Source organism: Streptomyces sp. NBC_00683 (assembly GCF_036226745.1).
Classification (GTDB): Bacteria; Actinomycetota; Actinomycetes; order Streptomycetales; family Streptomycetaceae; genus Streptomyces.
Genome location: NZ_CP109013.1, coordinates 7275136 through 7332806, shown reverse-complemented (window position 1 = coordinate 7332806; position 57671 = coordinate 7275136). Strand labels below are relative to the sequence as shown.

Annotated in this window: 39 protein-coding genes (2 of these 39 only partly in view); 25 read left to right on the top strand and 14 right to left on the bottom strand. The window is 70.9% G+C overall.

What is annotated here, in order from left to right; genetic code table 11:
* The 5 genes from OG257_RS32595 to OG257_RS32575 all read left to right on the top strand — a co-directional run.
* A protein-coding gene (locus OG257_RS32595) for a type I polyketide synthase (RefSeq protein ID WP_329213232.1) crosses the window boundary here: on the top strand, positions 1 to 9830 show its 3' portion. The gene continues 5206 nt to the left of window position 1, outside the view; the window shows 9830 of its 15036 coding nt (coding positions 5207–15036); the start codon falls outside the window, past its left edge; the stop codon is at positions 9828 to 9830.
* Between the two features lie 282 nt (positions 9831 to 10112).
* A complete protein-coding gene (locus OG257_RS32590; protein ID WP_329213230.1) occupies positions 10113 to 10901 on the top strand; it encodes a thioesterase II family protein in 789 nt (262 codons plus the stop codon).
* A 276-nt stretch (positions 10902 to 11177) separates the two neighbouring features.
* Positions 11178 to 13967 carry an AAA family ATPase gene (locus OG257_RS32585; RefSeq protein WP_329213227.1) on the top strand — a complete coding sequence of 930 codons (2790 nt, stop codon included), beginning with the start codon at positions 11178 to 11180 and terminating at the stop codon, positions 13965 to 13967.
* Positions 13968 to 14126: 159 nt separating this feature from the next.
* Positions 14127 to 15365, top strand: a complete 1239-nt coding sequence (locus OG257_RS32580) for a cytochrome P450 (RefSeq protein ID WP_329213226.1) — start codon at positions 14127 to 14129, stop codon at positions 15363 to 15365.
* 94 nt (positions 15366 to 15459) lie between these two features.
* Positions 15460 to 16119: a 4'-phosphopantetheinyl transferase family protein gene (locus OG257_RS32575; protein WP_329213225.1), complete on the top strand. Its 660-nt coding sequence runs from the start codon at positions 15460 to 15462 to the stop codon at positions 16117 to 16119.
* Between the two features lie 23 nt (positions 16120 to 16142).
* On the opposite strand, the gene OG257_RS32570 is transcribed toward OG257_RS32575, so the two are convergent.
* Together OG257_RS32570 and OG257_RS32565 are read right to left on the bottom strand one after the other, a co-directional pair.
* Positions 16143 to 17624, bottom strand: coding sequence for a helix-turn-helix transcriptional regulator (locus OG257_RS32570; RefSeq protein WP_329213224.1), 1482 nt, complete (start codon positions 17622 to 17624; stop codon positions 16143 to 16145).
* Positions 17625 to 18008: 384 nt separating this feature from the next.
* Positions 18009 to 18866, bottom strand: coding sequence for a metallophosphoesterase family protein (locus tag OG257_RS32565; RefSeq protein ID WP_329213222.1), 858 nt, complete (start codon positions 18864 to 18866; stop codon positions 18009 to 18011).
* A 278-nt stretch (positions 18867 to 19144) separates the two neighbouring features.
* Between OG257_RS32565 and OG257_RS32560 the strand changes: the two genes are divergently transcribed.
* Positions 19145 to 20749: an acyl-CoA carboxylase subunit beta gene (locus OG257_RS32560; protein ID WP_329213220.1), complete on the top strand. Its 1605-nt coding sequence runs from the start codon at positions 19145 to 19147 to the stop codon at positions 20747 to 20749.
* Between the two features lie 143 nt (positions 20750 to 20892).
* Entirely contained in the window at positions 20893 to 21954 is a 1062-nt protein-coding gene (locus OG257_RS32555; protein ID WP_329213219.1) for an NAD-dependent epimerase/dehydratase family protein, read from the top strand.
* Positions 21955 to 21957: 3 nt separating this feature from the next.
* Here OG257_RS32555 and OG257_RS32550 read toward each other — a convergent pair whose 3' ends face one another.
* Positions 21958 to 23064 (bottom strand): sensor histidine kinase, encoded by a 1107-nt coding sequence (locus tag OG257_RS32550; protein ID WP_329213216.1) that lies wholly within the window; start codon positions 23062 to 23064, stop codon positions 21958 to 21960.
* Positions 23061 to 23921, bottom strand: a complete 861-nt coding sequence (locus OG257_RS32545; RefSeq protein ID WP_329213215.1) for a response regulator transcription factor — start codon at positions 23919 to 23921, stop codon at positions 23061 to 23063. Before OG257_RS32545 ends, OG257_RS32550 begins: the two co-directional genes overlap by 4 nt.
* 123 nt (positions 23922 to 24044) lie before the next feature.
* Between OG257_RS32545 and OG257_RS32540 the strand changes: the two genes are divergently transcribed.
* Genes OG257_RS32540 through OG257_RS32530 form a run of 3 tightly spaced genes read left to right on the top strand, consistent with a single transcriptional unit; the run spans position 24045 to position 26259 of the window.
* Positions 24045 to 24749 (top strand): glycosyltransferase family 2 protein, encoded by a 705-nt coding sequence (locus OG257_RS32540; RefSeq protein WP_329213213.1) that lies wholly within the window; start codon positions 24045 to 24047, stop codon positions 24747 to 24749.
* Positions 24746 to 25423 (top strand): TIGR04282 family arsenosugar biosynthesis glycosyltransferase, encoded by a 678-nt coding sequence (locus OG257_RS32535; RefSeq protein ID WP_329213211.1) that lies wholly within the window; start codon positions 24746 to 24748, stop codon positions 25421 to 25423. Before OG257_RS32540 ends, OG257_RS32535 begins: the two co-directional genes overlap by 4 nt.
* Before the next feature lie 26 nt (positions 25424 to 25449).
* Complete coding sequence (locus tag OG257_RS32530; protein WP_329213209.1) at positions 25450 to 26259, top strand: class I SAM-dependent methyltransferase; 810 nt, start codon at positions 25450 to 25452, stop codon at positions 26257 to 26259.
* 325 nt (positions 26260 to 26584) lie between these two features.
* On the opposite strand, the gene OG257_RS32525 is transcribed toward OG257_RS32530, so the two are convergent.
* Entirely contained in the window at positions 26585 to 27895 is a 1311-nt protein-coding gene (locus OG257_RS32525) for a molybdopterin-dependent oxidoreductase (RefSeq protein ID WP_329213207.1), read from the bottom strand.
* Positions 27896 to 28095: 200 nt separating this feature from the next.
* On the opposite strand from OG257_RS32525, the gene OG257_RS32520 reads away from it, so the two are divergent.
* Both OG257_RS32520 and OG257_RS32515 read left to right on the top strand, forming a co-directional pair.
* Positions 28096 to 29490, top strand: a complete 1395-nt coding sequence (locus OG257_RS32520) for a hypothetical protein (protein ID WP_329213205.1) — start codon at positions 28096 to 28098, stop codon at positions 29488 to 29490.
* A 179-nt stretch (positions 29491 to 29669) separates the two neighbouring features.
* Positions 29670 to 31421: a glycoside hydrolase family 35 protein gene (locus OG257_RS32515; protein ID WP_329213203.1), complete on the top strand. Its 1752-nt coding sequence runs from the start codon at positions 29670 to 29672 to the stop codon at positions 31419 to 31421.
* A gap of 62 nt (positions 31422 to 31483) precedes the next feature.
* On the opposite strand, the gene OG257_RS32510 is transcribed toward OG257_RS32515, so the two are convergent.
* The 5 genes from OG257_RS32510 to OG257_RS32490 form a co-directional block, all read right to left on the bottom strand.
* A complete protein-coding gene (locus tag OG257_RS32510) occupies positions 31484 to 33517 on the bottom strand; it encodes a glycoside hydrolase (protein ID WP_329213201.1) in 2034 nt (677 codons plus the stop codon).
* Positions 33518 to 33668: 151 nt separating this feature from the next.
* Positions 33669 to 35087, bottom strand: coding sequence for an RICIN domain-containing protein (locus OG257_RS32505; RefSeq protein ID WP_329213199.1), 1419 nt, complete (start codon positions 35085 to 35087; stop codon positions 33669 to 33671).
* Between the two features lie 453 nt (positions 35088 to 35540).
* Positions 35541 to 36509 (bottom strand): MASE1 domain-containing protein, encoded by a 969-nt coding sequence (locus OG257_RS32500; RefSeq protein WP_329213197.1) that lies wholly within the window; start codon positions 36507 to 36509, stop codon positions 35541 to 35543.
* 93 nt (positions 36510 to 36602) lie between these two features.
* Positions 36603 to 37430: a PP2C family protein-serine/threonine phosphatase gene (locus OG257_RS32495; protein WP_329213195.1), complete on the bottom strand. Its 828-nt coding sequence runs from the start codon at positions 37428 to 37430 to the stop codon at positions 36603 to 36605.
* 253 nt (positions 37431 to 37683) lie between these two features.
* Positions 37684 to 38673, bottom strand: a complete 990-nt coding sequence (locus OG257_RS32490; RefSeq protein WP_329215466.1) for a LacI family DNA-binding transcriptional regulator — start codon at positions 38671 to 38673, stop codon at positions 37684 to 37686.
* Positions 38674 to 38944: 271 nt separating this feature from the next.
* On the opposite strand from OG257_RS32490, the gene OG257_RS32485 reads away from it, so the two are divergent.
* The 4 genes from OG257_RS32485 to OG257_RS32470 all read left to right on the top strand — a co-directional run bounded on the left by OG257_RS32485 (position 38945) and on the right by OG257_RS32470 (position 43526).
* Positions 38945 to 39871, top strand: coding sequence for a carbohydrate ABC transporter permease (locus OG257_RS32485; protein WP_329213193.1), 927 nt, complete (start codon positions 38945 to 38947; stop codon positions 39869 to 39871).
* 3 nt (positions 39872 to 39874) lie between these two features.
* On the top strand, positions 39875 to 40843 hold the full coding sequence (locus OG257_RS32480) for a carbohydrate ABC transporter permease (protein WP_329213191.1): 969 nt from the start codon (positions 39875 to 39877) through the stop codon (positions 40841 to 40843).
* A gap of 62 nt (positions 40844 to 40905) precedes the next feature.
* The gene (locus OG257_RS32475) at positions 40906 to 42240 is read left to right on the top strand and encodes an ABC transporter substrate-binding protein (RefSeq protein ID WP_329213189.1); all 1335 of its coding nucleotides are present in this window, start codon (positions 40906 to 40908) and stop codon (positions 42238 to 42240) included.
* A 191-nt stretch (positions 42241 to 42431) separates the two neighbouring features.
* Entirely contained in the window at positions 42432 to 43526 is a 1095-nt protein-coding gene (locus tag OG257_RS32470; RefSeq protein WP_329213187.1) for a hypothetical protein, read from the top strand.
* A 114-nt stretch (positions 43527 to 43640) separates the two neighbouring features.
* Here the strand turns inward: OG257_RS32470 and OG257_RS32465 are convergent, their stop codons facing one another.
* Together OG257_RS32465 and OG257_RS32460 are read right to left on the bottom strand one after the other, a co-directional pair.
* Entirely contained in the window at positions 43641 to 45290 is a 1650-nt protein-coding gene (locus OG257_RS32465; RefSeq protein ID WP_329213185.1) for a subtype B tannase, read from the bottom strand.
* Between the two features lie 301 nt (positions 45291 to 45591).
* Positions 45592 to 47367: a tannase/feruloyl esterase family alpha/beta hydrolase gene (locus OG257_RS32460; RefSeq protein ID WP_329213183.1), complete on the bottom strand. Its 1776-nt coding sequence runs from the start codon at positions 47365 to 47367 to the stop codon at positions 45592 to 45594.
* A 255-nt stretch (positions 47368 to 47622) separates the two neighbouring features.
* Between OG257_RS32460 and OG257_RS32455 the strand changes: the two genes are divergently transcribed.
* The 8 genes from OG257_RS32455 to OG257_RS32420 all read left to right on the top strand — a co-directional run bounded on the left by OG257_RS32455 (position 47623) and on the right by OG257_RS32420 (position 54647).
* A complete protein-coding gene (locus OG257_RS32455) occupies positions 47623 to 48276 on the top strand; it encodes a GntR family transcriptional regulator (protein WP_329213181.1) in 654 nt (217 codons plus the stop codon).
* 46 nt (positions 48277 to 48322) lie between these two features.
* Positions 48323 to 49072, top strand: a complete 750-nt coding sequence (locus OG257_RS32450; RefSeq protein ID WP_329213179.1) for a PIG-L deacetylase family protein — start codon at positions 48323 to 48325, stop codon at positions 49070 to 49072.
* Positions 49069 to 49779 (top strand): 4-carboxy-4-hydroxy-2-oxoadipate aldolase/oxaloacetate decarboxylase, encoded by a 711-nt coding sequence (locus tag OG257_RS32445; RefSeq protein ID WP_329213177.1) that lies wholly within the window; start codon positions 49069 to 49071, stop codon positions 49777 to 49779. The genes OG257_RS32450 and OG257_RS32445 overlap by 4 nt, the downstream gene beginning before the upstream one ends.
* The gene (locus OG257_RS32440) at positions 49776 to 50849 is read left to right on the top strand and encodes a 4-oxalomesaconate tautomerase (protein ID WP_329213175.1); all 1074 of its coding nucleotides are present in this window, start codon (positions 49776 to 49778) and stop codon (positions 50847 to 50849) included. Before OG257_RS32445 ends, OG257_RS32440 begins: the two co-directional genes overlap by 4 nt.
* 60 nt (positions 50850 to 50909) lie before the next feature.
* Positions 50910 to 51860, top strand: a complete 951-nt coding sequence (locus OG257_RS32435; protein WP_329213173.1) for a catechol 2,3-dioxygenase — start codon at positions 50910 to 50912, stop codon at positions 51858 to 51860.
* Positions 51861 to 52090: 230 nt separating this feature from the next.
* Positions 52091 to 53422 carry an MFS transporter gene (locus OG257_RS32430; protein WP_329213171.1) on the top strand — a complete coding sequence of 444 codons (1332 nt, stop codon included), beginning with the start codon at positions 52091 to 52093 and terminating at the stop codon, positions 53420 to 53422.
* A 138-nt stretch (positions 53423 to 53560) separates the two neighbouring features.
* Entirely contained in the window at positions 53561 to 54016 is a 456-nt protein-coding gene (locus OG257_RS32425) for a Rieske (2Fe-2S) protein (protein ID WP_329213169.1), read from the top strand.
* A gap of 160 nt (positions 54017 to 54176) precedes the next feature.
* The gene (locus OG257_RS32420) at positions 54177 to 54647 is read left to right on the top strand and encodes a pyridoxamine 5'-phosphate oxidase family protein (RefSeq protein WP_329213167.1); all 471 of its coding nucleotides are present in this window, start codon (positions 54177 to 54179) and stop codon (positions 54645 to 54647) included.
* A 34-nt stretch (positions 54648 to 54681) separates the two neighbouring features.
* Here OG257_RS32420 and OG257_RS32415 read toward each other — a convergent pair whose 3' ends face one another.
* A complete protein-coding gene (locus OG257_RS32415; protein WP_329213165.1) occupies positions 54682 to 55581 on the bottom strand; it encodes a LysR family transcriptional regulator in 900 nt (299 codons plus the stop codon).
* A gap of 74 nt (positions 55582 to 55655) precedes the next feature.
* Here OG257_RS32415 and OG257_RS32410 point away from each other — a divergent pair, with 74 nt between their 5' ends.
* Positions 55656 to 56657 (top strand): DMT family transporter, encoded by a 1002-nt coding sequence (locus OG257_RS32410; protein ID WP_329213163.1) that lies wholly within the window; start codon positions 55656 to 55658, stop codon positions 56655 to 56657.
* Here OG257_RS32410 and OG257_RS32405 read toward each other — a convergent pair.
* Positions 56644 to 57671: the 3' portion of an aminotransferase class I/II-fold pyridoxal phosphate-dependent enzyme gene (locus OG257_RS32405; protein ID WP_329213161.1), read on the bottom strand. The gene runs 304 nt beyond the window's last position; 1028 of the gene's 1332 nt are visible here — the last part of the coding sequence; the start codon falls outside the window, past its right edge — the gene reads right to left on this strand; its stop codon occupies positions 56644 to 56646. The two genes, OG257_RS32410 and OG257_RS32405, sit on opposite strands and share 14 nt — an antisense overlap.

Here is a 57671-nt window from a genome sequence, read left to right as displayed (position 1 = left end):
AGTCGTTCGCGGCGGCTGCGGACGGCACCGGGTGGTCCGAGGGTGTCGGTGTGCTGCTGGTGGAGCGGCTGTCGGACGCGCGGCGCAACGGCCACGAGGTCCTTGCGGTGGTGCGGGGCAGTGCGATCAACCAGGACGGCGCGTCCAACGGCCTGACGGCGCCGAACGGCCCGTCGCAACAGCGGGTGATCCGTCAGGCGCTCGCCAACGCCCGGCTGACGGGTGCAGACGTGGATGTGGTCGAGGCGCACGGGACGGGGACGCGTCTGGGCGACCCGATCGAGGCGGAGGCGCTGCTGGCGACCTACGGCCGGGAGCGGGGCGACGGCGGCGAACCGCTGTGGCTCGGCTCGATCAAGTCGAACATCGGGCACACGCAGTCCGCGGCGGGCGTCGCGGGCCTGATCAAGATGGTCATGGCGATGCGGCACGGGGTGCTGCCGGCGACGCTGCATGTCGATGAGCCGTCGCCTCAGGTGGACTGGTCGGCGGGCGCGGTGGAGTTGCTGGCGGAGGCGCGTTCCTGGCCCGAGGCGGAACGGCCGCGCCGCGCCGCGGTGTCCTCGTTCGGTATCAGCGGCACCAACGCGCACGTCATCCTGGAGCAGGCTCCGGAGTCCGTCGAGCGGGAGCCGGTGGCTGAGCAGCCGTCGGTGATGCGTCCCGGGCTGGTGCCGTGGGTGGTGTCGGCGAAGTCCGAGCCGGCATTGCGGGCACAGGTCGAACGGCTGCGGTCGTTCACCGCGGATCGGCCGAAGCTGGATCCGGTGGACGTGGGCCGGTCGCTGGCGACGACGCGGGCGGCGTTGGAGCATCGTGCGGTCCTGGCCGGGGACACGACACTCGCCACGGGGGTCGCCCGAGAGGGCAGGACCGCGTTCCTGTTCACCGGCCAGGGCTCGCAACGTGCGGGCATGGGGTTGGGGCTGTACGAAGCGTTCCCGGTGTTCACCGAAGCCTTCGACGCGGCCTGCGCCCGCCTCGACGTCCGGCTGGAACGTCCGCTGCGTGACGTCCTGACCGACGGCGTCGACCTGGACCGGACGGCGTGGGCGCAGGCGGGTTTGTTCGCGCTGGAAGTCGCGCTGTTCCGTCTGGTCGAGTCGTGGGGCGTGACCCCGGACGTGCTGCTGGGTCACTCCTTGGGGGAGATCAGCGCGGCTCATGTGGCTGGGATTCTGTCCCTGGACGATGCGTGCGTGCTGGTCGCCGAGCGCGGCCGCCTGATGCAGGCGCTGCCCGAGGGCGGCGGCATGCTCGCCGTCCAGGTCGCCGAAGCCGATGTCGCGGACTCCGGTCTGGACATCGCGGCAGTGAACGGCCCGAACTCCGTAGTCCTGTCCGGCACCACCGAAGGCATCGAACGGTACGCGGCCCAATGCGCGGAGCAGGGGCGCCGGTTCAACGTCCTGTCGGTGTCGCACGCGTTCCACTCCGCGCTCATGGAACCGATGCTCGACGCCTTCGCGACTGTCCTGGCCGGCCTGACCTTCCACCCGGCCGAGATTCCGGTCGTCTCGAACCTGACCGGAGCCGTCGCCGACCCCGGTGTCATGCAGCAGCCCGAGTACTGGCTGAACCAGGTGCGGCAGGCAGTCCGGTTCGCCGACGGCGTCACGACCCTCGAAGCGATGGGCGTGACACGGTACGTAGAACTCGGCCCCGACGGCGTCCTGTCGGCCATGGCCCAGGACACCACCGCCGACGCCCAGTTCATACCCATCCTGCGCAAGGACCGCGACGAGACCCACACCACGGTCACGGCGATCGGCCAGCTATGGGCGTCCGGAGTCGACGTCGACTGGCCCGCCGTGTTCACCGGCTGGGGCGGCCGGGTCGTGGACCTGCCGACGTATGCGTTCCAGCGTGAGCGGTTCTGGCCGGAGCTATCGCTGACGTCCGCTGCGGGCGGTGGCGGCGAACTGGTGGATGCCGCGTTCTGGGACGCGGTGGAGCGGGAGGACCTTGAGGAACTCGCAGGTCTGGAGTCGGCGTTGCCGGCACTGTCCGCGTGGCGACAGCGTCACCAGGAACGCTCGACGCTCGATTCGTGGCGCTATCGGGTCACGTGGAAGCCGCTGGACAGCTTGTCGTCGTCGGCGGTGCTGACCGGTGTGTGGGCTGTCGTCGGCAACGAGGACCCGGAGGTGTCCGCCGCATTGGAGGCCGCGGGCGCGACCGTGGTCGGTGTTCCCGCCGAAGAAGTGTCGGGTCTGCCTGACCTGGCGGGTGTGGTGTTGTCCGCGTCAGGGTGGGCGGAGACGCTGGCCGTGGTGCAGGGGCTGAGCGAGGTCACGGCACCGTTGTGGGTGCTGACGCGTGGTGCGGTGTCCGTGGGTGGTTCGGACCGGCTCGGCCATCCGGACCTGGCGGCTGTGTGGGGTCTGGGCCGGGTCGCGGCACTGGAATTCCCGCAACGCTGGGGCGGTCTGGTCGACCTTCCCGAGGTCCTGGACGCCCGGGCCGGTGCCCGGCTGGTGGGTGTCCTGGCCGCCGGTGGCAGCGAGGACCAGGTCGCGGTACGTGGGTCCGGTGTGTACGGCCGCCGCCTGGCACGTGCGGTGCCTGCGGCTGTGGTCGGCGAGGGATGGCAGCCCTCGGGAACCGTCCTGGTCACCGGTGGCACGGGCGCATTGGGCGCGGAGGTGGCGCGGTGGCTGGCAGGCCGGGGGGTGCCGCACCTGGTGCTGACCAGCCGTGCGGGCGTCGCACCTGAAGGCCTGGCCGAGGAATTGTCCGGGCTGGGCGCACAGGTCACGGTCGCCGCCTGCGACGTGGCCGACCGCGACGCCCTTGCCACAGTGATCGCCAGTGCCCCGGAAAAGTGGCCCCTCACCGGCATCGTGCACACAGCCGGACTCGACCTCCCCCAACGGCTCGAGGAAGCCACCCCCGAAGCATTCGCCTCCGTTCTGCGGGCCAAGGTAGAAGGAACCAAGCACCTGGACGAGCTGACGCGGGACCTACCGCTGGACTTGTTCGTGGTGTTCTCCTCCATCGCCGCCACATGGGGCAGCGGCGGCCAGGCCGCCTACGCAGCAGGCAACGCCTTCCTCGACGCCTGGGTGCAGTACCGCCACGACAGTGGGCTTCCGGGAACGTCGGTAGCCTGGGGCCCGTGGGCCGGGGCAGGGATGGCGGTCCAGGGAGAGACCGAACAGGTACTGCGTCGGCGTGGGCTGCTGCCGATGGATCCGGTCCTGGCGGTCCGGGCCCTGGCGGCAGCGGTGGACGGCCAGGAATCGTGCGTGACCGTCGCCGACATGGACTGGACGGTGTTCACCCCGGCCTTCACCTCCTCCCGCCCCAGCACCCTGCTCTCCGACCTCCCCGAAGCAGCCGACGCACTCAGGACCACATCGAGCGGTGGCGCCGAACCGGGTTTGCTGCAGCGGCTGTTGGACGCACCTCACGTGGAACGGGCCCGGATCCTGCTGGATCTGGTGCGCGACCGGGCCGCCACGGTACTGGGACACGCGGGCGCGGATGCGGTCGAGCCCGGCAGGGCGTTCCGGGACCTGGGCTTCGACTCGCTCATGGCGGTCGAGCTGCGCAACCTGCTGACCGCGGACACCGGACTGTCTCTGCCCGCGACCCTGGTCTTCGACCATCCCAGCCCGACCGTTCTCAGCGACCACCTGCTGTCACAGTTCTTTGACGGGTCCGCAGCACAGCCCGACATGTCCCGGCCCGTGCTCACCACCGGAAGCGACGAGCCGGTGGCGATCGTGGGCATGGCCTGCCGCTACCCCGGCGGTGTGACGTCGCCGGAACAGTTGTGGGACCTCGTCGCCACCGGATCGGACGGGATCACTCCGTTCCCCGACGACCGGGGCTGGCCCACCGGCCTGGTCGACGCAACCGCCGCACTCGGCGGATTCGTCCACGACGCCGACGAATTCGACGCCGCCCTCTTCGGCATCAGCCCCCGAGAAGCCCTCGCCATGGACCCCCAGCAGCGCCTGCTCCTGGAAGCCGCCTGGGAGACCCTCGAATCAGCCGGCATGAACCCCCGGTCTCTGAAGGGCCACAGCGTCGGAGTATTCGCGGGCGCCTCCCCCTCCGGATACGGCAGCACCGGTGTCGCCGGCGCCGAAGGACACCTGCTGACCGGCACCGCGAACAGTGTGATCTCCGGCCGCCTCGCCTACGTCTTCGGCCTCGAAGGCCCGGCAATGACGGTGGACACCGCGTGCTCGTCCTCCCTCGTGGCCCTGCACCTGGCCGCACAGGCACTGCGCACCGGCGAATGCGACCTGGCGCTCGCCGGTGGCGTCACCGTCATGGTCACCCCAGGCGCGTTCGCCGAGTTCGACCGCCAGGACGGCCTCGCCTCCGACGGCCGCTGCAAATCCTTCGCGTCGGCGGCCGACGGAACCGGCTGGGCCGAAGGCGTCGGCCTGCTGCTGGTCGAGCGGCTGTCGGACGCCAAGCGCAACGGCCACCACGTCCTCGCCGTGATGCGGGGCAGCGCGGTCAACCAGGACGGCGCGAGCAACGGCCTCACCGCACCCAACGGCCCGTCCCAGCGACGCGTCATCCACCAAGCCCTCACCAACGCCCACCTCACAGGGGCCGACATCGACCTCGTCGAAGCCCATGGGACGGGAACACGGCTCGGCGACCCGATCGAGGCCCAGGCACTCCTGGCCACCTACGGCCAAACGCGGGGCGACAACCACGAACCCCTCTGGCTCGGCTCGATCAAGTCGAACATCGGCCACACCCAGGCCGCCGCCGGCGTCGCCGGCATCATCAAAATGATCATGGCCATGCGCCACGGCCTCATGCCCGCAACCCTCCACGTCGACCAGCCCACCCCCCAGGTCGACTGGTCGGCCGGCGCGGTGGAACTCCTCACCGAAGCACGCCCCTGGCCCGAGACCGACGACCGGCCCCGCCGCGCTGCGGTCTCCTCCTTCGGCATCAGCGGCACCAACGCACACGTCATCCTCGAACAGGCCCCCGCCCCGGAACCCCAGCCGATTGTTCCGACACGGCAGGCACCAGGACTGGTGCCGTGGATGATCTCGGCGAAGTCCGAGCCCGCACTGCAGGCCCAGATCGAACGCCTGCGGTCGTTCGTCGCCGACCGACCTCAACTGGGCACCGCCGACGTGGCCTGGTCGCTCGCGACCACCCGTGCCACGCTGGAGCACCGCGCGGTGCTGACCAAGGACACGACACTCGCCACCGGTACCGCCCGAGAGGGCCGGACCGCGTTCCTGTTCACCGGGCAGGGCTCGCAGCGCCCCGCCATGGGGCTGGAACTGTATGCCGCGTTCCCGCTGTTCGCCGAAGCCTTCGACGCGATCTGCGCCCGCCTCGACGTCCGGCTGGAACGCCCGCTGCGCGACGTCCTCACCGACGGCACCGACCTCGACCGCACCATGTGGGCGCAGGCCGGCTTGTTCGCCCTCGAGGTCGCCCTGTTCCGGCTCGTCGAATCGTGGGGCGTCACCCCCGACGTGCTGCTCGGCCACTCGCTGGGTGAGATCACCGCCGCGCATGTCGCGGGGATCCTCGACCTGGACGACGCCTGCGTGCTGGTGGCGGAGCGGGGCCGACTGATGCAGGCGCTGCCCGAGGGTGGCGGCATGCTCGCCGTACAGGCCACCGAAGCCCACGTCGCCGACTCCGGCCTCGACATCGCCGCCGTCAACGGGCCCAACTCCGTGGTGCTGTCGGGTGACCTCGACGCGATCAACCGCTACGCCGCCGAATGCGCTGACCAAGACCGCAGGTTCAACGTCCTGCTGGTGTCGCACGCGTTCCACTCCGCCCTGATGGAACCGATGTTGAAGGAGTTCGCCGACGTCTTGGACGGGTTGACCTTCCACCCGGCCGAGATTCCGGTCGTCTCGAACCTGACGGGCGCGATCGCCGAACCCGGACTGATGCAGGAGCCGGACTACTGGCTGCGGCAGGTGCGGCAACCGGTACGTTTCGCCGACGGTGTCACCGCCCTCGAAGCCATGGGCGTGACGCGGTACGTGGAACTCGGCCCCGACGGCGTCCTGTCGGGCATGGCCCAGGACACCGCTGCCGACGCCGAGTTCGTCCCCGTCCTGCGCAAGGACCGCGACGAGACCGACACCGCACTCACCGCGATCAGCCGCCTGTGGGCCACCGGCACCGACGTCGACTGGACAGCCGTGTTCTCCGGCTGGGGCGGCCGCGTGGTCGACCTGCCGACGTATGCGTTCCAGCGGGAGCGGTTCTGGCCGCAGCCGGGCGTGTTCGGCGGGGATGCAGGTGCGCTCGGCATCGAGGACGCCGGGCACGCGCTGCTGGGCTCCGTGGTGGCGTTGGCCGACGCAGACGGCGTGCTCCTGACCGGCCGCCTGTCGGTGGACGCCCAGCCATGGCTGGCCGACCACGTCGTGCTGGACCGCATCGTGGTCCCCGGCACCGCACTGGTGGAGATGGCACTGCGCGCTGGTCAAGAAGTGGACTGCGGTCTGCTCAGGGAACTGGTCCTGCGGGCACCTCTGGTACTGCCGGAGAGCGGCGCCCTCCAGGTCCAGATTCGGGTCGAAAGCCCGGACCCGTCGGGCGACCGGCCGGTCCACATCCACGGCCGCGCCGAGGGCACGGACGAGTGGACGCTGCACGCGTCCGGTTCGCTGGCAGAACAGACGGGCCCGCACCCTGACTTCGGCCTGAGCGTGTGGCCGCCTCAGGGTGCGGACGCGGTGGACGTCGACGGGTTCTACGAGGCGCTGGCCGGGGTGGGCTTCGGCTACGGCCCGGCGTTCCAGGGTGTTCAGGCGGCCTGGCGCGACGCATCCGGCGTCTACGCCGAGGTCACCATCGCAGAGCCGGCGGACGGGTTCGGTATCCATCCCGCCCTGCTCGACGCCGCACTCCACCCCTCCGGCCTCATCCTCAGCAACGGAACCGAGACCGACGGGCCGCGGCTGCCGTTCGCGTGGTCGGGTGTGGAGCTGTTCGCGGTCGGGGCGACCACCCTGCGGGTGGCGATCCGTCCCGAGGATGAGAGCGTCACCGTTCAAGCCGCCGACGGTACCGGCGCGCCGGTCGCCGTCGTCCGTTCGCTGGTGTCGCGGGCGGTGTCGGCGGAGCAGTTGTCGACTGCCGGACGTGGCGATGACGCGCTGTTCGCAGTGGAGTGGGTCGAAGTGTCGCCGGATGCTGCTGCTTCCGGCGAGCCGTCGGAGGCTCCTGCGTGGACGGTGCTGGCGGCCGGCGACGGTCCGGTGGAGCAGGTGCTCGGCGAGGTCCTGCACGATGTGCAGGAGTGGCTGAGCGAGGAACGACCCGACCACACACGCCTGGCAGTGGTGACCCACGGTGCCATGTCTGCTGGTTCCGGTGCGGTCGTGGACCCTGTGGGTGCGGCGGTGTGGGGTCTGGTGCGCTCGGCACAGTCGGAGCACCCAGACCGGATCGTGCTGATCGACACCGACCCGACTACCGAACAACAACTGGATCTGGCACTGCTGGCAGGTGTCGACGAGCCGCAGGTAGCTATCCGCGGCGGTGCACTGCTGGTACCCCGCCTGACCCGGGCCGGGGGCGGTGGGCTGGTGCTGCCGGACCACGACTGGCACCTGCTGCCCGGGACCGACGGCACGCTGGAGTCTCTCCACATCGAAACGGCCGACACGCTGCCGCTGGAAAACGGGCAGGTACGGATCGAAGTCCGCGCGGCAGGCGTGAACTTCCGCGACGTACTCCTCGGCCTGGGAATGTACCCCGAGCCCGGCACGATGGGTTCCGAAGCAGCGGGCGTCGTACTGGAAACCGGCCCCGGTATCAACGACCTCGCCGTCGGGGACCGGGTGTTCGGGTTCTTCGACGGCGGGTTCGCCGCCCAGGCCGTCACCGACCGCCGCCTGCTGGTCCGGGTGCCCCAAGGCTGGTCGTGGGCGCAGGCGGCAGCAGTACCGCTGGTGTTCGCGACCGCCTGGTACGGGCTGCACGACCTGGCCGAGGTCAGGTCCGGTGAGTCGGTACTGATCCACGCTGCCGCCGGCGGCGTCGGCATGGCCGCGCTGCAGCTGGCCCGGCACTGGGGACTGGAGGTGTACGCCACCGCCAGCCCCGCCAAATGGCCCACCGTCACCGCCAACGGAGTCGACCCCTCAAGGATCGCCTCCTCCCGCGACCTCGACTTCGAGGAACGCATCCGCACCGCGACCGGCGACCAGGGCATCGACGTCGTCCTCAACTCCCTCGCAGGCGAGTTCGTAGACGCCTCACTACGCCTGCTCGCACCGGGCGGCCGATTCGTCGAGATGGGCAAGGCTGACGTCCGCCACAACCTCGACGTCCCGTACTTCGCGTTCGACCTCACCGACGCAGGCACCGAACGCATGGGCCAGATCCTTGGCGAGGTCGTCGCCCTCTTCGAACAAGGCGTGCTCGAACCCCTGCCGCTGACCGTGTGGGACGTACGCCAAGCGGTCACCGCCTGGCGCCACATGGCACAGGCCAAGCACATCGGTAAGAACGTCCTGACCCTCCCCGCCCGCCCGAACCCGGACGGCACCGTACTGATCACCGGAGGCACCGGCACCCTCGGCGGGCTACTGGCCCGCCACCTCGCCACCCAACACGGCATCCGGCACCTCCTCCTGCTCTCCCGCCAGGGCCCCGACGCCCCCGGCGCCGCAGACCTCACCACCGAACTCACCGAACTCGGCGCCCAGACACGGATCGTGGCCTGCGACGCCGCCGACCGCGACGCCCTCGCAGCCGTCCTCGCCGACATCCCCACCGAGGCTTCCCTGACCGGCGTCGTCCACGCCGCCGGAGTCCTCGACGACGGCATCTTCACCGCCCTCACCCAAGAACGCCTGGAAACCGTCCTACGCGCCAAGGCCACCGCCGCCACGAACCTCGACGAACTGACCCGCGACACCGACCTCGCCATGTTCGTCCTCTACTCCTCGGCATCGGCAACCTTCGGCACTCCCGGCCAGGCCAACTACTCCGCCGCCAACGCCTACCTCGACGCCCTCGCCACCCACCGCCGCACGCAAGGCCTCCCCGGCCTCTCCCTCGCCTGGGGCATGTGGGAACAGACCAGCACCATGACCGGCGCACTCGCCCACACTGACCGGGCCCGCGCGACCACCGCCGGCACCACCCTGTCCACCACCCAAGGCCTCGCCCTCTTCGACGCAGCCCTGACACACCCCACCGCACATCTGGTGCCCATCAATCTCGATCTCGCCTCCCCGCCTTCCACCGACGCCGAGATCCCTCCGCTGGTGCGCGGGCTCCTGCGCCGCCCGGTGCGGCGCGCCGTCAGCACGGCCGCTCAGGCGGGGCCGTCGCTCGGGGACCGGCTCGCCGGGATGCCCGCCTCTCAGCGGGACTCGGTGCTGCTCGACCTGGTGGTCGCCTCCTCGGCCGTAGTGCTCGGGCACGCCTCGCCCGACGCGATCGGGGCTGACCGGCCGTTCAAGGATCTTGGGTTCGACTCACTCACCGCAGTCGAACTGCGCAACCTGCTCAACGGCGCGGCCGGGCTGAGGCTGCCGGCCACACTCGTCTTCGACCACCCGACTCCGGCCGCGCTGGCCAAGCGTCTGCTGGACGAGCTCGTGCCGCAGGACAGGACACCGGCCGAGACGCTGCTGGACGAGTTGGCGCGGATGGAGGCCGGACTCGCCGAACTGACGGCCGGGGAGACCGGGTTGACGGCCGGCGAGCGGACGACGGTCCGCTCACGGTTGGAGGTCATGCTCGCGCGGATCCAGGGCGGAGAACGGCGACCGGACGGGGCCGACGGCCGGGATCTGGAGACCGCCACGGCCGACACCATCTTCGCGCTGATAGACGAGGAGCTCGGGGGCTGAGACCGGAACCGGGAGTTCCGGAGCTCCGGAACTCCCGGTTCCGGGGTTCTGGCGGGGCTCCGGACCGAGGGCACAGGACCGGGATCCGAATTACGACACCGGTGCTGCCCGAGTCAACCCGTAACCCTTCCATAGGGGGAACTCCATCGCGGTAGGGGTTGCTGGCCAGATCACACCCCCGGAAAATCACTTCCGATCCTTCAAATAACCCACACACGGGTGCGTTGTCGGGCACGAACGCTTGCGGCGCGGGATACAAATGCCACACAAAGGGGTCGGGTAATGACGACTGCGCAGGACGACACCGGTTTGTGGATCCGCCGGTATCATCCGGCACCGGACAGTGCCGTCAGGCTGCTGTGCCTGCCGCACGCCGGCGGCTCCGCCAGCTTCTATTTCCCGGTCTCCCGGTCTCTTTCACCGGACGTCGAAGTCCTGGCCGTGCAGTATCCGGGCCGCCAGGACCGGCGTTCGGAGCCGAACATCGAAGATCTACCCTCCTTGGCGCGGGCGATCCTCGGCACACTCGACGGGTGGCTCGACAAGCCGCTCGCGCTGTTCGGGCACAGCATGGGCGCGACGGTCGGCTTCGAGCTGGCGCGCATGCTCGAGCAGGAACGGGGCGTGACTCCGGCCTGGTTGTTCACCTCGGGGCGGCGGGCGCCGTCCATGCCGAGGGACGAACGGATCCACCTGGAGTCCGACGCGGGGTTCATCAAGGAGCTGCAGCGTCTGCAGGGCACCGACGGCAACATCCTCGGCGACGAGGAGATGCTGCGCATGATCCTGCCGGCCACCCGTTCGGACTACCGGGCGGCGGAGACCTACGACTACGTGCCCGGTCCCCCGCTGAACTGTCCGGTCACCGCCTTCGTGGGCGACGACGACCCGAAGGCCACGGTCGAGGAGGCACGGGCCTGGAAGAACCACACCGGCGCCGAGTTCGACTTCCACGTCTTCGACGGTGGGCACTTCTTTCTCACGACGCATCAGACCCGGCTGCTGAAAATCATGCTGAGTCAGTTGCAATCCCTGTCGTCTCCCGCAAACCCACCCCGAACCGGCCCGTAACGGTCGGCGGTTCTGTCCGGAATCGCCCATGAGGAAACGTTCGGGCAACCGGGAAATCCCTGCGTCACATTAAGTTCACTTTAAGGACTCACACTGAAACGCAAGATTTCCGATACCTCCCGGATGTATCGAAACAGGCTCATGCCTTTGCGCTGAATACCTCGCACCCTGCGAATCGCGGCATCAGGCCGCAGTGATTGTGCGGGCCACCACCACCATGCGTGGGTGCGAAGGGGGACCGGTGGCCGCAGGTGAGCTCACGGGGAGAGTAAGTCTATGGTCCGTGTCGAATGGGATGCCGAACTGGCGGTGCTGCGCGCGTCTCTCGCCGCATGTGTCGTCGGCGCCGGAGGCTCGGTGGTCATCCGCGGCCCGGTAGGGGTCGGCAAGACCGAACTGCTGCGCAGTCTGGCGCGGGAGGCGGCCGCGGCCGGGGTCGCCTACGTCGGCGCCACCGGGTCCCACGCCGAGCAGACCAATCCGATGGGGGCGATGACCCAGATCTTCGCCGGGCTGGACCTGCAGGAGGAGGAGGCCGCCCGGGCCCAGCGTCTGCTGGAGGCCGGCGCGCTCACCTCCATGCTGCACGGCAGCGACGACGAGTCGACGGCCCAGGTCGTCGTGCCGGTCCTGCACGGGCTGACCGGCATCATCCTGGCCGCGGCCGAACGGGCGCCCCTGCTGATCGGGGTCGACGACGCCCACTTCGTGGACACGGACTCCCTGGAGTGTCTGCGGTACCTGGTGCGGCGTATCGACCACGCACCCGTCCTCGTCGTGCTCAACGACAACACCACCGTCCGGCCGGCGCGGCCGATGATCTGGGCCCAGCTGCTCAGCCAGCCGCACCGTCAGCTGATCCGCCTCAACATGCTTTCACCGGTGGGCGTCGCCGCGGTGCTGCGGGCCGAGGCGATCGACCTCGGGGACAACACCCCGGCAACCCTCTACGAGGCGACCGGCGGCAGCCCGCTGCTGCTCATGGCTTTCGTCGAGGAGCTCCGGGCGGCGCAGGCGCGCCGGCAGGCCGGCCATCCCGAGACGTCGATCCCGGCCTCCGGGCACGTCTTCGGGCAGGCCGTACTGAACTGCCTGATGCGCAGCGATCCGAGCCTCCTGCCGGTGGTGCGTGCCGTCGCCGCGCTGGACGAGGCGGTGCCCGCCGCTTTCCTGGCCGAACTGCTGGACTGGACGACCTCCGCCACCGAGTGGGCCCTCGATGCCGCCACCGAGGCCGGTCTGATCGCCAACGGCCGCCTGCGCCACCGGCGTTCCCGCGAGGTGGTGCTGGACCTGATGGGCCCGCAGGAACGCGTCGCGCTGCATGCCCGGGTCGCCGGGCTGCTGGACCGGGCCGGCGCCTCGCCGGTGCGCGTGGCGCGGCACTGGGTGGCCGCGCGCCAGCCCACGCCGCCCGGGTCGGTACCGGTCCTGCTGAAGGCGGCCGAGCAGGCGCTGGCGGAGGACGACAGCGGCCTCGCCCTCGACTGTCTGCGGCTGACCGACCGCGAGGAGGCCCACCCGGACGCACGCGTGGGCATCGACGCCTTACTGGCGCGTGCGAAATGGCGGCTCGACCCCGTCTTCGCGGAACACCATGTGGACAGGCTCCTGGACGCCTTCCGGTCCGGACAGCTCTCCCGCGAGGACTCCCTCACGCTGGTCGCCCCTCTGGAGTGGTACGGCCGGCCGGCCGAGGCAGAAGCGGTGCTGGCACGGGTCGAGGCGTCGGCCGGGCCCGAGAGGCCCGACAGCTCCTCGGTTCCGCTGCACAACGCCCGCATGGCGCTGGCGTACTGGTATCCCGGAGTGGTCGAACCGGTGAAGGAGCCGCCGGCCGCCTCGTCGGCGCGGTCCGTCACCGCGGCCGGGCCAAGGACGCTGGCTGCGGGCCTCGTCCACGCGGTCCACACCTCCGGATACACCGACGAGGTCGTGGCCGACGCCAAGGCGCTGCTGCAGAGCTGCCGCCTGGAGGACCACACCCTCTATCCCATCCTGATCGCCCTCGAGACGCTGATCTTCGCGGACTGCCTGGACACGGCGGGGTCCTGGTGCGACCGCCTGCTCGACGAGGCGCGACGGCGGTCGGCACCCACCTGGCTGGCCGTGTTCTGCGGACTGCGGGCGATGGTGAGTCACCGCCAGGGCGACCTGGCCGAGGCCGAGGGGCATGCCCTCGCGAGCCTCCGGCAGATCCCGCCCAGAGGGCTGGGCATACTGATCGGCATCCCGCTGTCCGTCCTGATCATGACCGCCACCCGGGCGGGCGAGAACGAACAGGCTCTCAGCCATCTGAACATGGCGGTGCCGGACGCCATGTTCCAGACCACGGTCGGACTGCACTACCGGCGCGCCCGCGGCCACTACTACCTCGCGTGCGGGCGCCATGAGGCCGCGATCGAGGACTTCGAGGCCTGCGGAGACCTGATGCGCCGCTGGGGCTCGGACCTTCCGGGCCTGGTGCCGTGGCGCACCGACCTCGCCGCGGCCCGGCTGGCGGGCGGGCTCTCCGCCGGCACTCTGGCCGCCGACCAGATCGCGCTGCTCGGCACCCAGAACGTCCGCACCCGGGGCATCACGCTGCGGGTCCTCGCCGCCTCCAGCGAACCGCGCAGCCGGCCACCGATCCTGCGCGAGGCGGTCGAGCTGCTGCAGGCCTGCGGGGACCAGCTGGAGCTGGCCGAGACCCTGGCCGTGCTGAGCAACGCCCAGCACGCCCTCGGCGAGTACACGCACGCCCGGGTCATCGGCCGCCGGGCGCAGCAGTTCGCCAGCCAGATCATGGTGACCGTGCCGGAGCAACGGCAACGCCCGCCCGCGGAGACGAGCCCGGCGATCGCCTCCCTGGCGGACGATCCGGCCACCTTCGAACTCAGCGACGCAGAACGCCGGGTCGCCTCGCTCGCGGCCCAGGGCTGCACCAACCGGCAGATCGCCCGGAAACTGTTCGTCACGGTCAGCACGGTCGAACAGCATCTGACCCGGGTCTACCGCAAACTGCGGATCAACAGCCGCTCGGACCTGCCGGCCAGCTTGCTCTCCTGGGCAGGAGAGCCGACCTGACGGCGTCCCCGCCCCCCCCGTCCCCCGTCCCCCGTCCCCCGGCCGAAGGACCGAGCGGACGGCGGAGGGCGGAGGTTAGGGGTGTCCGGTAGGGGGCGGTCGTCATTACGTTCTCGAATCCGGGACGCCATGGCGAGGCGCGGATAGGAGCTGGCACCGATGCGGCCGAGCGAACGACAGTTGCGGGCGCAGCTGGCCTTCTTCCACGACTTCATCCGCGTGCAGGCCGACCTGGGCGACCCGTACGCCAAGGTGCTGAGCGTTCCGGAGAGCCCGTACCCCCACTTCGAGGAGATCCGGGCCCGGGGGCTTCTCCATCAGAGCTCCATCGGCGCCTGGGTGACCGCGGACCACGGACTCGCCAACCAGATCCTGCGGGACCGGCGTTTCGGGGTCCGGAAGGCCGGCGGGGAGAAACTCCCGGAGTTCATCGGCTTCGACAACTCGCTGCTCGGCGCCGATCCGCCGGACCACACCAGGCTGCGCCGCATCGCGGCCCCCACCCTCAACCCCCGCATGGCCGAGGGCTGGCGGTCCCGTATCCAGGAGATCTGCGACCGGCTGATCGACGATCTCCTTGCCGAGGACGGGCCGTTCGACCTGATGACGGCCTTCGCGCAGCGGCTGCCCGTCGCCCTGATCGCCGACCTCGTGGGGATCCCGGACCGCTGTCGTGACGACTTCCACCGCATCAGCCGCCGGATGACGCCGCTGCTGGAGGGCGTGGTCACCTACGAGCAGACGCAGAGCACCGAGTCGGCGATCCGGGAGATCACGGAACTCCTCGTCGACGTCATCGCGCAGCGCAAGGCCGATCCGCAGGACGACATGATCACGCGGCTGCTGGCACTGGTCGACGAGGGCAGCATGAGCATGGCCGAGCTCGTGCCGATGGCGACCTTCGTGCCACTGGCCGGCAGCGAGACCACCGTCAACCTGATCGGCAACGGGGTCCTGGCGCTGCTGACCCACCCCGAGCAGTGGCGGCTGCTCGTCGAGCGGCCCGAGCTGGCCGCCGGCGTGGCCGAGGAGACCCTGCGCTTCGACCCGCCCGTCCAGCAGTACCGGCGCATCGTCCACGAGCGGCTCGAACTGGCCGGCTGCACGCTGCCCGTCGACGCGGAGCTGGCGGTCATGGTCGGCGGGGCCAACCGCGATCCGAAGGTGTTCCCCGACCCGAACACCTTCGACATCACGCGCAGCGTCGGCGCCGACACCCTGGCGTTCTCCGCGGGCATCCATTACTGCATGGGCGCGTCGCTGGCGAAGCTCGAGGCGGAGGTCGCGTTCCAGGCGCTGGCCACGCGGATCCCGCGGCTGCGCCGGGCGGGCCGGATCCGGCGCGGTAGCTCGTTCATCATCCGCGGCATGGCGGAGTTCCCGGTGGCGGCCCGTTGACCCCGGGCGAGGCGGACGGCGGGCCCGGACCGTACCCCTGGACCACCCCTGGCGGGCCGCCGTCGTCCCACCGCACGGGCGGGCACGGGCAGCTGTGATCGAGCGGATACTGCCGACGTCCGTCGTCGTGGCCGAGTCCTTCGGGGAACCGGCCGGTATGTCGCTCCTGCCCGAGGAGGAACCGTTCGTCGCGGCGGCGGTGGAGAAACGCCGGCGTGAGTTCACCGCCGTGCGGCACTGCGCCCGGCAGGCGCTGGGCGCGCTGGGGATGCCGCCGACGCCGATCCTCAGCGGTCCGCGCGGCGCCCCGGTCTGGCCGGCGGGCGTGGTCGGCAGCATGACGCACTGCGAGGGCTACTGCGCGTCCGTCCTGGCGCGTTCCTCGGAGTTCGCCGCGCTCGGGGTGGACGCCGAACCGCACGGCCCGCTGCCGGAAGGGGTGCTGGAGGCCATCGGGCTGCCGGGCGAGCGGGCCCGTACCGGGCAGCTGTCCGCACAAGCTCCCGCGGTCTGCTGGGACCGGCTGCTCTTCAGCGCCAAGGAGTCGGTGTACAAGGCGTGGTTCCCGCTCACCGGCCGCCCTCTGGGTTTCGAGGAGGCGGACATCGTCTTCGATCGCCGCGCCGGTACGTTCACGGCCCGCGTCCTCGCTCCCCGTCCGCCGGTGGCCGTACTGACCGGCCGGTTCCTGGTGGACCCGCGGCTGGTGTGCACCGGCGTAACCCTTCCCGCGGCGCGCGGTGCGGCCGGCTGAGCCGCTCCGCGCGCAGGCCGCCCTCAGCAGGCCTCGGTACTGTGTGCGTTCTCCTCGTCCAGCGGCTCCCGGCCGGCGTCCAGCCGCTCAGGCAGGTCGGTGCGCCGCCTGACGTCCAACTTCCGGTAGACCCTGGTCAGATGCTGCTCGACGGTGCTCACTGTGATGAACAGCCTGCGGGAGATCTGCTGGTTCGTGTGCCCTCGCGCGGCCAGCGCAGCCACCCGCCGCTGTGCTTCGCTGAGCACGTCGCCGTCCGTGTCCCGTGGCTCCCCGGCGTGACGGTCCGGCTCGGGGGCCGCCGCGCCCGGCCGGGCGGCGGACAACGCCTTCGCCACGGCGTGCGACGGCACAGGAGCCGCCCACGGGACGTCCGTCCAGGCGGAGGCGGCCAGGTGCCGGGCGACCTCGCCCGCCTCCGCCCCCCGCTCGTACAGCATCTCGGCGGCGCGCCGGTGCAGCCGCCTGCGCTCCTCGGCCGGCATGTCGGAGACGACCAGGCCCTGGATCCGCGGATGGCGGAGCCGACCCGAATCGGTGAGGCCGGCACCGCGCAGCAACCGCATCGCCGGCGCGGTGGAGTCCGGCGGAACGCCGAGGAGCCGGCCGAGCAGTTCGGCGGACGCCGCCCGGTCGAGCACGGCCAGGGCCCGCGCCACCTGCCGGACGCCCGGCTCGTGCCGGTAGAGGCAGTGGAGCACCGCCTGGTCGAAGGCGTCGCTGGGGACCGGCCCGTGCGCGCTCTCCCCTCCCGGGCTTCCGGCCTTCTCGTCGAGGAGGGCACGGACGAGGAGCGGGTTGCCGCCGGTGAGGCCGAGGAGACCGGCGGCCGCCTCGTGCGCGGGGCTCCCGGCCCGGCCGTAGGCGTCACGTTCGACGAGCCGGGCGACGGCGTCGACGGTCAGCAGCGGCAGGGTGTAGCGCCGGAAGGAGGGCTGGCTGAACAGCTCGGCCCGTAAGAGCGGATGGGCCGGTCGCAGCGTGGTCGTCTCGGCCAGCACGATCATGACGGGTGCCCGCCGGAACCGCCGGATCACGTACAGCAGGCACTGGAGCGAGGCCGCGTCCGCGTGGTGGAGGTCGTCCACGGCGACGGCCACCGGGTGGTCGTCGCCCAGGCCGGTCAGCGAGGTGAACACTCCGTGCAGGACCCGCACCCAGGAGGCGTCGTCCGGGGGCAGCTCCTCGCCGGCCCCGGCGGCCCGGGTGAGCCGTCCGAAGGCGTCCGCCAGGAGCTCGTCGGTCTGGGCGGCGGCCTCCGGTTCCAATGGCGCGCTGTGCAGGAGCTGCCAGATCACACCCAGCGGAAGCCCGCGTTCCGCCCTGGACCCGGCGGCGCGCAGCACCCGCCCGCCCACGGAGGCCACCCACTCTCCGAAGACCTCCAGCAACTCGGTCTTGCCGCAGCCCACGGTCCCGCTCAGGAGCGCCACCTGCCCGCGTCCCTGCTCCTGGCAGGCACGGTATGTCCGCCGCAGACGGGCCAGTTGTTCCTCGCGTTGCACCAGCACTGTGCGCGTCAGCCTCTCTCACCCCGTGACGCCGAGGCCTCAGGCACCGTCGCGCGGTGCACGTTCCCCGTCGTTCAGCCGACCTACCGGCCGGTGTACGGCAGCCGTGTGACGTCTGCTCCTGCGCCGGCCCTCTGCCGGTCTCCCCGGTCCGCGTCGGAAGTCTTTCATCCGGCAGAGTCGCAGGACAACGGCCCAAGGGCCCAACGGGCGGGCTGGGCCTGACGGTGGGTCCACGGGCCCAGTCGTTCTCTCGGGGCGGCGGGACGGCGGGGGCGCCGGGGCGCCGGAACGGCACAGCCACGGGCAGCTGACGGAGCCAGGCGCATCCCCCGCCGGACGACCGGACGACACGGGGCCCGGCCGTGCGGCGTTCCGTCAGGAGGGCTGGGCGACCGGTGCGGGCAGGACCGGGCGGAGCCGTGCGGGCGGGCCGGAGCGGCGTCGCCATTCACGCGGGTAGCCGACCGACACCTCCTCGAACCGCACACCGTCGTGCCAGGTGGTACGGGGGATGTGGAGGTGGCCGTAGACGACAGTGCGGGCGTTGTAGCGCAGGTGCCAGTCGGCGGTCAGGTCGGTGCCGCACCACAGGGCGAATTCGGGGTACCGGAGGATCCTGGTCGGCTCCCTCACCAGCGGGTAGTGGTTGACCAGCACGGTGGGCAGCCCGCCACGCTCCTCGTCGAGCCGCCGCCTCGTCAGCGCGGCGCGTGCCCGGCACCAGTCGTCGCGTCGCGGGTACGGGTCGGGGTGCAGGAGGAACTCGTCGGTGCAGACGACGCCGGTCTCCTCCGCCAGGGCCAGCGCCTGCTCCCTGGTGCGGGTGCCGGCCGGACGCCAGCTGTAGTCGTAGCCGACGAACAGGGGCGCGATCAGGACCGGATCGACTCCGTCGTCCCAGACCGGGTACGGGTCCTCGGGCGTCACCACGCCGAGGCGGCGGCACAGCGCCACCAGATACTGGTAGCGCGCCTCGCCGCGCAGTTGCACCTCGTCGTCGCGCGGGGTCCAGAGCTCGTGGTTGCCGGGGGCCCAGATCACCTTGGCGAAGCGGCGCCGCAGCAGGTCGAGGGCCCATTCGACGTCGGCGGCGTACTCTCCGACATCGCCCGCGACGATGAGCCAGTCGCCTTCGTTCTCCGGGCGGAGCTCCTCGACGAGGGCGCGGTTCTCGGCGTACACCACGTGCAGGTCGCTGATCGCCAGCAGCCGTCGGACGTCGGACCCGGCCACCGAACCTCCCGTGCTCCCACGACAACCGACCCGCGGCACGTCCTGATCCGCGTCACCGGCACACGGCCGGGCGACCGACGCTACAGACCCCCGGGCGCCCGGCACACCCCTAACGGGGAGCCCGGCCCCCTACGCGCGGCCGGCCGGGGAACGGGCGGAGCGGGCCCGGCGGAACGCACCGCCGATATAGGGGTGCGGCACGGGTACAACGCGCCCACGGCACCGTGCGACCGTGCGAGCCTACGGCGAACCGCAAGCCGTCAACGTGGTAGGTGACTATGACCGATGTGATGTGGACCGCCCCGGATCCCGCCGAGGCTCCGGTGAACCGCAAGCATCCGCGCGAGCAGGTCGCCGAACTCCTCGACACGCGGGAGCTGGCACGCGGCGGCACCGGTGACCGTGCCACCGCGGCCCAGCATGCCAAGGGCAAACTGACCGCACGCGAACGCATCGAACTTCTCCTGGACGACGGCACGTTCACCGAGGTGGAGCAGCTGCGCCGGCACCGGGCGACCGGCTTCGGGCTGGAGGACAAGCGGCCCTACACCGACGGTGTGGTCACCGGGTGGGGCGAGGTGCACGGCCGGCTCGTCTTCGTCTACGCCCACGACTTCCGCATCTTCGGGGGCGCGCTCGGCGAGGCCCACGCGCAGAAGATCCACAAGATCATGGACATGGCCATCCGGGCGGGCGCGCCCCTGGTCTCCCTCAACGACGGCGCGGGCGCCCGTATCCAGGAGGGCGTCAGCGCCTTGGCCGGCTACGGCGGCATCTTCAGCCGCAACACCCGGGCCTCGGGCGTCATCCCGCAGATCTCGGTGATGCTCGGGCCGTGCGCGGGCGGCGCGGCCTACTCCCCCGCGCTCACCGATTTCGTCTTCATGGTCCGCGGCACCTCGCAGATGTTCATCACCGGCCCCGACGTGATCCACACCGTGACCGGTGAACGGGTCACCCAGAACGGTCTGGGCGGCGCCGACGTGCACGCGAGCGTCTCCGGCGTCGCGCACTTCGTGTACGACGACGAGCAGACCTGCCTCGAGGAGGTCCGCTACCTGCTGTCGATGCTGCCGCTGAACAACCGCGAACTGCCGCCCGCCGCGCCCACCTCCGACTCCCCGGACCGCCTCTGCGAGGCCCTCCTCGACCTGGTGCCGTCCGACAGTAACCGCCCGTACGACATGCGCGCCGTGATCGAGGAACTCGCCGACGAGGGTGAGTACCTGGAGGTGCACGAGCACTGGGCGCACAACGTGCTGTGCGTCCTGGCCCGGCTGGACGGCCAGGTCGTCGGCTTCGTCGCCAGCCAGCCCCAGTGGCTGGCCGGCGTCCTGGACATCCCGGCCTCGGAGAAGGCGGCCGGTTTCGTGCAGTTCTGCGACTCGTTCAACATCCCGCTGGTCACGTTGCTCGACGTGCCCGGCTTCCTGCCGGGGGTCGATCAGGAGCACGGCGGGATCATCCGGCACGGGGCGAAACTGCTGTACGCGTACTGCAACGCCACCGTGCCGCGGATATCCGTCGTCCTGCGCAAGGCGTACGGCGGCGCGTACATCGTGATGGACTCCCGTTCGATCGGCTCCGACCTGGCGTACGCGTGGCCGACCAACGAGATCGCCGTCATGGGCGCGGAAGGCGCGGTGGACGTCGTCGCCCGCCGCGAGATCGCCGCGGCCGACCATCCGGAGACGACCCGGGCCAGGAAGATCCGCGAGTACCGGGACGAGCTGATGCACCCGTACTACGCGGCGGAGCGGGGCCTGGTGGACGACGTGATCGACCCCCGCGAGACCCGCTCGGTGCTCATCAGCTCCCTGCGGATGCTCTGCAGGAAGCATGCGGACCTTCCCCAGCGCAAGCACGGCAACCCGCCCATATGACATCGACGGCGCTCCTCGGCCACCGGGCGCGGATCCCCTCCTTCGGAGGTAGCCGGGGACCCGTGCGGGCCAACCGCTTACGGTCTCGTGACGTGCCGGTCCGGAGGCGGAGGATTCCGCTCCGGGCGTCCTAACGTGGGCCTATGCGTGTACTGGTCACCGGCGGCGCCGGGTTCATCGGTTCGGAGATCGTGCGGACGCTCGTGTCGGCCGGGCACGAGGCGGTGGTGCTCGACGCCCTGCTCCCCTCGGCGCACGGCGGCGACGGCCGGGGCGGCGGGCTGATCGTGGCGGACGTACGTGACCGCGAGGCCGTGGACCGTGCGCTGCGGGGAGTGGACGTGGTGTGCCACCAGGCGGCGATGGTCGGACTGGGCAAGGACTTCGCCGACGCCCCGGAGTATGTCGGTTGCAACGACCTGGGAACAGCCGTGCTGCTTGCCGCGATGGCCGCGGCCGGCGTGCGGAGCCTGGTGCTCGCCGGCTCGATGGTGGTCTACGGGGAGGGCCGCTACACCTGTCCCCGTCATGGCGGGGTCCGGCCGGGCCCACGGGCGGAGGCCGACCTGGCGGCGGGCCGGTTCGAACCGCACTGTCCTGACTGCGGTGCCGAGTTGGAGTCCGGGCTGGTCGCGGAGGACGCTCCCGCCGACCCGCGCAACGTGTACGCGGCGACCAAGCTCGCCCAGGAACACCTCGCCGCGGCCTGGGCGCGCGCGACGGGCGGACGCGCGATGTCGCTGCGCTACCACAACGTGTACGGACCGGGGATGCCGCGCGACACCCCGTACGCGGGTGTCGCCTCCTTCTTCCGTTCGGCCCTGGCCCGGGGCGAGCCGCCCCGTGTCTTCGAGGACGGCGGCCAGCGGCGGGACTTCATCCATGTGCGGGACGTGGCCGCCGCGAACGCGGTGGCGCTGGAGGCGGTCGCGGGACGCGGGCCGGGCAGTTTCGCCGCGTACAACACGGGAAGCGGACAGCCGCACACCATCGGTGAGATGGCCGCCGTGCTGGCTTCGGCCCACGGCGGCCCGGCGCCGGTGACCACCGGTGAGTACCGGCTCGGGGACGTACGTCATGTCACGGCGGACTCGCGACGGCTGCGGGACGAACTGGGCTGGAAGCCGGAGGTCGGGTTCGCCGAGGGCATGGCGCAGTTCGCGGCGGCGCCTCTGCGGGAGGCGGCCGCGGGTCTGTCCGTCTGAGGCTCACGCCACCGGCAGGGTCACCTCGAAGCAGCAGCCGCCGGTTACGTTGCGGACCTCCGCCCGGCCGGCGTGTGCCTCGACAATCCCCCGCACGATGGCGAGCCCGAGTCCCGCGCCGGCCGGTGGTGTACGGGCATGGCTGCCGCGCCAGCCGGTGTCGAAGACCCGGGGCAGGTCCTCCTCCGGAATGCCTCCGCAGCCGTCGGTCACCGAGAGGACGACCCCGCCGCCCGTGCGTTGCGCGGCCACGGCGACGGTGCCGTCGGCGGGGGTTCGGCGGATCGCGTTGATCAGGAGGTTGCCCAGGACCCGGTTCATCTCCTTGCCGTCGACCTCGACGGGCACCGCCTCGACCCTGCCGCCGACCAGCCGCACACCGTGCTCACGGGCCAGCGGGTCCGCGCCGGCGAGCGCGTCGCCCACCAGATCGTGGACGGAGATCCGCGTGGGGCTCAGGGTGAGCGAGCCGGCGTGGATGCGGGAGAGTTCGAAGAGGTCGCCGACCATGTCGTTCATCCGCTCCACCTCGGTGCGTATCTGCCGCAGATAGCGCCCGGAGTCGACGGCCATGCCGTCCTCCAGCGCCTCGGACATGGCGCGCAGCCCGGCGAGCGGGGTGCGCAGGTCGTGCGAGATCCAGGCGACGAGCTCGCGCCGCGAGGTCTCCAGGGCGCGCTCCCGCTCGCGTGAACTGTCGAGCTTGGCACTGGTGGCGGCCAGTTCACGGGTGAGAGCGGCGAGTTCGGCAGTGGCCGGGGCCGCGGGGGCCGCGAAGGTGCCGCCGTCGCCGAAGGAGCGGGCAGCGAGGGTCAGATCGCGGCTCCTCGCCGCCACCCAGCGGCCCAGCAGCATCGCGGTGACGAGCGAGACGACGGCGGCCATGGCGAGGACCGTCGTGACCACCGTCAGGTCGTGCGGCGACAGGAACATCGCCCAGGCGACGGCCAGTGTCCCGGCGAGCATCGCGGTGACGGCGACGGCGGCCACGACGGTCAGCGAGACGACGAGCGAACGGTGCCGGGACAGCCGCAGCACGAGTGCGCCGAGCAGTCCGGCCGCGGCGGCGCCCAGGAAGGCGAGGAGCGCGATGAGGAGGGTGTCGGTCATGACGGTGTTCCGGAGCCGTCGCCGGAGTCGATGGAGGAGGCGGTGGCGGTGGTGGTGGTGGCGGCCGGGTCCGGGGGCAGGTCCAGGCGGTAGCCGACACCCCAGACCGTGCGGATCAGCTCCGGGCGGGCCGGATCGGCCTCGACCTTCCCGCGCAGACGGCGGACGTGGACGGTCACCGTCGACAGGTCCCCGAAGTCCCAGCCCCAGACCCCGCGCATCAGCTCCTCCCGGGTGAACACCTGCCCCGGGTGGCTCAGGAGGAAGGCGAGCAGGTCGAACTCCCGCAGGGTGAGGGCCAGCGCCCGGCCCTCCCACGTCGCGCGTCTGGCCGCGGGATCGAGGACGAGACCTGCGCCTTCGAGCAGCACGGAACGGCCGCCGGATGTCGCGGTCGCCCTGACGCGGCGCAGTACGGAGTCGACGCGCAGGACAAGTTCGCGGGGGCTGAAGGGCTTGGTCACGTAGTCGTCCGCCCCCGTCTCCAGGCCGAGGATGCGGTCGTCCTCGTCGCCGCGCGCGGTCAGCATGATGACGGGCACCGGTCCCTGTGCCCGCATGCGGCGGCAGACCTCGAAGCCGTCCATCCCGGGGAGCATCAGGTCCAGGACGGCCAGGTCGGGGCGACGTGCGGTGAACTGCTCGAGCGCGGCCGGGCCGTCCGCCGCCCGGGCCACCTCGTACCCCGCGCCGGTCAGGTATCCGGCGACCACCTCCGCGACGGTGGGGTCGTCGTCCACGACGAGTACGCGGCCGCGGGCTCCCGGTTCCGTACCGGTAGCCCGCGAGGGGTTCTCCTCCGCCGGGGACACCCCGCCGGCGGGGACGGGCGGCGGGGTGTCCGGAGTCGTCTGCATGTCCCCACCTTGGCATCCGCGGCGCGGAGCAGGGGACGCCCGTGTGCCGCTGCCTGACGACGTCCACATTTCGTAAGAATCTGGAACCCGAATTGTCCGTTTTCGCTCCGTAGGGTGATCCGCGTGACCCTTCCTTCCGATACTTCCGCTCTCTGTGCCGACGTCGTCCTGCCGTGTCTGGACGAGGCCGCCGCGCTGCCCGGGGTGCTGGCCTCGGTCCCTCGTGGCTGGCGGGCGATCGTCGTGGACAACGGCTCCACCGACGGCTCGGCGGAGCTGGCCCGGTCCCTCGGCGCGACCGTGGTGCATGAACCCCGGCGCGGGTTCGGCGCGGCCTGTCAGGCCGGGCTTCTCGCCTCCGAGGCGGAGTTCGTCTGCTTCTGCGACTGCGACGGTTCGCTGGATCCCGGGCTGCTGCCCGACTTCGTCCGCCGGGTCGCCGACGGTGAGAGCGATCTGCTGCTCGGCCGCCGCCGTCCCGAGGAGCGCGGTGCCTGGCCGCTGCACGCGCGGGCGGGCAACGCGGCTCTGGCCCGCATGCTGCGCCGCCGTACGGGACTGCGACTGCACGACCTGGGGCCGATGCGGGCCGCGCGCCGGGCCGATCTGCTGGCGCTCGATCTCACCGACCGGCGCAGCGGCTACCCGCTGCAGATGGTCGTGCGCGCGGCCGACGCGGGATTGCGGGTCGCCGAGACGGACGTCCCGTACCTGGCGCGGACGGGAAAGTCGAAGGTCACCGGCACCTGGCTGGGCACCTGGCACGCGGTGCGCGACATGCGCGCCGTGCTGAGTGAGCCACCGGTCCGGGCGGGGGCCTCCCGATGAGGGCGGCCGGCGCCGGCGCCGCCCGCCCGGCCCCTGCCGGGTCGACGAACCTGCTGGTCATCTGCAAGGAGCCGCTGCCCGGCCGGGTCAAGACCCGGCTCACTCCGCCCTTCTCGCCCGCCGAGGCCGCTCGGCTCGCCGAGGCCGCCCTCGGCGACACCCTGCGTACCGTCGACGAACTGCCCGCCGCGCGGCGGGCGGTCGTCCTGGACGGGGCGCCCGGACCATGGCTGCCACCCGGCATCGAGGTGGTGGCACAGAGCGCGGGAGGTCTCGACGAACGGCTGGCCGCCGCGTTCGGCGCCTGCACGGGGCCGACGCTCCTGATCGGCATGGACACCCCACAGATCACCGCGGCCGATCTGGCCCCCGTGCTGTCCCCGGCCGCCTGGGACGGCTGCGACGCCTGGTTCGGCCCTGCCGAGGACGGCGGGTTCTGGGCGCTGGGCCTGGCGAATCCCGATCCCGAACTCCTGCGCGGTGTACCGATGTCCGTACCCGAGACCGGTGCCGTGCAGCGGCGCAGGCTGGTCGACGCCGGGCTGACCGTTCGCGATCTTCCCCGGCTGAGGGACGTGGACACGGCTGCCGATGCCGTCGCGGTCGCCGCCCTCGCGCCGTACGGGCGGTTCGCCGCCGAGCTCGCCCGGCTGACCGGGACGGCGGTCCGATGAACCGCGCAGGCCCGGACCGCGGTCCGATGAGCCGCACAGCCCCGGACCGCGGTGTGACGATCCCGTCGCGACCGGACGTCACCTCATGGGGCACCGACCCGTACGCCAACGCGCTGCGCGACGGACACGGGCCGCTCTTCCTGCGCCGTACGGACGGCTGGCTGCTGCCGCTGGACGTCGAACGCTGGTGCGCCGACGCGGACGCCGCGGACCTCTCGGCGCTGCGGCGGTGCGAGGGCCCCGTCCTGGACATCGGGTGCGGGCCCGGGCGGCTGGTCGCGGCGCTGGCGGCCCGCGGCCACCGCGCACTCGGCATCGACGTCAGCGAGGCCGCGGTCGACCGCACCCTGCGGCTCGGAGCTTCCGCCCTGCACCGGTCCGTCTTCGAACCGCTGCCGGGCGAGGGGCGTTGGGGCACCGTTCTCCTCGTCGACGGCAACATCGGCATCGGAGGCGATCCGCGGCACCTGCTGCACCGCACGGCCGACCTGCTCGCCCCGGGCGGACTCCTCATCGCCGAGACCGCGCCGCAGGACATCGACGAACGGGTCCGGGTACAGCTGGACGACGGACGCGCCTCCGGCCCCGGACCGGCACGGACCGCCCCGTTCCCGTGGGCCCGGCTCGGCACACCCGCGCTGAAGAGGTACGCCCGCCCCCATGGGCTGCACTGCGTCGATCAGTGGGACGCGGCCGGCCGCTCCTTCGTCTCCCTGCGGCGCAGCCGGACCGTCCGGACCACGAGCCAGAGCCCGGACACCAGGAACAGCCCGGCCGTGATCAGCAGCCAGTTCCCCAGGAACACGTCGGGGGACAGTCCGCTGGCCGGCTCGTAGCGCTCCGCCTGCCGGGTGATCAGCGGGAACCACACCAGCAGCAGGAGTCCGGAGATGAACGCCGGCACGCGGACGAAGTTCACCGAGGCGGAACGCGGGCGGAGGGTCCTGCGCAGCAGCAGGTCCGCCGACGCGTAGACGGGAACCAGCACCAGGTCGTGCACGAGGGCCGCTCCGACGAACCACACGATGACGCCGAGTGTGTCCCCCTCCAGCAGCCGTACACCCGCGTATCCGGCCAGGGCGAAGGAAGCGGCCATCAGGACGAGGTGCAGCGGGCCCTCCCCGTACCAACGCCGCAGGAGGGCGCGGGGGTCCGTTCTGTTCACAGCTCTCCGAAGGTCAGCCGGGTCACCCATTTGGTGTTGAGTACGCCGGGCGCGGCCGGGACGATGGTCCGCGCCGGGTATCCGTGATCGAGCGACAGTTCCTCGCCGTTGACCTGCATCGCCAGCAGCGAACGCGGGTCCCGCACCTGGTTGTCGCGGAGCGCCGCCCGGCGGAACGGACCGCTGCGCTGGACCGATTCGACCAGCACCCCCGGTGGCCGGTCCGGGTACCCGGCGAGCGCCGCCAGATCCCTCAGCCGTACGCCGCGCCACCACTGGTCCGAGGTGGACCAGCCCTCCACGCACGCGATCGGAAGCGCCGCGCTGTGCTGGTCCATGGCCAGCAGCTGCTCCCGGGTGAACCGGAGGTCCCCGGCCGGCCCGCTGACGGTGAGCCACCAGCCCTCCCCCGTATCGGCCGTGGTGACACCGACCGCGGCGGCCGTCTTGTTGATCTGGAAGCCGTTGGGTCCGGAGCCCGGCTCGGCGGCACCGTGCGGGGTGAGCACCGCGAGACGCCTCAACGGTCCGTCGAAGCTCCGACCGGCCGATGTGACCAGCAGGACCGCTGAGCCTGCACCCACCATGGCCAGCGCGCCGCGCCGGGACAGGGTCGGCGTGGCGGGAGCGGGAGCCTCCAGCCGGTCCCCCCGGACCGCCCCGCTCAGTCCGCCCGACCGCAGCACCCGAACGGCCTGCGGCACCCGCAACCCCGCGTGGGCGAGGAACGCGGCGAAGAACACCCACGCCCCGTAGAAGTGCAGCGGGTAGAAGGAGCCCGGGAACAGGTACTCCAGCTGGATGTTGAGCAGCCCGGTGAGGAATTCGAACAGCGCCCCGCCCACGAGCAGCAGCAGCGAGATCCGCTCCAGCGCGTGCCCGAGGGAGCGGGCCGGCGGCAGCGCGAAGAGCTGGGGAACCACCGACCAGAGCTTCGCCAGCAGGACCGGGACGAGCACGATCCCCACGGTGACGTGGAGCCCCTGCGTCAGCCGGTACAGCCAGTGCGGATCGGTCGGCCAGGCGAAGAGGTAGAAGCCGAGCAGGCCCTTGTCGGGCGTCTTGTCGTTGACCGGATTCAGGTCCGGGTTGTAGGCGGCGTACGACAGGAGGCCCGTCACGAAGAGCAGCGTGATCCCGACGAGCAGGACGAGGCCGAGCACCGCGGTGAACCGCACTCCCCGTACGGGGCTGCGCCAGAACCCGGGCGCCGAGGGGAGCCGTTCGGGAATCGTCGCGGCACGGCCGGAGAGGAGCCGGGAAAGGGAAGCGGGGAGTGTCGGACTGTTCCGACGGCTGTCGCCCATGTCCCGACGCTATGCCCGCGGGACCTGGGCGGGGCGGGTGCGACTCCTGACGAAACGATGACGTCACCCCTGGGACGTACGGGCCCGGCACCCCGCCCCTCCTGCCGGAAGGCCCGTCGGAGCTGCCCGGAATCTGACGGTTCGGTGACGCGCCCCGCCGGCGCCCGTCACCGCCGCCCCGCCGTGCGTACGGTGCCTGCGTGAAGACCGAGGACCGTACCGAGCACACCACCGAGCCGATGCCCGCACCGCGCTCCGGGCACCGCCGCGACCTGGCGGCGGTCGGCGCGGGCATCGTGCTGGTCACCGCCGCCGTGCTCGTCGGCCACGCCATCGAGAACGCCGACCACACCCTCTACGTCCGCTGGGCGCCCCTGTTGGCGACCTGGTACCCGCACGTCGGCCCCGGTACGGTGGCCGCCCCCGCCGTCGCCGTGGCCGTCGTCGCGTACGGCCCCGTCCTCGCCGGCCGGCTGGGCTGGCGTGCACTGCTCCTCAGTTGCTACGCCGCCTCCCTCGCCTGGGTCTTCTCGCTCGCGCTGATCGACGGCTGGGAGCGTGGCGTCGCCCTACGTCTCACCACGAAGCACGAGTACCTGGGAGTCATCGGCCGCTTCGACGACATCGGTGCCGCTCTGCGGGGCTTCGACGACCACATCCTGATCGGACCGCCGGGCAACTGGCCCGCCCATGTCGCCGGACACCCGCCGGGCGCCACCCTCACCTTCGTCCTGCTGGACCGCATCGGGCTCGGCGGCGGTGCCTGGGCCGGGGTCTGGTGCATCGTGACCGGTGCGTCCGCGGCGGTGGCCGCCCTGATCGCCGTCCGTGCCCTGACGGACGAGCACACCGCCCACCGCGCCGCGCCGTTCGTCGTCCTCGCACCGGTCGCGGTCTGGGCCGGTACCTCGGCCGACGGCTACTTCACCGCGGTGGCCGCGTGGTCCGTCGCCCTGCTCGCCCTGGCCGCGACCCGCACGGTCCGCAGCCCCGCAGCCGCCGCTCTGGGTGCGGGACTGCTGTACGGGCTGGTCTGCTACCTCAGTTACGGTCTGACGCTGATCGCAGTCCTCCTCGTCGCCGTCCTCGTGCTGACTCGCACTGCCCGGCCGCTCGCCCTGTTCGCAGCGGGAGCGCTGGTCGTACCGGCCGCCTTCTCGCTCGCGGGCTTCAACTGGTGGGAGGCGTACCACCTGCTCGTCGATCGCTACTACCAGGGGGCGGGGGGACTCCGGCCGTACTCCTACTGGGTCTGGGCGAACCTCGCCTGCACCGCGATCGCCGTCGGACCTGCGACGCTCGCGGGCCTGCGCCGGACGGCGGAGGGTGTCCCCGGAGCGGTGCGCGCCCTGCGAACCGGGACGACGGCTTCGCCGCAGCGCCTGGTCCTCTTCGTGTCGGCGGCGTTCCTCGCGCTGCTGGCCGCCGACCTGTCCGGGATGAGCAAGGCGGAGACGGAACGGATCTGGCAGCCCTTCATCCTCTGGCTGCTCCCCGCCACCGCCCTCCTGCCCGGACCGCGCCGACGTGGCTGGCTGGCCGCACAGGCAGTCGTGGCCCTGACGGTCAACCACCTGTTCTGGACCGGATGGTAGGCGCGGGGCGGGACCGTGTGCGGCAGGTCCGCACGTCCGCTTGTCCCGGCGGGGTGCCCGTCCCTCCCCGCAAGGCTTGCCATGACCCTCATGTTTACGCAAACATGTGCAGGGCAGGGATTCCGGCCGCCGTGCGCCGGACCGCTCGCGCACCCCCTTGAGCACAGGAGCAGCAGCGCATGTCCGTTCTTCAGATCGACGACGGCGGATTCCGACTCGACGGTGAACCCTTCCGGGTCCTGTCCGGTGGGCTGCACTACTTCCGGGTCCATCCGGCGCAGTGGGCAGACCGACTCCGCAAGGCCCGCCTCATGGGCCTCAACACGGTCGAGACGTATGTCCCCTGGAACCTCCACCAGCCGCGTCCGGACCGGTTCCGCATGGACGGCGGACTCGACCTGCCCGCCTTCCTCGGCCTCGCCGCCGCGGAGGGCCTCCACGTCCTGCTCCGCCCCGGGCCCTACATCTGCGCCGAGTGGGAGGGCGGCGGCCTGCCCTCCTGGCTCCTGGAGCAGCCCGACATCCGCCTGCGCACCCGCGACCCCCGCTATCTCGCCGCGGTCGACGACTACTTCACCCGGCTCCTCACCCCGCTCCAGTCCTGCTTCGCCACCCGTGGCGGACCGGTACTCGCCGTACAGGTGGAGAACGAGTACGGGGCGTACGGCGACGACTCCGCCTACCTGGAGCACCTCGCCGGCTCGCTGCGCCGCTGCGGTGTCGACGTGCCGCTGTTCACCTGCGACCAGCCCGCGGACCTGGAGCGTGGCGGGCTGCCGGGGGTCCTCGCCACGGCCAACTTCGGCAGCCGCTCCACCCAGAACCTCGCGGCTCTGCGCGCGCACCGGCCGACCGGACCGCTGCTGTCCACGGAGTTCTGGATCGGCTGGTTCGACCGCTGGGGCGGCCACCACGTGGTCCGTGACCCGGACCAGGCCGCACAGGAGCTGGACGAGGCCCTGGCGGCCGGGGCCTCGGTGAACCTCTACATGTTCCACGGCGGTACGAACTTCGGCTTCACCAACGGCGCCAACGACAAGCACACCTACCGGCCGACCGTCACCTCCTACGACTACGACGCCCCCCTCGACGAAGCCGGGGACCCCACCGAGAAGTTCACCGCGTTCCGCGAGGTCATCGCCAAGTACGCGCCTGTCCCCGCAGAGCCTGTTCCCGCGCGCGCGGACAAACTCTCCCTGTCAGCAGTGGCGTTGGACGAGAGTGCCGGCCTGCTCGACTGGGCTCCGAGCCTCGGTGACGCCGTCGAGTCCCTGAATCCGCTGACGATGGAGCAGCTCCGGCAGGACTTCGGATTCGTCCTCTACGAGACGGTCCTGGCGGCCGCCGGACCCGCCCTGCTCGAACTGGAGCAGGTCCGCGACCGCGCCCAGGTCTTCCTCGACGGCCGGAGCGTCGGGGTCCTGGAGCGGGAGAACCACGAGCACGCCCTCTCCTTCACCGTGCCCCGCGCGGGCTGCGTCCTCAGCGTGCTCGTCGAGAACCAGGGCCGCGTCAACTACGGACCGGGCATCCACGACCGCAAGGGGCTGCCCGGCAGGGTCGTGCTGGACGGCACGGAGCTCGTCGGCTGGACCAACCGGCCGCTGCCGCTGACCTCGCTCGACGGGCTGGGCTTCGCAGCCACCACCACGGCGCCGACCGGTCCGTCCTTCCACCGCGGGACCTTCGAACTCTCCGGTACGGCGGACACCTTCCTCCACCTCGACGGCTGGACCAAGGGCAGTGCGTGGATCAACGGTTTCGCACTGGGCCGCTACTGGTCCCGCGGCCCCCAGCGGTCCTTGTACGTACCTGCGCCGGTGCTCCGCGAGGGCACCAACGAGATCGTCGTGCTCGAACTGCACGCGGCCCATCGCGCCCGTACCGTCGACTTCCGGGAGACTCACGATCTCGGCCCCACCGACGAGTAGGAGCAGGTCCGTCACCGGGCGGGCACCGGCCCGGAGGCCGGTGCCCGCCCGGCGTTCAACCCCTATCCGTCCGCCGCGAGGCCGCGGAAGGTCCACGACTGGTTACTGCCCGTCGTGGGCCGGTAGACGCCGACGGGGGCTCCGTCGCTCGTGGCGGCTCCGGTGACGTCGAGGAGCTTGCCGGTGGCCCTGTTGATCAGCGTGGCGTGGCCGTCACCGGTGGTGGAGCGGATCCACTGCTGCTCGGGCGAGGATCCGGGCGCCGCGAAGCCGAGCACGCCCCCCGACACGGAAAGGGCCTTGCCCGTCCCGACGTTGGTGACACGGTAGGCGGCGGTGCTGCCCCAGTCCGCCGGGGCCGACTTGGTGAAGGTCCACTGCTGTGCGGCGTCGGCGGGGTCGGAGGTGCGCTGCACCGGTGCGGCCGTGCCGCTGACCGTGCCGACGGCGAGCGCCATACCGCTGTTGTCACCGACCAGTTGACGGGGCGCCCCGATGGGGGCCGTGGCGGCAGCGGTGTTCACTCCGGCGACTCCCGGCAGGACGAACGTCGTGACGGATCCGGCGCCGACGGTGGCCTTCAGGCTCCTGCCCGCCGTGGCCACGTCGCTCTCGCGCTGCAGGTTCTTGGTGGCGTCGGTGGTGTAACGCTCGACGGGGGCGCTGCCGACGCTCCGGAATCCGTTCAGGTCGAGCGTGATGTCCTGCGCCGCACCCGTGGTGTTGGTGTGGACGACGACGGCCCCCTGTCCCCCGGGTCGCAGCGCGGCCAGGGTGTGGGCGTCGTCGGTGTTGATGACGCGGGCACCCGGCCGGACGAAGCGGCTGTAGTTGGCCATCGCCCAGTACTTCTTGTTCTTGCGCAGCGGTTCGGTCGCCGCGTCGGCCGGGGTGAAGTCCGTCTGGATCAGGCCCCAGTTGGAGTTCTCGTGGGCGGGGGTCATGTTCTCGTAGTCCTCGACCGCCTGCCACAGCACCCATGCCCGGGGTTCCAGCTCCCGTATGTCGTCGTTGATGCGACCTGCCAGGTCCAGCGCGGGGCTCATGTCGGTGAAGCTCTGCGGGACACTGCCGCCGACGTCCACCTCGGACATCCACAGCGGTGTGGCCTCGCCCTTGGCTATGTCGCGCACGCCGGTGCGGCCGTTCGTCCCGTACGTGTGCGTGTTGAGCCGGCCGACTGCGTCGCGGACCCCGGGTGCGTACGACTCCCAGTTGGAACGGAACAACCCGGGATTCGTCTCGTCCATGGCCGCAACCGGGGTGGTCACGCCCTTCGCGTCCAGGTCGGCACGGAGAGTGGAGATCATGCGGGCCTGCGAGGCCGGATCCCAGTGCGAGCCCTCCTGGCCACCGCCGGCGTGCCAGTAGCCGGTGTTCGGCTCGTTGACCGGTGAGACGGAGTCGAACTTCACGCCGGTGGAGTCCTGCGCGCGCTGGAGGGCACCGGACAGATAGGCGGCGAACTTGTCGAACTGATCGGCGCGGAGATTGTCCTGCGAGCCGTCCACTGCGCCGGAGACGAGACCGCTGTTGGTCATGAAGTAGGGCGCGGAGTTCGAGAACGCTTCGAAGGTCTGCGCGCCGCGGGCCTTGGCCGCGGTGAGCCACCAGCGCTGGTTGGCATCCGCGTCCGCGTTCCAGTGGTCAGGGTCGGCCGGGTCCCACCAGCCCGGGGACTCCGGTCCCGGCCGGTTCCAGTAGCCGGGGACCGCCGCTCCGGCACGCATGTAGGGAGCGGTGTCGGGGCTGTCGCCGCCGCCGATGTTGTAGCGGGCGATGGTGAACCCGAGCCCGCCCGCGCCGTAGAGGTCGTCGGCCAACTTGTCGCGCTGGGCGTCGGGCCAGCCTCCGGTGACGTTGGCGAACCACGCGAGTGCCGTCCCCCATCCCTGGAACGACGGCTGCTGGTAGCTGGGGTCGAGACGGACGGTCAGCGCGGCGGCCTGCGCTTCGGTCGCGGTGGCCCGGGGTGCGGTGAGACCGGTCGCGGCGACGGCGGCTGCGACGCCGGTGACGGCGAGTGCCGCGGCAGGACCGCGTAAGCCGGAGCGGCGGCGGGGACGGGGCACTGACTGCTTGCGGGTGGGAACCACGTGCTACTCCCTGATGAGTGGGGCTGATGGATGCGGTGGCCGGGCGGATCCCGATGGCGCTGCGCCGCTGCGGTGCGCGGGCATGCCGGGGCGTGCCCCGCGCGGACGGGTGAGGCCGCGCGGGGGGAGTCGAGGGATGGCCCGGCGCCGGTCAGGCTGCCGTGCGGCGCCACTTCTGGTTGTCGCCGGTGTTGCAGGTCCACTGCGCCAGAGCGGTGCCGTCGGAGGTCGACTGGTTCACCACGTCCAGGCACTTGCCGCTGTGGCGGGCGACGAGCCGGACGTACCCCGTGGTGGCCGACGACTGGACGGTCCACTGCTGGGACGTCCGGCCGTTGCAGGGGTTCTGGACGGCGGACGCACCGTCCGCGGTCGAAGAGCCGCTCACGTCAAGGCACTTGCCGCTGTGCCTGGCCATGATCTGGACATGTCCCGTGCCGAGATCCTTGATCCAGAAGTGCTGGTTGACGCCCGCGCCGCAGCCCCACTGGACCAACTGCGCCGCATCGCTCATGGCGAAGTCGGCCACATCGGCGCACCTGCCGCTGTGGCGGGCCGTCAGCGTCTCCCAGGTCGCGTTCATGCCGGCGACGGTCCCGGTGGTGGTGTCCACGGTGATGTTCGGGGAGTAGTCCATGGTCATGGTCGTGCCGGTGGGGAACGTCAGCGGCAGCCAGACGTACCGGGAGTCGTTGACCGTGCCGCCCATGGAGTTGCCCCAGCGGTCGCCCATGTAGAGGTAGCTCGTGCCCTGGGTGCCCTGGACCGGCAGCACGTAGGCGGTCTGGCTGCGGTAGGCGGTGGAGTCCCCGATGTCCTTCAGACCGCTCCAGGTGCCCGTCATGCTCGTGGCGGTGCCGTACTTCTGCTGGTTCGGGGACCATCCGGTGGCGCCGGAGGTCAGCAGGAAGTAGACACCGTCCCGCTTGAACACCGCAGGCGCCTCTCGCGACTGTCCTGCCCAGAGCTTCTGCACCTGGGACGCCACAGCGGTGTAGTCCGAGGTCAGCCTGTACACGTGCAGGTCGGCGTTCTCGTTCGCGGCCGAGATCATGTAGCCGGCGCCGTCGGTGTCGACGAAGGTGGTGATGTCACGGGACATGTGGCCGAGCGGGCGGAAACTGCCGCGCCACGTGTAGTCGCCGTCCACCGTGGAGGAGACGGCGACCGCGGCCCGTGCCTCGCCGTAGTCGGTGGAGCTCTCCTTGTGCATCCACATCACGAACTGGCCGGTGGCGCTGTTGTACATGACCTTGGGCCGCTCGATGTTGGCGGACTCGAGCTCCGGGTCGGTGGCCTGGGTGAGGACGTGGTTGCGGAACTCCCACGTCTTCAGGTCGGTGGAACGGTAGGCGGAGACGTACCGGAAGCTGTTGTCGGCGTTCCGGTTCTCGCCGAACCAGTAGTAGTACTGGCCCACCTTGACGACTCCGCCGCCGTGGGCGTGTACGGGGTCACCGTTCGGATCGCTGAACTGCGTCGCGTTGGCAATGGTCACCGGGGCGGCCTGGGCGGTGCCGGCTCCGCCGAGGAGTGCCAGGAGGAGGGCGGACAGGACGGCAAAGACCATTGCCGTACCTGGATTCCTGTGTCGCGTCATCACGTACCTCTTGCTGTCGGTCGGGCAGGGGTTCGCGCGCTTCGGGCGCGAAGGAGGCCGATCGGTGGGGGGAGCGCGGTCGTGCGTGGGTCTGCGCCGGACGGGACCCGAAGGCAGCGGCCGGGGACGAGCGAAAAAAGGGGCGCCGCCGTGTCAGGTCGAGCCGTCACCCCCGATATGTTTGCGTAAACACCCGTGCTGTGGAGAGAGTTTGGAAGCAGCCCCGGGGCCTGTCAAGGACCTGGACAGGAACTCCTGCCGGTTTTCCCGTTCGTGGTGTTTACGTCAACACGCGGACGCGGACACATGCCCCCGTCGGCGAGATGGTGCTCCAGCAAGGGCGGGACAGCCCCGCCTCTGCGGCCGACGGTCCGGCGGCACCTCCTGCCCCACCGGGTCCCGTTGAGCGCACGAGCTGCGGCCTCAGGCGTCGGGGGGAGTGCCGCGGCGGGACCCGTCGTTCTGGTGCGCGACCGCGTCGGAGAGCTGCGCGCACAGGCGCTCGATCTCTTCGTGGGTGCGGTTCCGTTCGGTGACGACCGCGGTGAGGAGCAGGGCGGTGAGGGAGACCGTGCCGTTGAACGCCTGGAGGGTGACCATGTTCGTGAGGAGGTCGTGGTGGGCGAAGGGGCCGGCCATCCGCCCGGAGGCGAGGATCGCGAGCGTGGAGACGCCCAGGGCGCACGGTGCGGCTCCCGCACGTTCGAAGCGGAACGAGGCCCAGATCAGGAAGGGGAACACGAGGAAGAGCAGCGACGAGCTGCTGGCGTTGGTCGCCAGGAGCGTCACGGTCAGGGTGCACGCCGCCAGTGCCGCCGCCTCGACCCAGATCATGGCGCTGACAGCGCGTGGCCACCGGGCCCAGCGGACCACGAGCAGGAAGGGGGTGACGACGAGCACGCCCATGGCATCGCCGGTCCACCACACGGACCAGGTCGGCCAGAAGCCGCTGGCCGGGAGTACCCCTGACAGCAGGAGGGTGCCGCTGCCGATGGTCGCGCTGATCAGCATGGGAGCCAGGGCGCCGAGGAAGACCAGGGCCAGTGCATCCTGCAGACGGTCGAGGCCGTTGTGGAAACCGGCGCGGTTCAGCAGCAGGTAGGAGCAGATCGGGGCGAGGGTGTTGCCGAGGACGATCGCCAGTACCGAGGGGACGGTGGGGCCGATGGAGATGTTGACCGCGAGGGCGCCGACGGCGATACCGGGCCAGACCCGCGCACCGAACAGGAGCAGGGCGGCGACCGCGATACCGGTCGGCGGCCACAGGGGCGTGACCTGGCCGCGCACCAGCTGCTGGAGCAGTCCCAGGCGGGCGGTCGCGTAGTAGAGGGCGGCGACCGCCAGGATCGTCAGAGCAGTGGCCTTGTGCCGCCTGAGTTGTGAGAAGTCCACCACAGCAGCATCAGACACCACCCCGAGCGGTCGAAGCCGGACGGACGCGCCGACACCACGGCCATGCAGGCGGGCGGTACGCCTACGTCTGCACTACCGGGCGCCCGGCGGCCCCTCGTAGCGGACGACGAGAACGGCGGCATCGTCATCGTGTCCGGTGCGGTCCGCGACCCGGATCACCCGCGAGGCCAGGACGTCGGGCGCGACACCGTCCGAGGCGGCCACCAGCCCCGCCACCTCCGCCAGCCCCTCGTCGATCGGGTAGGCGGGTCCTTCCACCACCCCGTCGGTGAGCAGGACGAGGTAGCCGGGCTGCGTCACACGTCGGTGAACCACCGGGTAGCTCTGGCCGGGCAGAATCCCCAGGGGGACCCCGCCGGCGTCCAGGGACACACCCGAATCGCCCGCGTCGGTGCCCCACACCATCGGGACATGGCCGGCCCGGGCTATACGGAGATCGCCGCTCTGAGGTACGAAGCTCAGCAGGCAACAGGTGGTGAAGAGGTCGCCGCCGAGGGAGATCAGCAGGTCGTTGGCGCTGGTCAGCACCTTCCCGGGGTCGGCCGTGACACTGGCGAGGGCCCGCAGACTGGCCCGCGCCTCCCCCATGAAGGCGGCGGCCTCCACTCCGTGGCCCTGCACATCGCCGATGACCACGCCCGCCACCCCGTCCCTCATCGGGAAGGCGTCGTAGAAGTCTCCGCCGACGGCAAGACCGTCCTGCGAGGGCGCGTACCGGGCCGCCAGTCGGACGCCCGGAAAATCGGGCAGTTCGGAAGGGAGCATGTGCCGCTGCAGCGCCATGCCGAGCTCCGCCCGGGCCCGCTGGAGTCTGACGTTCTCCAATGCCTGATCGACAAGGCGCCCCAGGGTGAGGAGGAGTTCCTGGGTGCTGTCCGGCGCTTTGCGGTGTCGGTACATGACATTCCTGAGGATTCCGTTCCCCCTGATCAAACCCTAGCCCGGTCGCCGCCACCTGGCGCGGACGGCCGCCACCCGCCCGGCCGCGGCGGGGTGCGATCCACCCCGCCGGCATGCCGCAGCGCCACCCCCCGCCGGGCGAGGCCGGCCCGGGGGGCACCCCGCGCCGGGCGAGGCCGGCCCCGGGATCGGCCCGCCCGCCCCGAGAGCTGTCCGGGGAAGCCGTGAGCCGCAGCCGGTGGTCCGGAGAAGCTCAGACCTCCGTATACGGAGCCGTGCTCGCGCGCACGACCAGCCGGGTCGGCACCAGCGTCGTGCCGCCCTCCACGGCCTTGCCACCCAGCTCCGCCAGGATGGCGTCGACGCACAGCTCCCCCACCCGGGCGAAGTCCTGGTGGACCGTGGTCAGTGGCGGGATGAAGGAGGCGCTTTCGGTGATGTCGTCGAAGCCCACGACGCTCATGTCCTCGGGCACGCGCTTTCCGCGCTCGTGGAGTGCCCTCAGCACACCGAGTGCCATCTGGTCGTTCGCCACGAACACCGCGGTGCAGTCGGGCTCGTCGGCCAGCCGCAGGCCCGCCTCGTAGCCGGACGCGGGGGCCCAGTCCCCCCGCAGCAGGGGTGGCACCTCCCGCCCCTCCTCGCGCAGTGCCGCCTCCCAGGCGACCGCGCGGCGGCCCGCCGCGAACGACTCCTGGGGGCCTGCCAGGTGCCAGACCGTACGGTGCCCGAGTTCGAGGAGGTGGCGCACCGCCGTCCGGGCGCCCTGGTGCTGGTCGGTGTCCACCACATGGAACCGGTCGCCGGCGTCCGAGTCCACGACGACGACCGTGACATGCGGCGGCAGGGTCAGCAACGCCGTGTCGAGCAGGTGCACTTCCATGATCAGGACGACCGCGTCGACCGCGAGTTCGTCGAGCCGCGTGAAGGCTCCTCTGACGTTGTCCTGGGTCGGGGCGTCGATCGGGATCAGCGTGACCGCGTACCCCGCGTGCGAGGCGAACTTCGCGATGGCTTCCAGGGTCCGCACGTTGCCCGTACTGGACAGGCTCATGGTGATGACGCCGATGGTCCGGAAGTCGCCGCGCTTGAGCGCGCGGGCGGCGCTGTTGGGCCGGTAGCCGAGCTCCTTCATGGCGTCCAGCACCTTCTGCCGGGTCCGGTCGATGACGGCCGGGTCCCCGTTGGACACCCGGGAGACCGTCTGCGACGAGACGCCGGCGACCCGGGCGACGTCAGCCATCGACACCCGGGGCTGCCTGCCTTTCGCGGCGCGCCGACCGCCCTTGTCCGCCGTCTCCGCACGAGCGGCCGCGTCTTTCTCCGTCACCGGTCTTCCTTCCATCGACTCCCACTCCATGCTTGACGACCCCCACCGGGAGTGTCACCATCACGCTACCGATGATTACGTAAACATTTCTCATCGGGCACAGCCTGATCCGGCCGCTTCCGGCCCGAAGGCCCTCGTCCCTCCTCACAACGGACCGGTCGGTCACCGACACAAGGAACCAGCCATGACGCTCCTGCCGACTCCGGCGCAGGCACTACCACCGCCCCGCGTGCGAGCGCGCTTCCGCCTCCGCAGGCAGGCCCTCGTCGGGTGGGGGTTCGCAGGTCCGTTCGTCGCGGTCTTCGGCCTCGTCTTCCTTGCGCCGATCGGATACGCGCTGTACCTCAGCCTCTTCCGCGACCGGCTCATCGGCGGGAACTCCTTCGTCGGCACGGACAACTACGAGCAGGCGCTGACGGACCCGCAGTTCTGGGAGGGACTGGCCAGGGTCGGGCTGTTCCTGGCCGTACAGGTGCCCATCATGCTGGGCATCGCACTGCTGGTCGCACTGGCCATCGACAGCGGGCGTCTGTACGGCAAGGCCTTCTTCCGCATATCGATCTTCCTGCCCTACGCGGTACCCGCGGTCGTCGCGAGCCTGATGTGGGGCTTCATCTACGGCACCCGGTTCGGCCTGGTCGGCAACATCAACGACGCCTTCGGTGTCGCCCTTCCCGACCCGCTCTCCCCCGCACTGGTGCTCGCCTCCATCGGCAACATCGTGACCTGGGAATTCGTCGGGTACAACATGCTGATCTTCTACTCGGCGCTCAAGGTCGTTCCGCGCTCGCTCTACGAAGCCGCCGCGATCGACGGCGCCGGCGAGTGGCGGGTCATCACCGCGGTCAAGCTGCCTGCGATCCGCGGCGCCCTGGTCATCGCGACGATCTTCTCGGTCATCGGCAGCTTCCAGCTCTTCAACGAGCCGAGCATCCTGCAGAAGCTCGCCCCGAACGCGATCACGAGCGACTTCACCCCCAACCTCTACACCTACTCGCTGTCCTTCTCCGGCCAGCAGCACAACTACGCGGCCACGGTGGCGATCGTGATGGGCGTCATCACCGCGATCATCGCCTACAGCGTCCAGCTGCGCGGAATGCGGAAGGGCTGAGCCATGACCACGAACCTCGCCGGAGTCGACGCGAACGCCGCGGACCCCGCCCCCGCCGGGCCCACGCGCACCTCCCGGGGATCCGGCCGGCCGGCCCTGCGGCCCCGCCGTCGCCCCCACACCCCGCTCAACCCCCGCCCCAGCATCCCGCTGACCCTCGTGACCGGACTGGTCCTCCTCTACACACTGCTTCCGCTGGCCTGGCTGGTCATCAACTCGACCAAGGACCAGAAGGGCCTGCTCGGCTCCTCGGGCCTGTGGTTCGGCGAGGACTTCAATCTCTGGGACAACATCTCCCGGACGCTGGCCTACGACGACGGTGTCTTCGTCCGCTGGCTGCTCAACACCCTGATGTACGTCGCCGCGGGAGCGGGCGGCGCCACGATCCTCGCCGTCCTGGGCGGATACGCCCTGGCGAAGTACCAATTCCCCGGCCGCCGCGCCGTGTTCGCGGTCGTCATCGGTGCCGTGGCCGTGCCGGGCACGGCCCTCGCGGTACCCACGTTCCTGATGTTCAGCAGCATGGGCCTGACGAACACCCCGTGGGCCGTCATCATCCCCTCCCTGATCTCCCCGTTCGGGCTCTACCTGATGTGGGTGTTCGCCGCCGAGGCGGTGCCCGCCGAACTCCTCGAAGCGGCCCGCGTCGACGGCTCCGGCGAACTGCGCACCTTCTTCCGCATCGCCCTGCCGCTGCTGATGCCGGGAACGGTCACCGTGCTGCTCTTCTCCATGGTCGCGACCTGGAACAACTACTTCCTGCCGCTGATCATGATCAAGGACCCGGACTGGTACCCGCTCACCCTCGGCCTCAGCGCCTGGAACGCCCAGGCCCAGACGGCAGGCGGCGAGGCCGTCTTCGACCTCATCATCACCGGCTCCCTGCTCACGATCGTGCCGATCGTCGTGATCTTCCTCCTGCTCCAGCGGTACTGGCAGTCCGGCCTGGCCGCAGGCAGCGTCAAGGAGTGAATCCGCCCCCACGCGCGCCCTCCCCTCCCCTTTCCCCGAGCACCGAACCAGGAGCACCACGCATGAGGACACTCAGCACTCGCCGGCTTCTCGCCGCCGTCGCCGCGGTCTGCGCCATCACCCTCGCCGCGACCGCCTGCGGCTCCTCCGATCCGGCCGAGGACGGCGGCGGCGCGAAGGACGTCGAGTCCGCGCTGGCGAAGGGAGGGAAGATAACGGTGTGGGCATGGGAACCCACGCTCAAGAAGGTGGTTGCCGACTTCGAGAAGAAGTACCCGAAGGTCGACGTCGAACTCGTCAACGCGGGCACCGGCGACAAGCAGTACACCGCTCTGCAGAACGCCATCGCCGCCGGCTCCGGCGCCCCCGACGTGGCGCAGGTCGAGTACTACGCCCTCGGCCAGTTCGCGATCGGCAAGTCCGTGGAGGACCTCGCCGGCTACGGCGCCGCCGGACATGACAAGAAGTTCACCACCGGCCCCTGGAACGCGGTGAAGTACGACAAGGCCGTGTACGCCCTGCCCATGGACTCCGGCCCGATGGCGCTGTTCTACAACAAGAAGGTCTTCGACAAGCACCACATCGAGGTCCCCACCACGTGGGACGAGTACGTCGAGGCGGCGCGCACCCTGCACAAGGCCGACCCCAAGACCTTCATCACCAACGACACCGGTGACGCGGGCGCCACCACCAGCCTCATCTGGCAGGCGGGCGGCCGTCCGTACAAGGCCGAGGGCACCGACGTCACGGTCGACTTCGAGGACGCGGGCACCAAGGCGTACACCAGCACCTGGCAGAAGCTGCTGGACGAGGACCTGGTCGCACCGATCAGCTCCTGGAGCGACGAGTGGTACAAGGGCCTGGCCGACGGCAGCATCGCCACCCTGTCCATCGGTGCCTGGATGCCTGCCAACTTCACCTCGGGCGTCGCCTCCGCGTCCGGCGACTGGCGCGTGGCCCCGCTCCCCCAGTGGACGAAGGGCAGGACGGACAGCGCGGAGAACGGCGGCAGTTCCCTCGCCGTACCGAAGGCCGCCAAGAACAAGGAACTGGCCTACGCCTTCGCCGAGTACGCGACCACGGGCGCCGGCGCCACGGCCCGCGTCAGCGAAGGCGCCTTCCCCGCCACCCGGGCGGACCTGGAATCGAAGACCTTCCTGGAGACCGCGTTCCCCTACTTCGGCGGCCAGCAGGCCAACAAGGTCTTCGCCGACTCGGCCCGCAACGTGGGCAGCGACTGGTCGTACCTGCCGTACCAGGTGTACGCGAACTCCGTCTTCAACGACACCGTGGGCAAGTCGTACGTCTCCTCGACCCCTCTGTCGCAGGGGCTGGAGGCCTGGGAGCGGTCCAGCATCAAGTACGGGACCGACCAGGGGTTCAACGTCAACAAGTAGTCCGGGGAACGGGGCGGCGGCTGTGCGGAACGTCTTCCGCACAGCCGCCCTCCCCTGACCCGCAGCGGTCTCCAGGCCTGGCTGAGCAGGGACTTGGGTTCCTGGGAGTGTCGGTGAGCTGTGTGATGATGCACCGATGCCGACCGGCTCAGGGGAGAGACCGGGCGGGTGAGAAGGGGCGGGAACACAGCGTGGGCAAGGGTGGGGCGTCCATACCGGACGAGGAGTGGGAGCGCTTTCTGCGGGAGGCCGAGGAAGGGACTCCGGGCGCGCCCGAGGAACCGTCGGCGCGTGCCCGGATGGTGGCGCAGCGGCTGCGGGATGAGCCCGGTCGGCCGGAGGGCTGGCGGACTCACCAGCCGGCGCGGCCGCGCAGGGGAAAGGGCTGGTACGTGGTCGGCCTGCTGGCCGTGGTCGTCCTGCTGGTCGTGGTGATGGTTCCGGGGCGGGTTGCCGGGTGGCTCGGAGTCGGAGGCGGCGGGAGTACGCCGCTCGCCGCCGAGTCGGAACGTCCGGACCGGCCGCCGGCGAAGGAGGCGGCCCTACCACCCACGTTGGAGGAGCCGTTCAGAGGATCGCCGGCGGAGCGGTGGGGCGACGGGACGGCATCACTCGTCCTGCCTGCGGCACGGGCGACCGGCTGGATGAGCAAGGAGCAGGTCGCGCAGGCGCTCGACCGGACCCGGGAATTCCTTGCGGAGTCCAGCCTGGATCCTGGTGTGCTGCGCGGGGAGCGGCCGGCGAAGGCGATCGCGTTGATCAATCCGTACCAGCAGGATGTCAACGACTACCTGGAGACCGCGTTCCGCGCCCCGAGCCGGGAGAACGACCCCCTGATGCTGTTCAGCCGTTTCGCGGAGGCGAAGGCGCGGCTGGTCGGGAACGTGGTCAGGACCCGTGGACGGATCGTGTACCGGCAGGGTGAGCGCGGTGCGGTCGAGGTGTCCACCGACGTCACCTACGTCTATCCGGTCGTTCGTGCCGCGCCAGGCAGCGACGAAGTCACCCGCACCATTGTGCGCCGCGAGGTCGTCGTGAGCTGGGACGACCCGTCGAAGGTGAAGATCAAGCCCGGGACGTTCTCCCTCGTCTCCTACAAGTCGGACACCACCAACGGCGGTTGCGACACCTTCACCGGCTATTTGGTCCCCGAGTTCAGCGCCGAACGCGCGGTGACAGGCTCGGGGGACGGCCCCGAGGTCGACCCGTACGACCGGAGCACGTCTTTGGACGCGCGCCTCCGCGAGAGCGACGGAGCGGGGTGCGGGACCGCCTCACGGCTGTGAGCGGCAGTCTCGCGCGTGCCGCACGAGATCCGGTGTCCGAGGGAGCGGTCTGCCCGTGCCCGACCTGGCAGCCGCCGGCCCCTCGGCCTCCCGTTGAGTGGTGAAGCGGTACGGCTACTTCCGGTGGCCGGTCACTTCGGCGATCCATGTGAGGAAGTCCGCCGCATCGGTGTTGGCCCCGTGCCCCTCGTCCCAGTACATCAGGGAGTTGACGTCGTCACCGAGGTTGTCGAGGCCGGCGGCGAGGTTTCCGACGACCGTGAGGGAGGTGTCGGAGTCGGTGGTGCCGACGCGGATCCACCAGTGCTTCGAGCGGCCGGGGTTCTTCTGCTCGATGTGGTACATGGGGTTCATCAGCTTGAGCTTTTCCGGGATGTCGCTGTCGAGCCGCTTGCTGCTGATGCCGGTGGAGTCGTTCTTGAGGCTGTACCGGGTGAAGTGCCGCGCCTGCGTGACGCCTTGGCCGAACTCGTTGTTCTCGCCGGCGGACAGGTCGAAGGCGTCGAAGGCCGGAATGGTCTTCTTCCGCGCACCCACGTGGGCGAGGTAGTCCTCCCAGGTGAAGGCCGCACGGTTGTCCTTCCATGTGATGAAGGTGTTCCTGGCCAGATAGGCGGCACGGTCGGAGGCCGACAGCCTCGTGAGGTAGGTCGTGGCCGCCGGCTGGAGGTAGGTCTGCAGCAGGTACTGGTCGTAGTTGCGTGCGGTGAGAGCTCCGAACCGGCCGATGCCCCTCAGCTTGAGCCCTGCCTGGTACTCCGCGAACCGGGAACGCAGCTCGGCGGAAACGGCCTGGTCCACCTGCTTGCCGGTGCTCTGTGTGACGCTGGTGCCCCAGTTCCACTCGTAGGCGCCGTCGGCGTGCTCGAGATCGGCGATCGGGCACCAGTCGCCGCTGGCGAAGACCGCGTCGCTCGCCTCGGCAGCACCGGCTTCCTTGAGGTACCCGGCGTACAGAGGGCTGTTCCCGGAGGCGCCGAGCAGGGCCGAGAGGGCGCCTCCGGCGCTGGTGCCCGTGGAGACGATGCGGTCGGTGTTGCCCGGGATACGTCCCTTGTTGGAGCGCACGTAGCGCACGGCGGCCTTGAGATCGACGATGGCGGCCGGGGCGGTGCCGTAGTAGGTGCCACCGGCATCGGTGAGGGAGCGGCCGCGGCAGCCCGGCTCCACGACGACGTAGCCTGCGGCCAGGGCCAGCTTCGGCAGGCTGACCATCTTGCCCATGCCGTCGAGCATCGAGTTGCCGCCGGACTCCACGTCTCCCGTACCGGCCTCGGCCCCGGCACCGGCCCCGCCGGAGGGAGTGGCGCCGGGCGCGCCTGCACCGGGTGGACCGCCGACGCCGCCCATCTCCATCGTGGCTTCTCCGACCCCCGCGGCGTCCGCCACGCTCGCCGGGAAGTAGCCGCCGACTGCGTTGGCGAAGACGATGGGGGCCGCGGTGGCGTCGACGGCCTTGCCGTCGATCTCGACGGGAACGCTGACGACCAGACTCTGGTAGTCGGGGTTCACCGGACGGGTGACATAGGTGATGGCCTTGTAGAAGTGGTAAGTGACCTTCTTGGCGCCGTCGTCGGCGCCGATGGTGGTCGTCAGCTCGGTGTAGTCGTCCCTGTCGAAGACAAGCGTGCCCGAGCCGTTGGTGTCGTCCGTACCCCCACCGGAAGCCTGTGCGTTCAGGGCGAGACCTCCCGCCGCCGCGACGCCGGCGGTTGCACCGATACCCATCAGGACCGTCCTGCGCTTCACTGCCCTGTGCTTCACGTGGCGTCTCTTTCTTCTGCGGCAGTCCTGGACTGCCGTCGCCTCACATGCCGGATGCCGGGCACGGCCGTGGCGGACCCGATCGGGTCCCGGATGCCACGCCGACGGCTCGGGACCGACCGTAGGAGACACCCGCAAGAATCGTCAACAATTTCGTGACCATTCAAAGGTGATGCACAAACTCGAGGGCGGCACACAGGAAGACCGAACCGGTCACCCACCCCCGGAGCTGGACCTGCGGGGTCCCGCCCCGGGGGCGTCGGCCGGTTCGGGGCCGAACACCGGCCGTCACGTCAAGCGGTCACGCCTTGCCCTTGGTGACCACCCACGCGCCGTGGACCCAGTTGCCCGTCGTCTCGTAGCCGGAACGGAAGGAGCCGAGCCAGTCGAGCGTCAGGCCGGCCTCGGCACGGGACGCGACAGGGGTATAGCTGCTCGCCTCGTCGGCCGGGCCGCCGGTGGTATTCCTGGCGACGTACGGGAAGGGGTAGACCGGGCGGGCGGCGGTGACCTCACCGCTGCCGTCGACGGCCGTGGTCGCCAGGCTGCCCGGAGCCTCGCCCCTGGTCACCCAGTCGACCACGGCGGTCAGCGCGTCGAAACTGTCCGGGCCCTGACCGCCGCCGCAGTGCGCCACACCCGGGAGCAGGAACAGACGGGCGAAGCTACTGGTCGCCGCTGCGCCGCCCATGGCCTTCTGCACGGCCTTGTAGTACGCCATCGTTCCGACGGCCGGGATGTGCTGATCCCCCAGACCGTGCCAGAGGATGAGCTTGCCGCCTGCCGCCTTGAACGCCTTCAGATCCGGGTCGGTCGCGTCGTACATGCCCTCGTTGGGCCGCATGACCTTCTTGTAGTAGGCCTCGGTGAACTCGATGTCCTTGTACGTCAGGGCCGGCTGTGGGCTGTCGAAGATCTGGTAACGGATCGTCTCCCGTACGAAGTTCACGTCTCCGGTGGTGCCGGTGGCCGTGGCCGGGACGATGACGCCGGCCCAGTTCGGTTCGGAGCCGCGCAGCTGGTACCCCGGGTACAGCAGCTTGCCGTGCTCGTCGGTCGGCCCCGCGTAGATCCGGTGCAGCGTGGTGATCTGGTCCGGTGTCAGGCAGTAGTCCGAGGACGTGGAGGTCTGACCGGCCGCGCATCGGATGCTTGCCGGATCCCAGTCGCAGTCCAGCGGATCGGCGATGATCCCGTCGGTGGCGCCGCAGCCCTCGAGTACGGCCTCGTGCAGGGGCGCGAGGTCGGCGGTGGTGATCGTGGCCGGCCCGCCGTCGAGGAAGACCGACTGGGCGGTCCAGGCGTGCGAGAAGGTGTTCAGCGCCGTGAAGTTGTTGGCCGGGGCCCCGGCGACGATGCCGTCGAAGTCGGCCGGGTAGCGCTGCGCCTCGGTCAGGGCCTGGTGACCGCCCTGCGAACAGCCGTCGAAGTACGAGTGGGCGGCGGGCTGCCCGTAGTACAGCTTGATGATCGCCTTGGCCGTCTGTGCGAGCTGATGGTCGGACTTGTAGCCGAAGTCGGCGCGCAGCGTCGGGTCGGTGGAGAACAGGCCGCCGCCCTGGTAGTGACCCTCGTCGCTGGAGGCGACGGCGAAGGCGCCCCCGGTCAGCGGGACACAGCCGCTCGATGCGGGGGCGCTGCCCGCGTTCACGTTGCCGCAGAGGCCGCCGCAGCCGATCTGGAGGTAGTCGGCCTGCCACCCTGTCCGGGGCAGACGCAGCTCGAAGTGGATCTGCGGTGCGATCACGCCCTTCACCACGCAGGCCGCCCAGTTGCCGAGCGTATTGTTTCCGGCGGCCAGCTCCGTGGCGGAAGTGATCCCGAAGGGCACACCCGGCACGGCGGCGGCCAGGTCCTGCGACGCGATGCCGGCGCAGGACATGGCCGGCTCGATACCGGAGGACGTGCTGCTCGACGTGACGGCAACGACCGAGGAGGCGGCCGGGGCGCCGACCGCACCGGCGGGCCCCCCGGCCGGCAGCAGCAGGGCGGTCGCGGCGGCGAGCCCGGTGGCGGCGGCAGCGGCGGTGAGGACTCGTGCGCGGGACAGGCATGGAAGCAGGCGAGGTCGCCTCATGCGCGTTCCTTTCCTGAGGAGGGGGTTGAGGACAGCAGGCCGTACCGGCCCGTGCGGACGCGGTGTCGCGTCTTCCACGCCCCGGCTCCCGGATGCCGGGCAGTCGAGCGGGCGGCGGTCACGACGGGGCAACGGGTGCCGTGGCGGATGAACGTAGCGCCGCCGAAGCACGTCGGCAATACCGTCGCCAAAATCGTTGACAATTCTGTTGGCCTAAGTTTAGGTTCGACAGGCACTCACTCAGGGAGGGCATAGATGCCGAAGGAAGCTCGTCCAGGCACCGGGGAGCAGGCCAAGCAGCAGGCGCTCGCGCAGCTGCGGCAGGCGATTCTGCAAGGGGAGATGGCACCGGCCCAACGGCTGGTGGAGGACGATCTCGCCGAGCAGTTCGGTGTGACGCGGGCCAGCATCCGTGCGGCCCTTCTCGAGCTGGCATCGGAAGGGCTGGTCGAGCGGATCCGTAACCGCGGATCACGCGTGCGTGTGGTGACCAGGGAGGAAGCGGTCGCCATCACCGAGTGCCGGATGGTCCTCGAAGGGCTCTGTGTCGCCAAGGTGGCCACCGGGGCGACCGAGGAGCAGCTGGCCGAGCTGGCGCGGACGGGCGCGGCGATGTCGCGTGCGGTCGCCGACGGCGAGCCGATGACCTACTCCGAGCTCAACCACCAACTGCACGCCATGATCAGGGAGTTCTCCGGCCAGCGGACGGCCGTCGGGCTCCTGGAGCGGCTCAACGGCCAACTGGTGCGTCATCAGTTCCAGTTGGCACTGAGGCCGGGCCGTCCGCAGAAGTCCCTGAGTGAGCATCTGGCCGTGATCGAGGCGATCACGGCGAGGGACCCGCAGGCGGCGGAAGCAGCCGTCCGCGCCCACCTCAGCAGCGTGATCGACGCCTTGCGCGACGACTGACGCACCGCGGGGGCGGGAGCACACCTGTCACCAAGGAGAGTTCATCATGACGCACGGCAACGCGCCCGCCACCCCACGGTCGACGCTGGTGATCACGGCGCACGCCGGGGACTTCGTGTGGCGGGCGGGTGGAGCCATAGCCCTGGCGTCCTCGCGCGGGGAGTCGGTCACCATCGCGTGCCTGACCTTCGGCGAGCGCGGCGAGTCCGCCAAGGCGTGGCGCGAAGGCAGGACGCTGGACGAGATCAAGGCGATACGCCGCGACGAGGCCGAGCGCGCGGCCGCGACGCTCGGCGCCGAGGTGCGCTTCTTCGACGCGGGCGACTATCCGCTCCTGGTCGGCCGCGAGCTGACCGACCAGCTCGTCGAGGTCTACCGCGCCACCCAGCCCGACGTCGTCCTCACCCACCCCGCCGAGGACCCTTACAACGGCGACCACCCGGCTGCCAACCGGATGGCCCTCGAATCCCGCATCCTCGCCCAGGCCATCGGCTACCCCGGCGCGGGCGAGATCATCGGCGCACCGCCTGTCTTCTACTTCGAGCCGCACCAGCCCGAGATGAGCGGCTTCAGGCCCGAGGTCCTCCTCGACATCACCGAGGTGTGGGAGACCAAGCGCAAGGCCATGGAGTGCCTCGGCGCCCAGCAGCACCTGTGGGACTACTACACCGACCTCGCGGTGCGCCGCGGCGTCCAGCTCAAGCGCAACGCCGGCCCGAACCTGGGCCTGGCCCACAGGACCATGGCCGAGGCGTACATGCGCCCCTACCCGCAGATCGCGAAGGAGCTGGCATGAGCGGCGTGATCGTCACCGGCCCGCCGAAGGCGGACGCGAAGGATGTCGAGGCGCTCGCCGGATACGGCGTCGCCACCGTGCACGAGGCAATGGGCCGCACCGGCCTGCTCGGCACGCACCTGCGCCCGGTCCAGCAGGACACCCGGGTCGCGGGCACCGCGGTCACCGTGCTGTCCTGGCCGGGCGACAACCTCATGATCCACGCCGCCGTCGAGCAGTGCGGTGAGGGCGATCTGCTGGTTGTCACCACCACCTCGCCCTCCACCGACGGCATGTTCGGCGAGCTGTTCGCCACCGCGCTGCAGCGGCGCGGCGTACGCGGCCTGATCATCAACGCGGGCATCCGGGACACGGCCGAACTCCGCGAAATGGGCTTCCCCGCCTGGTCCGCGGCAGTCAGCCCGCAGGGCACGGTCAAGGCGACCGGCGGCTCGGTCAATGTGCCTGTCGCGATCGGCGGCCAGGTCATCCGTCCCGGCGACGTGATCCTCGCCGACGACGACGGTGTGGTGTGTGTGCCGCGCGAGCGCGCCCGCGAGACGGCCGAGGCCTCCGGGGCCCGCGAGCAGAAGGAGGCCGACGCCCGCGCCTCCTTCATCGACGGCAGGCTCGGGCTGGACCGTTACGGCCTGCGCGAGACGCTCGTACGCCTGGGTGTGACGTACCGGACCTACGAGGAGTACTCCCGCGACGGAGCGGGGACATGACCGGGCTGCTCGAGGAGGTGCGCTGCATGCTCATGCGCGGCGGCACCTCCAAGGGCGCCTACTTCCTCGCCGCCGATCTGACCGCCGACCCCGTCGCCCGCGACGAGCTGCTGCTGCGGGTCATGGGCAGCCCCGACCCGCGCCAGATCGACGGCCTCGGCGGAGGGCACCCGCTCACCAGCAAGGTCGCAGTCGTCTCCGCCTCCGCGCACCAGGACGCCGACGTCGACTACCTCTTCCTCCAAGTGAACGTGGAAAAACCGGAGGTGACGACGAATCAGAACTGCGGCAACCTCCTCGCCGGGGTCGGCCCCTTCGCCGTCGAGCGGGGCCTGGTCGCAGCCGAGGACGGTGAGACCTCGGTGCGCATCCGGATGGTCAACAGCGGGGACTTCGCCACCGCCACCTTCCCGACGCCGGGTGGCCGTGTCGCGTACACCGGGTCGGCGGAGATCTCCGGCGTGCCCGGCACGGCCGCGGCCGTGGTGATCGGGTTCCCGCCGGGCGCCGGCCCTTTGCTGCCCACCGGTCGCGTCCGTGACATCGCGGCGGGGACGGAGGTGACCTGCGTGGACAACGGTATGCCGACCGTGCTGGTCGCCGCGTCCTCTCTCGGTGTCAGCGGTTACGAGGACCCCAAGGAGCTGGAGGCGGACGCGACCCTGGCCGAGCGGATCCGGGAGATCCGTCTCACGGCAGGGAGGTCGATGGGCCTCGGCGACGTCTCCGACACCACGGTGCCCAAGGTCAGCCTGCTGGCGCCTCCCCGGTACGGCGGTGCGGTGACGACACGCACGTTCATCCCGGTGCGCTGCCACACCTCCATCGGCGTACTGGGCGCCGCGAGCGTGGCCGCCGGTCTGCGCATCGAGGGCGGCGTCGGCGAGGAGGTGGCACAGCTGCCCGCACGGGGGGACCGGCTGCGAATCGAGCACCCCACCGGCTTTCTCGACATCGAATCGAGCATCGAGCACGGCAGGTCAGGCGCTCTTCCGACCGCCCGCCGCACTGCTGTCGTACGCACCGCACGAAAGATATTCGACGGCGCGGTCTTCCCCCGCCCCGCCTGAGCCACACCTCCCTCCCGCACGCGCGGCCGCCCCGCACCCCCGCACATCAAGGATTCACAGATGACCCCACCCCTCGGCGACATCGCCCACCTCGGCCATGTCGAACTGCTCACCCCTGACCTGGACGCGAGCGTCCGCTTCTTCACCGACTACCTCGGCCTGACCGAGAACGGCCGCTCCGGCGACTCCGTATACCTGCGGACCTGGGACGACTACGAGCACCACAGTCTGAAGCTCACCGCCCACTCCACGCCCGGGATCCGCCGCACGGCCCTGCGCGCCTCCAGCCAGGAGGCGCTCCGGCGCCGGGTCGAGGCGCTCGAGGACGCAGGCCGGGCGGGCCACTGGGCCGAGGACGAACCCGGCATCGGCCCGCTGTACGTCACGACGGATCCGGACGGCCATGAACTCGCCCTGTACTGGGAGAGCGAGTGGTACGAGGCTCCGGACGAGCTGCGACCGGGCCTCAAGAACCAGCCGCAGGCCAAGCCCGGCCACGGGGTGGGCGTGCGGCGCCTGGACCACGTCAACTTCCTGGGCGCCGATGTGGCGGCCAACGGCGACTTCCTCCGGACGGTCCTCGGCGCCCGCCCCACCGAGCAGATCCAGCTGGACAGCGGCAAGATCGCCGCGCAGTGGCTGACGTTCAGCAACAAGTCCTACGACGTCGTCTACACGGACGACTGGACGGGCTCCAACGGCCGGCTGCACCACATCGCCTTCGCCACGGACACCCGCGAGGACATCCTGCGCGCCGCCGACCTGGCCATTGACTCCGGTGTGTTCATCGAGACGGGCCCGCACAAGCACGCCATCCAGCAGACGTTCTTCCTGTACGTCTACGAACCCGGCGGCAATCGCATCGAGCTGTGCAACCCGCTCACCCGCCTGGTGCTCGCACCCGACTGGCCCCTGATCACCTGGACCGAGGCGGAACGTGCCAAGGGCCAGGCCTGGGGTCTGCAGACCATCGAGTCCTTCCATACCCATGGAACGCCGCCCGTCGGCTGACGTTGCGCACCCCCTTCGGCCCCGGTCCGGCCCTGTGCCGCGCCGGGGCCAAATCGTTCCTTAGATTGTCAACAAAAGTGTTGACACACCCTGTCGGTGTTTCTACCGTCAAGGCCATCACCGCGAGTGCGCTTCCTGCCTCGCGTCGGGTCGGCGGCTCGAGCCGCGCCGACCGCCCCCTCTTCTTCCCAACCTCCAGGGACTCTCCTCCCGGACGAGAGGAAACAACGATGTCCTCCTCGCTCGCCCCGGCCGCTCGCGGCAACAGAATGGCCATGCTGGTCATCGCCCTGTGCTGGCTGGTCGTTCTCTTCGACGGCCTCGACATGTTCATCTACGGCTCCGTGCTGCCCCACATGCTCGGGGAGCACGCCCTGGGCCTCGAACCGTCCAAGGCCGGCGACCTCGGCAGTTACGCCACGTTCGGCATGCTGATCGGCGCGCTGTCGTCGGGGACGCTCACCGACCTCATCGGGCGCAAGAAGATGATCATGTCCTGCACCGCGCTGTTCTCCCTGGCCTCGGCTCTCTGCGCGGCCGCCCCCACGGTCGCGGTCTTCGGTATCGGCCGGACACTCGCCGGGCTCGGCCTCGGCGGTCTGCTGCCCACCGCGATCACGATGGTCTCCGACTACGCCCCGCGCGGCCGCGGCGCCTTCATCATCGGCTCGCTGATGACCGCCCACCACGCCGGCGGCATCCTCTCCGCCTATGTGGCCCTGTGGGTCGTGGAGCCCTTCGGCTGGCGAGCGGCCTTCTGGGTCTGCGTGGTCCCGCTGTTCATCGCGGTGCCGCTGGTCGCCCGGTACATGCCGGAGTCCCTGAGCTTCCTGGTCGCCAAGGGGCGCGCCACCGAGGCGGGCCGGCTCGCCGCCCGCTACGGCGTCGAACTGCCCGTCGCGAAGAACCGCCCTGCTGTTGGCGATCGCTGGAGTGCGCTGGCCAAGCTGTTCCGGGGCAAGGAGTGGATCCAGACCCTGATGTTCTGGCTGGCCTCCTTCGGCGGCCTCCTGCTCGTCTACGGAGTCGCCACCTGGCTGCCCACCATGATGCGTGCCGAGGGCTACGAACTCGGTTCCTCCCTCAACTTCGTCGTCGTCTTCAACCTGGGCGGCATCGTGGGCATGCTCGTCGCCGGCCGCTGCGCCGACCGCTTCGGCGCGGCACGCATCTCGGCCATCTGGTTCCTGCTGACCGCCGTCGGTGTCTACCTGCTGAGCGTCCACATGCCGCTCGGGCTGACCTTCACCGTGGTCTTCTTCACCGGCGTGTTCCTCAACAGCGCCCAGACGATGATCTACGCGACGGTGGCCGGCTACTCCACCTCCGACAACCGCGCGACGGCCGTGGGCTGGACCTCCGGAATGGGCCGCTTCGGCGCCGTGTTCGGCCCCTGGCTCGGCGGTCAGCTGCTCGCCAACGGAGCGGCGAACTGGGGCTTCACCGCCTTCGCCCTCTCCGCCGTGTTCTCCACGGTCTTCATCACCCTGGCCGGTCTGCGCATATCTCGGCGGACCACGGAGCAGGCGGCCACCGGCCTTCCCCTGACCGCCACGGGCTGAGCAGCTGCCTCCCCGGTCGCTCCCCCCGGGGGAGCGACCGGGGATTTCCTCGTCATGCGGGGAGACTCGTCTGAACACCGGAGCCCTTCGGTCCGTACAACTGACGACGTCATGTACTCCGATGAAGGGAAAGCCGGCATGAGCGCATCGCAGGAGCGCCAGGTCCACTTCGGGCGCCGCACCGTCGTCGCGGCGGTGGGCGCAGCCGGAGTGGCCGCCGCACTCACCGCGTGCGGCGGCTCGAAGGACTCGGGCGGTTCGGACACGGTTCAGCCCGCCGGGGAGGGGGACGGTGCGAACGGGGGCGGCACGGTCCTCGCAAGCACCGCCGACATTCCTGAGGGCGGAGGAATGGTGTTCGCCGACCGGGGCGTCGTGGTGACGCAGCCCACGGCCGGTGAGTTCAAGGCCTTCTCCTCGAAGTGCACCCACCAGGGCTGCGCGGTGAAGGACATCTCGAACGGAACCATCAACTGCCCCTGTCACGGCAGCACTTTCGACGCGGCGACCGGCAGCGTCACGAACGGTCCGGCGACACAGCCGCTGCCGGCCAAGGAGATCAAGGTCGAGGGCGATTCGATCACGCTGGTGTAGCCGCCCGAACGCCGGGGAGAGCGTGTGCGGATCATCGCGGGGGGGGCTGTCGGCAGGCACCCCCCGCGACGGTCTCGGCCTGCACCACCCGGGTGGACTTCCGGAGGAGGAACCTCCATGATTCCGGACACCCGGTCGGACAGCAGGAAGGCACTCCCCCATGACCGTCACCCAGCGTCGCGGCCGTCGGATCATGATGACCGACACGGAACGGGACACCTACCTCGGCGAGCAGCGCACCTGCCGGGTGGCCACGGTGTCCGCCGAGGGTATGCCCCACGTCGGGGCGCTGTGGTTCGTGTGGGACGGCACGTCGCTCTGGCTGTACTCGCTCACCCGGAGCCGGCGCTGGGCACAGCTGCGGCAGAACCCGAAGGTCGCGGTGGTGGTGGACGACGGGGTGGAGTACGGGGAACTGCGCGGCGTGGAGCTGTCCGGCGAGGCGGAGGTCGTCGGCGAGGCACCCCGCACCGGCGAGGCGTGTGCCGAACTCGAGCTGCCGGAGCGGCTCTTCGCTTCGAAGTACTTCGGCCTGGACACGCTGCCGCACGACGGCCGGCACGCCTGGCTGCGGCTCACGCCCGAGGCCGTCACCTCCTGGGACTTCCGCAAGCTGGCCGGCCTCTCCTGAGAACCCGGCCCGCCCCACGGGGAGCGGTACCGGCTCAGAGTGCCCGGCCGGCGTCGCGCAGGGCCGCGACGGCTGCCCGGATCGACGGACGCCGGTCCGCGTCCGTCCGCCACACCGCGTGGATATGGCGCCGCATCTTCTGCCGCACGGGCACCATGCACACCCCTTCCGGCACCGGTCCGCGGCCGAGCCGGGGTGTCACACAGACACCGAATCCGGCAGCGATCAGCGCGAGTTGGGTGTGGTGCTCGCCCGCCAGGTGCGAGATGCGGGGCTCGACGCCCACGGACCTCAGGGTGAACATCAGCCAGTCGTAACAGAATTCGCCCTCCGGCCAGGACACCCACTCGTCGTCGGCGAAGTCCTCGAGGTCCACCTCCGTCCGGTCCGCGAGCGGATGCCCGGCCGGCATGGCGATGTCCGGTACGTCTTCGAGGAGTTCGGCCTTGGCCAGACCGCCCGGCACCGGCAGGCGCTTGTTGCTCCAGTCGAGCACCACGGCCAGGTCCGAATCGCCCCGGAGCACGGCGCGAATGGCCCGCTCCGGTTCCAACTCCACTGTGCGCACCTTCAGTTCCGGATGATCCCGGCGCAGCGCGGTGAGTGCGGCGGGGAACAGCCCTCGCGCGGCGGTCGGAAAGGCGGCCAGCCTCACCTCACCCACCACCTCCCCGCGCTGGGCCTCGATGTCGGACTGGGCCAGCTCCACCTGCGACAGGATCCGTGCGGCATGGTCGGCGAGCAGCTGACCGGCATCGGTCAGCCGGACGCCCCGGCCGTTCTTGGCGAGGAGCTGCTGGCCCACCTCGCGTTCCAGCTTGGCCATCTGCTGGGAAACCGCCGACGTGGTGACGTGAAGCCCCTCGGCAGCGCCGCTCACCGAGCCGTGCCGGGCGAGGGCATCCAGGGTGCGCAGACGCTCCAGATTCAACATGTAAGCAATGCTACGCGAATGGAGCCACTAAATCTCACTTGTCCTAAGCGGTTCCTGTTGTCATCGTTGACCTCATGAGCGCTCCTTCCGCACCGCCCAAGGTGCCGTCCTCCAGCATCCCCCGGCCCACCGCACCCTCCCCCGGCCGGCGTCGGGCCGTGGACTGGCGCATCCGGTTCGTGGCGCTCTCCCTCATCTGGGGCTTCAGCTTCCTGCTCATCAAGGTCGGCACCCACGGGTACGCCCCCTTCCAGGTCACTTTCGGCCGGCTGCTGTTCGGTACGGCGGTGCTCGCCGTCGCCATCGCGGTGCGCCGCGAACGGCTGCCGCGCTCCGGCCGGACCTGGGGCCATCTCTTCGTCGCCGCGTTCCTCCTCAACGCGCTGCCCTTCTCGCTCTTCGCCTACGCCGAGCTGACCATCCCGTCCACGCTCGCCGGGATCTGCAACGCCACCTCGCCCCTGTGGGGCATGGCCCTCTCGCTCGTCGCGCTCTCCGAGGACCGGCCGACCCGCCGCCGCGTCGCCGGGCTCGGCCTCGGCTTCATCGGCGTGCTGACCGTCCTGGGCGCCTGGCAGGGGTTCTCCGGGCTGGACTTCGGCGGTACGGCCATGGCGCTGCTCGCCTCGCTCAGCTATCCGATCGGCTGGATCTACGTCCGCCGCACGCTGGCGGGCACCGGCTCCTCGGCACTGGCGATGACCGGCAGCCAACTCTTCCTCGGTACTCTGCAACTGGCTGTCGTCACACCGGTGTTCACCTCGCTCCCCCAGCGGTTCCCGCTGCTCCCGACGCTCTCCGTCATCGCTCTGGGAGCGCTCGGAACCGGGCTCGCGCTGCTCATCCAGTACGGTCTCGTCCAGGAGGTCGGACCGACGACGGCTCAGATGGTCACCTACTTCATCCCGGTCATCGCCACCGCGGCCGGCGTGGCCGTCCTCGGCGAACAGCTGAACTGGAACACCCCGGTCGGCGCCCTGGTGGTCCTCGCGGGCGCCGCACTCACCCAGAGCAGGCCCCGTCCGTCCACCGGGCCCGCACGCATCCCGGGGCGCCGCCCGTTCAGCCGTAGCTGATGGGCGCGGCCCGCTGCGCCGCGGCCGCCACCGCGTCCGCCAGGGGTGCGATGTCCGCCCCGGTCAGCGGTGACACGGTCAGTCGCACCCCCTGCGGCGCGACGTTCCGGAAGCGCGCCCCCGGGGCCACCGCCCAGCCCGCGTGCAGCAGTCTGGCCACGGCGCCGGTCTCGTCGCTGACGGGGACCCAGACGTTCATCCCGCTCCGTCCGTGCGCCGGCACCCCGCGCTCCTCCAGGGCCAGGACGAGCGCGTCCCTGCGCTCTCCGTAGGCCCTGGCAACCGCGACGACATCGACGGCCCCCGAGGTCCACAGGTGCACCACTGCACGCTGGAGCAGGGTGCTGACCCACCCCGGACCCAGCCCCTGTCTGCCGGTCACGCGGTCGACGGTCACCGCGTCCCCGGTCAGCACGGCGACCCGCAGATCCGGTCCGTACGCCTTCGCGACGGACCGTACGAAGGCCCAGCGGTCCGTGGCTCCCACCAGCGGGTGCAGCGGCAGGTCGACGATGGCGTGACCATGGTCGTCCTCGATCAGGAGTACCCCGGGGTACTGCGCGAGGACGGACCGCAGCTCCTTCGCCCGCCCGGCCCCCACCGCGGCGCCGGTCGGATTCTGCGCCCGGCCGGTCACGATCAGCGCCTTGACCCCCGCCCTCAGCGCACGCTCCACATCGCCGGGCAGCGGACCCTCGTCGTCCACGGCGACGGGCGCGGCACGCAGTCCGAGGGCCGGGACGAGATCCAGCAGGCTGCCCCACCCGGGGTCTTCGACGGCGACCACGTCACCGGGCTTGAGATGGGCGGCCAGCACACGTTCGATCGCGTCGAGGGATCCCGAGGTGACCGCCACCGGGCCCGCGGGCACACCATCGGCCTCCAGCTCCGCCCGGACGAACGCCGCGAGTTCGGGGATCACGGGAGCATCCCCGTACAGCCCGGGTCTCAGCGCGTTCACCCGCGCGGCCACGGCCAGCGCTTCGCCGAGGTCGGGCAGCAGGGCCGGATCCG

Bases quoted from the DNA above. Each gene is read 5' to 3' on its own strand.
- OG257_RS32590 (WP_329213230.1), top strand. From the start codon at position 10,113: ATGACGACTGCGCAGGACGACACCGGTTTGTGGATCCGCCGGTATCAT.
- OG257_RS32420 (WP_329213167.1), top strand. From the start codon at position 54,177: ATGACCGTCACCCAGCGTCGCGGCCGTCGGATCATGATGACCGACACG.
- OG257_RS32445 (WP_329213177.1), top strand. From the start codon at position 49,069: ATGAGCGGCGTGATCGTCACCGGCCCGCCGAAGGCGGACGCGAAGGAT.
- OG257_RS32555 (WP_329213219.1), top strand. From the start codon at position 20,893: ATGCGTGTACTGGTCACCGGCGGCGCCGGGTTCATCGGTTCGGAGATC.
- OG257_RS32410 (WP_329213163.1), top strand. From the start codon at position 55,656: ATGAGCGCTCCTTCCGCACCGCCCAAGGTGCCGTCCTCCAGCATCCCC.
- OG257_RS32585 (WP_329213227.1), top strand. From the start codon at position 11,178: ATGGTCCGTGTCGAATGGGATGCCGAACTGGCGGTGCTGCGCGCGTCT.
- OG257_RS32480 (WP_329213191.1), top strand. From the start codon at position 39,875: ATGACCACGAACCTCGCCGGAGTCGACGCGAACGCCGCGGACCCCGCC.
- OG257_RS32505 (WP_329213199.1), bottom strand. From the start codon at position 35,087: ATGGTCTTTGCCGTCCTGTCCGCCCTCCTCCTGGCACTCCTCGGCGGA.
- OG257_RS32495 (WP_329213195.1), bottom strand. From the start codon at position 37,430: ATGTACCGACACCGCAAAGCGCCGGACAGCACCCAGGAACTCCTCCTC.
- OG257_RS32545 (WP_329213215.1), bottom strand. From the start codon at position 23,921: ATGCAGACGACTCCGGACACCCCGCCGCCCGTCCCCGCCGGCGGGGTG.
- OG257_RS32515 (WP_329213203.1), top strand. From the start codon at position 29,670: ATGTCCGTTCTTCAGATCGACGACGGCGGATTCCGACTCGACGGTGAA.
- OG257_RS32475 (WP_329213189.1), top strand. From the start codon at position 40,906: ATGAGGACACTCAGCACTCGCCGGCTTCTCGCCGCCGTCGCCGCGGTC.
- OG257_RS32450 (WP_329213179.1), top strand. From the start codon at position 48,323: ATGACGCACGGCAACGCGCCCGCCACCCCACGGTCGACGCTGGTGATC.
- OG257_RS32530 (WP_329213209.1), top strand. From the start codon at position 25,450: ATGAGCCGCACAGCCCCGGACCGCGGTGTGACGATCCCGTCGCGACCG.
- OG257_RS32415 (WP_329213165.1), bottom strand. From the start codon at position 55,581: ATGTTGAATCTGGAGCGTCTGCGCACCCTGGATGCCCTCGCCCGGCAC.
- OG257_RS32560 (WP_329213220.1), top strand. From the start codon at position 19,145: ATGACCGATGTGATGTGGACCGCCCCGGATCCCGCCGAGGCTCCGGTG.
- OG257_RS32430 (WP_329213171.1), top strand. From the start codon at position 52,091: ATGTCCTCCTCGCTCGCCCCGGCCGCTCGCGGCAACAGAATGGCCATG.
- OG257_RS32440 (WP_329213175.1), top strand. From the start codon at position 49,776: ATGACCGGGCTGCTCGAGGAGGTGCGCTGCATGCTCATGCGCGGCGGC.
- OG257_RS32535 (WP_329213211.1), top strand. From the start codon at position 24,746: ATGAGGGCGGCCGGCGCCGGCGCCGCCCGCCCGGCCCCTGCCGGGTCG.
- OG257_RS32425 (WP_329213169.1), top strand. From the start codon at position 53,561: ATGAGCGCATCGCAGGAGCGCCAGGTCCACTTCGGGCGCCGCACCGTC.
- OG257_RS32485 (WP_329213193.1), top strand. From the start codon at position 38,945: ATGACGCTCCTGCCGACTCCGGCGCAGGCACTACCACCGCCCCGCGTG.
- OG257_RS32525 (WP_329213207.1), bottom strand. From the start codon at position 27,895: ATGGGCGACAGCCGTCGGAACAGTCCGACACTCCCCGCTTCCCTTTCC.
- OG257_RS32460 (WP_329213183.1), bottom strand. From the start codon at position 47,367: ATGAGGCGACCTCGCCTGCTTCCATGCCTGTCCCGCGCACGAGTCCTC.
- OG257_RS32455 (WP_329213181.1), top strand. From the start codon at position 47,623: ATGCCGAAGGAAGCTCGTCCAGGCACCGGGGAGCAGGCCAAGCAGCAG.
- OG257_RS32435 (WP_329213173.1), top strand. From the start codon at position 50,910: ATGACCCCACCCCTCGGCGACATCGCCCACCTCGGCCATGTCGAACTG.
- OG257_RS32550 (WP_329213216.1), bottom strand. From the start codon at position 23,064: ATGACCGACACCCTCCTCATCGCGCTCCTCGCCTTCCTGGGCGCCGCC.
- OG257_RS32580 (WP_329213226.1), top strand. From the start codon at position 14,127: ATGCGGCCGAGCGAACGACAGTTGCGGGCGCAGCTGGCCTTCTTCCAC.
- OG257_RS32490 (WP_329215466.1), bottom strand. From the start codon at position 38,673: ATGGCTGACGTCGCCCGGGTCGCCGGCGTCTCGTCGCAGACGGTCTCC.